General features: G+C 63.8%; 55 protein-coding genes (1 of these 55 running past the window's edge). 32 read left to right on the top strand and 23 right to left on the bottom strand.

Features of this window, described 5'->3' with window-relative positions:
- Positions 1–711 carry the 5' portion of a LysR substrate-binding domain-containing protein gene (locus J0O65_RS06170; RefSeq protein WP_215405131.1) on the bottom strand. It extends 192 nt beyond the left edge of the window, so 711 of the gene's 903 nt are visible here — the first part of the coding sequence; the start codon lies at positions 709–711; the stop codon falls past the left edge of the window.
- 108 nt (positions 712–819) lie between these two features.
- Between J0O65_RS06170 and J0O65_RS06165 the strand changes: the two genes are divergently transcribed.
- Complete coding sequence (locus tag J0O65_RS06165) at positions 820–2,091, top strand: MFS transporter (protein WP_251373533.1); 1,272 nt, start codon at positions 820–822, stop codon at positions 2,089–2,091.
- A 4-nt stretch (positions 2,092–2,095) separates the two neighbouring features.
- Here J0O65_RS06165 and J0O65_RS06160 read toward each other — a convergent pair whose 3' ends face one another.
- The gene (locus tag J0O65_RS06160; protein ID WP_215405129.1) at positions 2,096–2,752 is read right to left on the bottom strand and encodes a hypothetical protein; all 657 of its coding nucleotides are present in this window, start codon (positions 2,750–2,752) and stop codon (positions 2,096–2,098) included.
- A 183-nt stretch (positions 2,753–2,935) separates the two neighbouring features.
- Between J0O65_RS06160 and J0O65_RS06155 the strand changes: the two genes are divergently transcribed.
- Entirely contained in the window at positions 2,936–3,262 is a 327-nt protein-coding gene (locus J0O65_RS06155) for a hypothetical protein (RefSeq protein ID WP_215405127.1), read from the top strand.
- Here the strand turns inward: J0O65_RS06155 and J0O65_RS06150 are convergent, their stop codons facing one another.
- Together J0O65_RS06150 and J0O65_RS06145 are read right to left on the bottom strand one after the other, a co-directional pair.
- Positions 3,263–4,108 (bottom strand): LytR/AlgR family response regulator transcription factor, encoded by an 846-nt coding sequence (locus J0O65_RS06150; RefSeq protein ID WP_215405125.1) that lies wholly within the window; start codon positions 4,106–4,108, stop codon positions 3,263–3,265.
- Positions 4,105–5,220: a sensor histidine kinase gene (locus J0O65_RS06145; RefSeq protein WP_215405123.1), complete on the bottom strand. Its 1,116-nt coding sequence runs from the start codon at positions 5,218–5,220 to the stop codon at positions 4,105–4,107. Before J0O65_RS06145 ends, J0O65_RS06150 begins: the two co-directional genes overlap by 4 nt.
- A 185-nt stretch (positions 5,221–5,405) precedes the next feature.
- Here J0O65_RS06145 and ugpQ point away from each other — a divergent pair, with 185 nt between their 5' ends.
- Positions 5,406–6,146, top strand: a complete 741-nt coding sequence (ugpQ, locus tag J0O65_RS06140) for a glycerophosphodiester phosphodiesterase (protein ID WP_215405121.1) — start codon at positions 5,406–5,408, stop codon at positions 6,144–6,146.
- Positions 6,147–6,256: 110 nt separating this feature from the next.
- Here ugpQ and J0O65_RS06135 read toward each other — a convergent pair whose 3' ends face one another.
- On the bottom strand, positions 6,257–8,320 hold the full coding sequence (locus J0O65_RS06135; protein ID WP_251373531.1) for a TonB-dependent receptor domain-containing protein: 2,064 nt from the start codon (positions 8,318–8,320) through the stop codon (positions 6,257–6,259).
- 155 nt (positions 8,321–8,475) lie between these two features.
- Here J0O65_RS06135 and J0O65_RS06130 point away from each other — a divergent pair, with 155 nt between their 5' ends.
- From J0O65_RS06130 to J0O65_RS06105, 6 genes are all read left to right on the top strand, one after another.
- Complete coding sequence (locus J0O65_RS06130; protein WP_215405119.1) at positions 8,476–8,922, top strand: Fur family transcriptional regulator; 447 nt, start codon at positions 8,476–8,478, stop codon at positions 8,920–8,922.
- A 119-nt stretch (positions 8,923–9,041) separates the two neighbouring features.
- Complete coding sequence (gene alaS / locus J0O65_RS06125; RefSeq protein WP_215405118.1) at positions 9,042–11,654, top strand: alanine--tRNA ligase; 2,613 nt, start codon at positions 9,042–9,044, stop codon at positions 11,652–11,654.
- A 235-nt stretch (positions 11,655–11,889) separates the two neighbouring features.
- Positions 11,890–12,117, top strand: a complete 228-nt coding sequence (locus tag J0O65_RS06120) for a sulfurtransferase TusA family protein (RefSeq protein WP_010395510.1) — start codon at positions 11,890–11,892, stop codon at positions 12,115–12,117.
- 242 nt (positions 12,118–12,359) lie between these two features.
- On the top strand, positions 12,360–13,109 hold the full coding sequence (locus tag J0O65_RS06115) for an electron transfer flavoprotein subunit beta/FixA family protein (protein ID WP_076567298.1): 750 nt from the start codon (positions 12,360–12,362) through the stop codon (positions 13,107–13,109).
- A 40-nt stretch (positions 13,110–13,149) separates the two neighbouring features.
- Positions 13,150–14,082: an electron transfer flavoprotein subunit alpha/FixB family protein gene (locus J0O65_RS06110; protein WP_215405116.1), complete on the top strand. Its 933-nt coding sequence runs from the start codon at positions 13,150–13,152 to the stop codon at positions 14,080–14,082.
- An 89-nt stretch (positions 14,083–14,171) separates the two neighbouring features.
- Complete coding sequence (locus J0O65_RS06105) at positions 14,172–15,962, top strand: acyl-CoA dehydrogenase (protein ID WP_215405114.1); 1,791 nt, start codon at positions 14,172–14,174, stop codon at positions 15,960–15,962.
- Between the two features lie 173 nt (positions 15,963–16,135).
- On the opposite strand, the gene J0O65_RS06100 is transcribed toward J0O65_RS06105, so the two are convergent.
- Both J0O65_RS06100 and J0O65_RS06095 read right to left on the bottom strand, forming a co-directional pair.
- Positions 16,136–16,762, bottom strand: coding sequence for a glycine zipper 2TM domain-containing protein (locus tag J0O65_RS06100; RefSeq protein WP_215405112.1), 627 nt, complete (start codon positions 16,760–16,762; stop codon positions 16,136–16,138).
- Positions 16,763–16,897: 135 nt separating this feature from the next.
- Positions 16,898–17,332, bottom strand: a complete 435-nt coding sequence (locus J0O65_RS06095) for an NINE protein (protein WP_215405110.1) — start codon at positions 17,330–17,332, stop codon at positions 16,898–16,900.
- A 288-nt stretch (positions 17,333–17,620) separates the two neighbouring features.
- On the opposite strand from J0O65_RS06095, the gene rpsP reads away from it, so the two are divergent.
- From rpsP to J0O65_RS06045, 10 genes are all read left to right on the top strand, one after another.
- Positions 17,621–17,872, top strand: coding sequence for a 30S ribosomal protein S16 (gene rpsP, locus J0O65_RS06090; protein WP_076567307.1), 252 nt, complete (start codon positions 17,621–17,623; stop codon positions 17,870–17,872).
- Between the two features lie 13 nt (positions 17,873–17,885).
- The gene (rimM, locus tag J0O65_RS06085) at positions 17,886–18,443 is read left to right on the top strand and encodes a ribosome maturation factor RimM (protein ID WP_076567309.1); all 558 of its coding nucleotides are present in this window, start codon (positions 17,886–17,888) and stop codon (positions 18,441–18,443) included.
- Positions 18,444–18,493: 50 nt separating this feature from the next.
- Complete coding sequence (gene trmD, locus J0O65_RS06080; protein ID WP_215405108.1) at positions 18,494–19,240, top strand: tRNA (guanosine(37)-N1)-methyltransferase TrmD; 747 nt, start codon at positions 18,494–18,496, stop codon at positions 19,238–19,240.
- A 134-nt stretch (positions 19,241–19,374) separates the two neighbouring features.
- Positions 19,375–19,758: a 50S ribosomal protein L19 gene (rplS, locus tag J0O65_RS06075; RefSeq protein WP_010395528.1), complete on the top strand. Its 384-nt coding sequence runs from the start codon at positions 19,375–19,377 to the stop codon at positions 19,756–19,758.
- 78 nt (positions 19,759–19,836) lie between these two features.
- Positions 19,837–20,496, top strand: coding sequence for a CoA pyrophosphatase (locus tag J0O65_RS06070; protein ID WP_215405106.1), 660 nt, complete (start codon positions 19,837–19,839; stop codon positions 20,494–20,496).
- Between the two features lie 97 nt (positions 20,497–20,593).
- Positions 20,594–21,553 (top strand): CobD/CbiB family protein, encoded by a 960-nt coding sequence (locus J0O65_RS06065; protein WP_215405103.1) that lies wholly within the window; start codon positions 20,594–20,596, stop codon positions 21,551–21,553.
- A gap of 225 nt (positions 21,554–21,778) precedes the next feature.
- Positions 21,779–22,114 (top strand): DUF3579 domain-containing protein, encoded by a 336-nt coding sequence (locus J0O65_RS06060; RefSeq protein WP_215405101.1) that lies wholly within the window; start codon positions 21,779–21,781, stop codon positions 22,112–22,114.
- A gap of 80 nt (positions 22,115–22,194) precedes the next feature.
- Positions 22,195–22,644: a CBS domain-containing protein gene (locus tag J0O65_RS06055; RefSeq protein ID WP_215405099.1), complete on the top strand. Its 450-nt coding sequence runs from the start codon at positions 22,195–22,197 to the stop codon at positions 22,642–22,644.
- A 78-nt stretch (positions 22,645–22,722) separates the two neighbouring features.
- The gene (locus J0O65_RS06050; RefSeq protein WP_215405097.1) at positions 22,723–23,541 is read left to right on the top strand and encodes an AraC family transcriptional regulator; all 819 of its coding nucleotides are present in this window, start codon (positions 22,723–22,725) and stop codon (positions 23,539–23,541) included.
- A gap of 2 nt (positions 23,542–23,543) precedes the next feature.
- Positions 23,544–24,995 (top strand): nitrilase-related carbon-nitrogen hydrolase, encoded by a 1,452-nt coding sequence (locus tag J0O65_RS06045; RefSeq protein WP_215405095.1) that lies wholly within the window; start codon positions 23,544–23,546, stop codon positions 24,993–24,995.
- 192 nt (positions 24,996–25,187) lie between these two features.
- Here J0O65_RS06045 and J0O65_RS06040 read toward each other — a convergent pair whose 3' ends face one another.
- Positions 25,188–25,928 (bottom strand): GntR family transcriptional regulator, encoded by a 741-nt coding sequence (locus J0O65_RS06040; protein ID WP_215405093.1) that lies wholly within the window; start codon positions 25,926–25,928, stop codon positions 25,188–25,190.
- Positions 25,929–26,388: 460 nt separating this feature from the next.
- On the opposite strand from J0O65_RS06040, the gene J0O65_RS06035 reads away from it, so the two are divergent.
- From J0O65_RS06035 to J0O65_RS06025, 3 genes are all read left to right on the top strand, one after another.
- Positions 26,389–29,046: a TonB-dependent receptor gene (locus tag J0O65_RS06035; protein WP_215405091.1), complete on the top strand. Its 2,658-nt coding sequence runs from the start codon at positions 26,389–26,391 to the stop codon at positions 29,044–29,046.
- Between the two features lie 124 nt (positions 29,047–29,170).
- Positions 29,171–30,484, top strand: a complete 1,314-nt coding sequence (locus J0O65_RS06030) for a glycoside hydrolase family 18 protein (RefSeq protein ID WP_215405089.1) — start codon at positions 29,171–29,173, stop codon at positions 30,482–30,484.
- Positions 30,481–31,593, top strand: coding sequence for an acyltransferase family protein (locus J0O65_RS06025; protein ID WP_215405087.1), 1,113 nt, complete (start codon positions 30,481–30,483; stop codon positions 31,591–31,593). Before J0O65_RS06030 ends, J0O65_RS06025 begins: the two co-directional genes overlap by 4 nt.
- On the opposite strand, the gene J0O65_RS06020 is transcribed toward J0O65_RS06025, so the two are convergent.
- The 11 genes from J0O65_RS06020 to J0O65_RS05970 all read right to left on the bottom strand — a co-directional run bounded on the left by J0O65_RS06020 (position 31,590) and on the right by J0O65_RS05970 (position 43,670).
- Entirely contained in the window at positions 31,590–32,777 is a 1,188-nt protein-coding gene (locus tag J0O65_RS06020) for a DUF5009 domain-containing protein (protein ID WP_215405085.1), read from the bottom strand. The two genes, J0O65_RS06025 and J0O65_RS06020, sit on opposite strands and share 4 nt — an antisense overlap.
- An 81-nt stretch (positions 32,778–32,858) precedes the next feature.
- Positions 32,859–34,178, bottom strand: coding sequence for a tetratricopeptide repeat protein (locus tag J0O65_RS06015; protein WP_215405083.1), 1,320 nt, complete (start codon positions 34,176–34,178; stop codon positions 32,859–32,861).
- Between the two features lie 161 nt (positions 34,179–34,339).
- A complete protein-coding gene (locus J0O65_RS06010; RefSeq protein WP_215405081.1) occupies positions 34,340–35,473 on the bottom strand; it encodes an ABC transporter ATP-binding protein in 1,134 nt (377 codons plus the stop codon).
- 14 nt (positions 35,474–35,487) lie between these two features.
- Positions 35,488–36,816 carry an MFS transporter gene (locus J0O65_RS06005; RefSeq protein ID WP_215405225.1) on the bottom strand — a complete coding sequence of 443 codons (1,329 nt, stop codon included), beginning with the start codon at positions 36,814–36,816 and terminating at the stop codon, positions 35,488–35,490.
- A gap of 26 nt (positions 36,817–36,842) precedes the next feature.
- Positions 36,843–37,679, bottom strand: coding sequence for a carbohydrate ABC transporter permease (locus J0O65_RS06000; RefSeq protein WP_215405078.1), 837 nt, complete (start codon positions 37,677–37,679; stop codon positions 36,843–36,845).
- Positions 37,680–37,681: 2 nt separating this feature from the next.
- A complete protein-coding gene (locus J0O65_RS05995; protein ID WP_215405076.1) occupies positions 37,682–38,551 on the bottom strand; it encodes a carbohydrate ABC transporter permease in 870 nt (289 codons plus the stop codon).
- Positions 38,552–38,558: 7 nt separating this feature from the next.
- Positions 38,559–39,818 carry an ABC transporter substrate-binding protein gene (locus tag J0O65_RS05990; protein ID WP_215405074.1) on the bottom strand — a complete coding sequence of 420 codons (1,260 nt, stop codon included), beginning with the start codon at positions 39,816–39,818 and terminating at the stop codon, positions 38,559–38,561.
- Between the two features lie 130 nt (positions 39,819–39,948).
- Positions 39,949–40,962 carry an SIS domain-containing protein gene (locus J0O65_RS05985; RefSeq protein ID WP_071079063.1) on the bottom strand — a complete coding sequence of 338 codons (1,014 nt, stop codon included), beginning with the start codon at positions 40,960–40,962 and terminating at the stop codon, positions 39,949–39,951.
- The gene (nagA, locus tag J0O65_RS05980; protein ID WP_215405072.1) at positions 40,952–42,064 is read right to left on the bottom strand and encodes an N-acetylglucosamine-6-phosphate deacetylase; all 1,113 of its coding nucleotides are present in this window, start codon (positions 42,062–42,064) and stop codon (positions 40,952–40,954) included. The genes J0O65_RS05985 and nagA overlap by 11 nt, the downstream gene beginning before the upstream one ends.
- Positions 42,061–42,795 (bottom strand): GntR family transcriptional regulator, encoded by a 735-nt coding sequence (locus J0O65_RS05975; RefSeq protein ID WP_152253728.1) that lies wholly within the window; start codon positions 42,793–42,795, stop codon positions 42,061–42,063. Before J0O65_RS05975 ends, nagA begins: the two co-directional genes overlap by 4 nt.
- A 2-nt stretch (positions 42,796–42,797) precedes the next feature.
- Entirely contained in the window at positions 42,798–43,670 is an 873-nt protein-coding gene (locus tag J0O65_RS05970; RefSeq protein WP_215405070.1) for a glucosamine kinase nucleotide-binding domain-containing protein, read from the bottom strand.
- Between the two features lie 348 nt (positions 43,671–44,018).
- On the opposite strand from J0O65_RS05970, the gene J0O65_RS05965 reads away from it, so the two are divergent.
- Positions 44,019–44,306 carry a hypothetical protein gene (locus tag J0O65_RS05965; RefSeq protein WP_034759823.1) on the top strand — a complete coding sequence of 96 codons (288 nt, stop codon included), beginning with the start codon at positions 44,019–44,021 and terminating at the stop codon, positions 44,304–44,306.
- Between the two features lie 51 nt (positions 44,307–44,357).
- Here the strand turns inward: J0O65_RS05965 and J0O65_RS05960 are convergent, their stop codons facing one another.
- The gene (locus J0O65_RS05960) at positions 44,358–44,630 is read right to left on the bottom strand and encodes a hypothetical protein (protein WP_215405068.1); all 273 of its coding nucleotides are present in this window, start codon (positions 44,628–44,630) and stop codon (positions 44,358–44,360) included.
- 411 nt (positions 44,631–45,041) lie between these two features.
- Here J0O65_RS05960 and J0O65_RS05955 point away from each other — a divergent pair, with 411 nt between their 5' ends.
- From J0O65_RS05955 to bufB, 8 genes are all read left to right on the top strand, one after another.
- Positions 45,042–45,566, top strand: coding sequence for a hypothetical protein (locus tag J0O65_RS05955; RefSeq protein WP_215405066.1), 525 nt, complete (start codon positions 45,042–45,044; stop codon positions 45,564–45,566).
- A gap of 51 nt (positions 45,567–45,617) precedes the next feature.
- Entirely contained in the window at positions 45,618–47,252 is a 1,635-nt protein-coding gene (locus J0O65_RS05950; RefSeq protein WP_215405064.1) for an ExeA family protein, read from the top strand.
- A gap of 1 nt (position 47,253) precedes the next feature.
- Positions 47,254–47,967, top strand: coding sequence for a general secretion pathway protein GspB (locus J0O65_RS05945; RefSeq protein WP_215405062.1), 714 nt, complete (start codon positions 47,254–47,256; stop codon positions 47,965–47,967).
- 130 nt (positions 47,968–48,097) lie between these two features.
- A complete protein-coding gene (locus J0O65_RS05940) occupies positions 48,098–49,537 on the top strand; it encodes an alkaline phosphatase family protein (RefSeq protein ID WP_215405060.1) in 1,440 nt (479 codons plus the stop codon).
- Positions 49,538–49,604: 67 nt separating this feature from the next.
- Positions 49,605–50,141 carry a molybdopterin-guanine dinucleotide biosynthesis protein B gene (mobB, locus tag J0O65_RS05935; RefSeq protein WP_215405058.1) on the top strand — a complete coding sequence of 179 codons (537 nt, stop codon included), beginning with the start codon at positions 49,605–49,607 and terminating at the stop codon, positions 50,139–50,141.
- Between the two features lie 57 nt (positions 50,142–50,198).
- Positions 50,199–50,399: a YjfB family protein gene (locus J0O65_RS05930; protein ID WP_215405056.1), complete on the top strand. Its 201-nt coding sequence runs from the start codon at positions 50,199–50,201 to the stop codon at positions 50,397–50,399.
- A 241-nt stretch (positions 50,400–50,640) separates the two neighbouring features.
- Positions 50,641–50,943: a BufA1 family periplasmic bufferin-type metallophore gene (locus J0O65_RS05925; RefSeq protein ID WP_152254737.1), complete on the top strand. Its 303-nt coding sequence runs from the start codon at positions 50,641–50,643 to the stop codon at positions 50,941–50,943.
- A gap of 17 nt (positions 50,944–50,960) precedes the next feature.
- Complete coding sequence (gene bufB / locus J0O65_RS05920) at positions 50,961–52,583, top strand: MNIO family bufferin maturase (RefSeq protein ID WP_215405054.1); 1,623 nt, start codon at positions 50,961–50,963, stop codon at positions 52,581–52,583.
- 4 nt (positions 52,584–52,587) lie between these two features.
- On the opposite strand, the gene J0O65_RS05915 is transcribed toward bufB, so the two are convergent.
- The 3 genes from J0O65_RS05915 to fumC form a co-directional block, all read right to left on the bottom strand.
- Entirely contained in the window at positions 52,588–52,872 is a 285-nt protein-coding gene (locus J0O65_RS05915; protein WP_034759786.1) for a hypothetical protein, read from the bottom strand.
- A gap of 113 nt (positions 52,873–52,985) precedes the next feature.
- Entirely contained in the window at positions 52,986–53,207 is a 222-nt protein-coding gene (locus J0O65_RS05910; RefSeq protein WP_035825476.1) for an RNA-binding S4 domain-containing protein, read from the bottom strand.
- A gap of 96 nt (positions 53,208–53,303) precedes the next feature.
- Positions 53,304–54,698, bottom strand: coding sequence for a class II fumarate hydratase (fumC, locus tag J0O65_RS05905; protein ID WP_215405052.1), 1,395 nt, complete (start codon positions 54,696–54,698; stop codon positions 53,304–53,306).
- Positions 54,699–54,869: 171 nt separating this feature from the next.
- On the opposite strand from fumC, the gene J0O65_RS05900 reads away from it, so the two are divergent.
- Positions 54,870–55,316: type IV pilus assembly protein FimV (locus J0O65_RS05900; RefSeq protein WP_502793542.1), on the top strand; the 447-nt coding region annotated here is incomplete at its 3' end.

Below are 55,316 nucleotides of genomic sequence, written 5' to 3'. Positions count from 1 at the left end.
CGCCACCAGGCCGATGATGGTCGACGCTTCGCCCGCTTCCTGCGCCACCTGGGGCACGAAGCCGGCCGCCTTGCACAGGCGGAAAATCTGCGGATAAATCCCCGTGCCCGCATCTTTCGGGTACATCACAAAGCCTTCGCCCGCCATGTCGGCAATGGCGATGGCCTCCTTGGCCGCCAGCGCGTGGGCGACGGGCAGCACGAGGAACAGCGGGTCCTGGCGCAATTCGGTGAGGCGGATATCGTCCGGATACGTCGTTTCCGGCGGGCGCACGAAGCCCAGGTCCATCGTCCTGCCCGAGATCGCTTCAAGCTGATGCAGGGTCGCCATTTCATGCAGGGTCAAGGTGACGTGCGGGAATTGCTGGCGGTAGCGGTTGATGACGGTGGCGAAATACGGCGTAAACGGCGTGGAAAAGGTGAAGCCGATGCGCAGTTCGCCCGCTTCGCCCCGCTGCGCCCGGCGCGCCGTGACGGCCGCCTGTTCCGCCAGGGCCAGGATGCGCCGCGCATCGTCGAGGAACAGCGTGCCCGCCTGCGTCAGCCGCACGGAGCGCTTGTTGCGCTCAAACAACTGCGCGCCCAGTTCCGCTTCCAGTGCCTGGATTTGCTGGCTCAGGGGCGGCTGGCCGATGTGCAGGCGCTCGGCCGCGCGCGTGAAGTGCAGCTCTTCGGCGACGGCGACAAAGTAACGCAGGTGGCGCAGTTCCATGTTGGTCCAGTAATCGTTTTAAAATATGAGTTGGGCCTTGAATATATATTGGACGATATGAGTTGGCAATCCTAAGATGAAGACTCGCTTCCTTTCCGAAACACGGCCATGTCTGATTCATCGCTCGCCTTTGCTGCCCATACCGCTACTCCCGCCGCGCCCGTTCCCGTCCCGCGCACGGCCATCGCCAAGGGGTCGCTCGAATTCAAGCGCAGCAATCGCGCCCTGTTCTTCGGCGGCTTTTCCACCTTCAGCCTGCTGTACTGCATCCAGCCCCTGTTTCCGCTGCTGTCGCACCAGTTTCACCTGACGCCCGCGCAAAGCAGCTGGTCGCTTTCCGTGTCGAGCGGCTTGCTGGCCATCTCGCTGGTGCTGCTCAGTGCCGTCTCGGACCGGGTCGGCCGCAAGCCGCTGATGGTGGCGTCGATGTTTTCCGCAGCAATACTCACCATTCTGTCCGCCTTCGCGCAGGATTATGCGCAATTGCTGGCGATTCGCGCCGCGCTGGGCGTGGCCTTGGGCGGCATGCCGGCCGTGGCCATGGCCTACCTGGGCGAGGAAATCGAAGGGCCGTCCCTGGGCCTGTCGATGGGGCTGTATATTGCCGGCAGCGCGTTTGGCGGCATGTCGGGACGGCTGGTGGCGTCCATGCTCAGCGATTTCCTGTCGTGGCGCTGGGCGCTGGGCGTGCTGGGCGTGGCCGGCGTGCTGGCGGCGGCGGAATTCTGGCGCAGCCTGCCTGCGTCAAAGAATTTCGTGCCCAGCACCAAAGGCTGGAATGCCTTGCCGCATGCCGTCAAGCAGCATTTTTCCGACCGGGGCTTGCCCTGGCTGTTCTGCCTGGCCTTCGTGCTGATGGGCTGTTTCGTCAGCCTGTATAACTACATCGGCTACCGCCTGCTGGCCGCGCCCTTCGGCTTGCGCCAGAGCACGGTCGGCTTGCTGGCCTTTTTGTACCTGATCGGTATCTTCAGTTCCGTCTGGGCGGGCCGCCTGGTGGACCGCCTGGGACGCCGGGGCGTGCTGTGGATCATGCTGTCGCTGATGCTGTCCGGCATAGTCTTGACCTTGTTCGACGCGCTGCCGCTGATCGTCATCGGCATGGCGCTGGCCACCTTCGGTTTCTTTGCCTCGCATTCGATCGCCAGCAGCTGGGTCAGCCGCCGCGCCCGCGCGCCGCAGGCGCTCGCTTCGGCCTTTTATCTGCTGTTTTATTACCTGGGATCGAGCCTGATCGGTTCCGCCTCGGGCATGATGTGGGGCTTCGACGGCTGGACGGGCGTGGTCGCCATGCTGGGCCTGTGCCTGGGCGGCGGGGTGCTGATCGCCCTGCGCCTGCGCCACTTGCAGCCGCTGGGTGCGCGCGAAGCCGTCGGCTGAGCGGTTATTTGGGGCAGTTGCCGATCATCGTTTCCCCCTGCTTGCCGGCGCGCGTGGTCACGCACAAGGTGCCCAGCGCGCTGGTGATTTTATAAGTGCGGCTGCCCTTGGCCTCGTTCGCGCCCACTTCCTCGATTCTTGACGCTTCATACCATTTCGGCGGCACGGCTGCGTAGGCTTCGGCAAAGCCTTGCTGCATGCGCTTGAACGCGGTGTCCTCGAGTTTTTGTTCTCCCCGCTGCGGGAATTCCTTGCGTAAATCCCTGTCGATCTTGCCCACGTCGCGCTTGGCTTGCGCCAGGATGTCGGCCGCGCTGGGCGGTGAGCTTGCCGTGATCGCTTGCGGCGTTGCTGACGCTGGCGCGGGTATCTGCTCGACGGCGGGCGGCGGCAAGGTCCGGCTGGCGGGCGCCGAAACTGGTATTGGCAGGCGCGGCGGGCGCGCTGCGGCTGCTTTTGCGCTGGGCAACGGAACGGGTACCGGCCTGGTCGCCGCCGGGAGCGTGTGGCGCAGCCAGGTAATGGATGGACCTTGCGGCAGATTCTCGTCCGTGTGGGCGCGGGGCCGCGATTGCAGGACAAGATACGCGAAACCCACGTGCAGCAGGACGATCAGCAGCAGGCCGGGAGCGCGGCGGGGCAGGGGTGGCAACGAGGTCATGGGTGGCAAGGCGGTTCAGGTACGCCAATGTATCTGAAGGATTTGATAATTATCTAAAATGTCACAAGCGCTTACAAAAAAGTGCCACATGGAAATTGCGACGCCATGGCCGCTGGTGCGGAACCCTGCGCCGTCTTGACGATCCAATTCCAGATACATGGGAAGACACAGGGAGGACACATCATGATGCAAGTGAAGGAAGTGGCACGGCGCTTTGGCGCCATTGAACACGCGATCGGGCACGCTGCCCAGTTGTGTGGCAAGCAGCAGGGCATGCCCGTGGACCTGCAGGACTGCATCCAGCAGCTGGACCAGCAAAAGGGCGCCGTGCGGCAAGCCATCGACACGCAAGACGATGCGCGCATCCGGCAAACCGTCGATCAGATGGAGTCCTTGGGCGACCGCGCCAAGCGGGCGTGCGGCACGGCGTCCAGCGTGACGCCGGAAATGAAGAGCGCGGTGCTTAAGGTCCACGATGAGTTATCGGACCTGAAGCACCAGCTGCATTAGCTACATCTGGCGGAACAGATGCGCATATAAAGGGCTGACGCGCAGTTGCGCCGGGTGCTGGCGCAGGGTCAGCGACAGCTTGCCGGCGTCGTCGCGCACGGCCGTGGCGATGGCGCTGGCGTTGACGATGGTGCCACGGTGGATTTGCCAGAATTGTTGCGGGTCCAGCTGGGGCAACAACTCCTTCAGGCTCGTGCGTATCAGCGCTTCGCTATCCCGGCAGACGACGTTGATATATTTGTCCAGCGCCTCGAAATACACGACGTCGGCCAGGGCGATCATGCGCACGCTGTTGCCCACGGCCGCCCGTATCATGTGCAGTCGCGGCGCGGACGGCAGCATGGCCTGCAGCTGGCTCAACAGGCGGGCCATGTTGGCGTCGCCGACGGGTCCGGCTGACGGCGTTGCTGGCGGCGCTGTCGCGGTTGTTGCTGTAGCGGTGCCGCTGCTGCCGTCGCGCAAGCGCTGCCGCAGGCGTTCCACCGTCTTGCCCAGGCGCGCATCGTTGACGGGTTTTAACACGTAATCGGCTGCCGCATGCTCGAAGGCGGCCAGCGCGTATTCGTCGTAGGCGGTGACAAACACGATGTGCGGGAAAGGCAAGCCATCCGGCCACTGTTCCGCCAGCTCCTCGGCCGCTTCCAGGCCCGTCTTGCCTGGCATCTTGATGTCGAGAAACAGAATGTCGGGCCGCAGCGCCAGGCCTTGCTGCAAGGCCTCCACGCCATTGGGACACGTGGCAACGATGTCGAGTTCCGGCCACAGCCGCTGCAAGGCGTGCGCGAGGGCGGCGGCGAGTATCGGTTCGTCTTCGGCGATCAGGGCGCGTGGGCTAGGGTTGGTCATGGCGTGGGGCTCGTGGTGGTGGGGGGAAGGGGAAGTGTCAGGCAGGCGGTGGCGCCCGCCCGATGGTTGGCGGTCAGCGACAGGCTGGCGGCATCGCCATGCATGCCGCGCAGGCGTTCGCGGATATTCGCCACGCCCAGCTGCGTGCCCTTGGTCTGGCCCGGATGGTCGAGGCCCAGGCCATCGTCGCTGACGGTGAGCAGCAGCACGCCAGCGTCCGTGGATGCCTGCACGTGGATGTGTCCGCCTTCGATCTTCGGTTCCAGGCCGTGCTGGATGGCATTTTCCACCAGCGGCTGCAGCAGCATGGGCGGCACCTTGAGCTGGCGCAAGGCCTCGGGCAAGTCCAGCGTAAAGCGCAGGCGCGCGCCCATGCGGATGGACATCAGGCCCAGGTAAGCTTGCATCAGGGCAAATTCCTGCTCCAGGGTGGTGGATCCGGCGCGCGACGAACTCAGGGTGGCGCGCAGGTACTGGATCAGCTGGTCGAGCAGCAACTGGGCGCGCTCCGGGTCAAAGCTGATCAGGCCCTGCAGGTTGGCCAGGGTGTTGAACAGCATGTGCGGTTCAATCTGCGCCTGCAGCAGCTGCAGCTGGGCCTGCATGGCCTGGCGCGCCACGGACTCGGCGCGGGCCTTTTCCTGGGCCGCCGTCATTTGCAAGCGGGCGATCTTTTCGCGGCTGGAGAAAAACAGCACGGCGCCGCCCGTGGCCAGCAGGGTGAACACGAGCGTGCCCATCATCTGCGTGGGCAGCAGGTTTTCGAAGCCGCCCACGTCCACGCCAGTCAGCCAGCCGAACAGGGCCACGCCCAGCATTTGCGCCACGGGCACGGAAAGCAGGATGATGAGCATGAAGGGCAGGAATTTCGGCCGCTGGCCTTCGCCCCACAGGGTCAGGCGCATGCCGTCGATCAGCAGGAAGGCGATCGTGCCGATGCACATCGAGGCGACCAGGTTTTGTCCGAAATGGCTGCCCGGATTGAGGATGAAGGTAATGACCAGCGCGCAGATCACGTTCAGCGCCAGCGCATAACGCGCGTCCGGCAGCATGCGGTAGTAGGGCGAGCGGCGCTTGGCGGGGGCGTCGGCTAAGGGGGTGTCGGAGTTCATGGATATGTCTGCTGGTAGCGATGGGGCATTGTGTGCCAGCGCCGGTCAGGGCGCAACAGGACTGCGACGAAACGGGCCTGGCGCGCCGCCATTCGCCGCGGTGGGTCGCCAAACGGGACCGCTTTACTTTTCAGGACGGGCGCGCAATAGTATGGCAAGACAGTCTTTGCTATGAAGGAAATCCCATGTGGCCCTATCCACGCACCCTGGCGCACCGCGGCGGCGGCACCCTGGCGCCTGAAAACACCCTGGCCGCCCTGCGCTGCGGCCTGGCCTACGGCTACCGCGCCGTGGAATTCGACGTCATGCTGGCGTCCGACGGCGTGCCCGTCGTCGTGCACGACCCCGAGCTGGGCCGTACCGTGGCCGGCAGCGGCCATGTCAACGATTACACGGCCGCGCAATTGGGGGCGATGGAGGCGGGCGCCTGGTTCGGCCCCGCTTTCGCGGGCGAGGGCGTACCCACTTTCGAGGCCGTGGTGGCGTATTGCAAGGCGCAGCGCATCTGGATGAATATCGAAATCAAGCCGGCGCCCGGCTTCGAGGTGCAGACGGGCACGCTGGTGGCGCGCGCCACGCGCGATTACTTTGCGCAGGAAATCGCCGCCGGCGAATTGTTGCCGCTGCTGTCGTCGTTCAGCATCGCCGCCCTGCAGGCGGCACGCCAGGCGGCGCCGGAACTGGCGCGCGGCTGGCTGGTCGAACAGATACCGGATGGCTGGGCGCGCACGGCGAAGGAACTGGGCGTGGTGGCGCTCCATTGCAACCACCAGCGGTTGACGCGCGCGCTGGCGCAGGAAGTCAAAGGGGAGGGATTGGGGCTGTTTTGCTATACCGTCAACAGCCCGGAACGGGCCAGCGAACTGCTGGCCTGGGGTGTGGACGGGTTTTGTACGGACAGGATCGATCTGATTAAACCGGGCTGACCTTACCCAATGCAAAATCCGGGGTCAGTCCCTTCGGGAGTGGAATTTTCCCCATTGGAAAAAATTCCCCCGGTCGGGTCTGACCCCAGCAGTTGCCGTCTAGTCAAACATTAAAAGGTCACGCGCATTCCCATAGTCAAGTTGCGCCCCGTCAACGGCGCCGCGTTCTTGATGAACGAGGTGTGGCTGTACGCCAGCTCATTCGTCAGATTGTTTGCCTTGATGTAGAACTGGGCTGGCGTCGTGCCGATGCGCGTGTCGTAGTTGGCGGACAGGTTCAGCATGTTGTAGCCTGGCGTGGCCGTTTCGAACGCGGCGACCTTGTCCTGCTTGCCCACGCGGTAGAACTCGGCCACGCCGCTCCATGCCTGCCAGTTGGCGTCGAATTTCACGCCAAAACGCTGGGCCGGGATGCGCGGCAAATTATTGTTGCCATCCGCGCCGCCATCGGCCAGCTTGGCCCGCACGTAGTCGCCGAAGACGCTGGCGCCGAACATGGGGTTCAATTGCTGGCGGATCTGCCCTTCCACGCCCGTAAAGGTGGCGTCGCGCTGGGCGTACTGGATCAGCTGGAAGCCTTCGTGGCTGTCCAGCGTGGCGCCGAAGATGTAATTGTCCACCTTGTTGCGGTAGGCGCTGGCCGAGAAGGTCGTGGCGCCCGCATATTTGCGCAGGGTCAAATCGATATTGTTCGACGTTTCCTTGCCCAGGTTTTGATTGCCCAGTTCATACGTGGCCGTGGCCATGTGCACGCCGTGCGCATACAGTTCCTCGGCGCTGGGCAGGCGGTGCGTGCGCGAGATGGTCGAGCCCAGCGAATACTGGGGCGCGAATTTCCACACGGCGCCCAGAGACACGGACGTGCCCTTGGCGCTGCGGTCTTGCAGGGTGGCGCTGTCGATCTTGATGTCTTGCCATTCGTGGCGCAAGCCCGCTTCGAAGCGCCATTGGTCGAGCTTGTATTCCTCGACCAGGAAGGCCGCGTGTTTCTTCGTTACTGTCGGCGCCACGTAGGCTTCCTCGCCCAGGGCGGAGAAATCGCGCTTCGACGTTTGCAGGCCGACCACGCCGCGCCAGCCGAAGACGGGATGGTGTTCCATTTCCAGGCGTGCGTCGTGGCCCTTGTTCTTGAAGGTGGTGGCGATTTCCGTGCCTTCGATTTCATCGTGCTTGTAATCGGTGAATGCGGCGCGCAGGCGCAGCTTGGCGAAGCCGGGCACGGGATCGCGCAATTCGCCGCGCACGTCCCAGCGCTCGCTCTTGAGCTTCACGTAGGGAACGGCGCCATCTTCGTGGTCGTGCTCTTCCTCGTCGCCATGGCCGTGGCCTTCGTGGCCGCCGCAATGCAGGTGCGTGCCGTGCGGGTGGCAGCTTTCGAATTCGTGGTTGTGGCCGGGCAAGCCGTATTCCGCATGCTGGCTGGTGAAGGCCAGGCCCAGGAAGCCGCGCTGTCCCACCCATGACACGCCCACGCTGCCCGTGTCCGTCTTGTTGTAGCTGCCGGCGACGGTCGAGCCACCTTCCCAGCCGCTGCCGACCTTGTATTCTTTTGCGTCGCGCTTGACGCCTTCCGCGTGGAAGGCGATGTTGCCGGAGCCGCCCGTCACTTCAAAGGCGCCCGCCTTGTCGCGCGCGGCCGAGTTGGCGCGCACTTCCGCACTGCCTTCAAAACCCTTGGCCGGCACGCGCGTGGGGATTTTCTTGTCGATCACGTTGACGACGCCACCGACGGCGCCGCCGCCGTAGGCCAGCGCGGACGGGCCGCGCAAGACTTCAATCTGTTCCGACAGCATCGGTTCGGCCGCCACCGCGTGGTCGGGGCTGATGGTCGACGCATCCTGCACTTCGGCGCCATCGGACAGCACCTTGACGCGGGGGCCATCCATGCCGCGGATGATGGGACGGCTGGCGCCGGCGCCGAAATGGCTGGACGTGATGCCGGGCTGGCCGGCCAGGGTTTCACCCAGGGTCGCCTCGCGGGCGCGCACCAGCTCCTCGCCTTCCAGCACGGTGACTGGCGTGCTCATGTCGTCGCTGCCCAGGGCCAGGGCGCTGGCCGAGACGGTCACGGCAGGCAAGGTGGTCGCGTGCTGCGCCAGCGCGCTGGCAGGGGCGGCAAAGGCCAGCATGATGGCCAGCGCGAGGGGAGTGGGTTGGTGAGGACGGACGGACATGGGCAAATTTCCTTATCGGCTAGCGGTGTTGGCAGGGTTGGGGCGGCGCGTGACAGCTAATGCCTGCCATAAAATGATAATGATAACCCATTATCATTACTGTGTGACAGTTTTTCCGGACGGTGCATATAGGCGGATGGTGTATTCTGTCGGCTATGGAACGCACAACACGTCAAAAAACCGCCATTCAAGCCGCCATCGAGTCGGCCCAGCGCCCCTTGTCGGCGCAGGAAATCCTCGAACAGGCCAGCTTGCAGGTAACGCAGCTGGGCATCGCCACCGTTTACCGCAACTTGAAGTCGCTGGTGCTGGAAGAAAAGGTGCACGTGGTGACCTTGCCGGGTGAAAACCCGCGCTATGAGTCGAACACGGCCGCCAATCACCACCACCACCATTTCCAGTGCACCACGTGCCAGCGCGTGTTCGACGTGCATGATTGCCCGGGCGACTTGAAGCGCATGGCGCCGCAAGGCTTTGTCGTCGAGCGCCACGAACTGACCCTGTACGGCCGCTGCGCCGATTGCAATGCGGCCGCCGGCGCCAGTGCCGCCTGCGCCGCGGCCACCCCGCACGCCTGCGCCAGCGGCCACGACCCGGCCTGAGCTGGCCGGCTGTCGATGTTGGCACGGGCGCAACAATGCCCTGGCCCCCCGTCATTGCCGCACCCCATATCACGTATAATCTTTCCTTTAAAGCTGCCGCCACTCTTTGCCAAAAAAACATGAAATCAACTGAAATCCGCGACAAGTTCCTCAAATTCTTCGAGTCCAAGGGCCATTCCATCGTCCGTTCCAGCTCCCTGGTGCCAGGCAACGATCCGACCTTGCTGTTGACGAACAGCGGCATGGTGCAATTCAAGGACGTGTTTACGGGCACGGACAGCCGTCCGTACACGCGCGCCACCTCGGTGCAGCGCTGCGTGCGCGCCGGCGGCAAGCACAACGACCTGGAAAACGTCGGCTACACGGCGCGCCACCATACCTTCTTTGAAATGCTGGGCAACTTCAGCTTCGGCGACTATTTCAAACGCGACGCGATTCAATACGCGTGGGAATTGCTGACCAAGGTGTATGGCTTGCCGGCCGATAAGCTGACCGTCACCGTGTACATCGAAGATGACGAAGCGTACGACATCTGGGCGAAAGAAATCGGCGTGCCTGTCGAGCGCATCATCCGCATCGGCGACAACAAGGGCTCGCGCTACGCGTCCGACAATTTCTGGCAGATGGCGGACACGGGCCCATGCGGTCCGTGCACGGAAATCTTCTACGACCACGGCGCCGACATTCCTGGCGGCCCGCCGGGCTCGCCTGACGAAGACGGCGACCGTTTCATTGAAATCTGGAACCTGGTGTTCATGCAGTTCAACCGCGACGAAGCGGGTGTCATGCACAAGCTGCCCAAGCCGTGCGTCGACACGGGCATGGGCATGGAGCGCCTGGCCGCCGTGCTGCAGCACGTGCATTCGAACTATGAAATCGACCTGTTCCAGCACCTGATCAAGGCCGCCGCGCGCGAAACGGGCGCCACGGACCTGGAAAACAAGTCGCTGCGCGTGATCGCCGACCACATCCGCGCCGCCGCCTTCATGATCGTCGACGGCATCATTCCTGGCAGCGAAGGCCGCGCCTATGTGTTGCGCCGCATCATCCGCCGCGCCTTGCGCCATGGCCACAAGCTGGGCCAGACGAAACCGTTCTTCTACAAGCTGGTGGCCGACTTGGCTATCGAGATGGGCGGCGCCTATCCGGAGCTGGAAGAAGCCAAGGACAACGTCGCCAACATGCTGAAAGCCGAGGAAGAGCGTTTCGGTGAAACCCTGGAAACGGGCATGAAAGTGCTGGAAGCGCAGCTGGCCAAAGATGCCACGGGCATTGACGGCGCCACCGCCTTCACCCTGTACGAAACCTACGGCTTCCCGCCCGACCTGACGGCCGATATCTGCCGCGAACGCGACATCACGTTCGACCAGGCCGGCTACGACGCGGCCTTGAAGGAAAGCCAGGAACTGTCGCGCAAGGGCGGCAAGACGCACAAGGACAGCAAGGTCGAGTACACGGGCGAGAAAAACACCTTCGTCGGCTACGATCAATTGACGTTCAGCAGCAAGGTCGTCGCGCTGTACGCGGCCGGCACGCAGGTAGCTGAACTGAAAGCCGGTGAAACGGGCATCGTCGTGCTCGACACCACGCCGTTCTACGCGGAATCGGGCGGCCAGGTGGGCGACCAGGGCGTGATCGCCTCGGGCGCTGGCAGCTTTGCCGTCAGCGATACCCTGAAAATCCAGGCCGATGTGTTTGGCCACCATGGCGTGCTGGAGTCGGGCGTGTTGAAGGTGGGCGACGCCGTCTCGGCCGAAGTCGACACGGCCAAGCGCGCGCGCACCATCCGCAACCACTCGGCTACGCACTTGATGCACAAGGCCTTGCGCGAAGTGCTGGGCAGCCACGTGGCGCAAAAGGGTTCGCTGGTCGATCCCGATAAAACCCGTTTCGACTTCAGCCACAATGCGCCGATGACGGCGGAACAGATCGCCGCGGTGGAAACCATCGTCAACAAGGAAATCCTGGAAAATCGCGCCACGCAAGCCCATTTGATGTCGTTTGACGATGCCGTCAAGCATGGCGCGATGGCCCTGTTCGGCGAGAAATACGGCGACGAAGTGCGCGTGCTCGATATCGGCAGCTCGAAAGAGCTGTGCGGCGGCGTCCACGTGCAGCGCACGGGCGACATCGGCCTGTTCAAGATCATCGCCGAAAGCGGCGTGGCCGCCGGCATCCGCCGCGTGGAAGCGGTGACGGGCGAGGGCGCGCTGGCGCTGGTGCAAAGCATCAACCGCCGCCTGGTCGACGCGGCCAACGCGCTGAAGGCGCAGCCGGAAGAGCTGACCGCCCGTATCGTCCAGGTGCAGGACCACGTCAAGGCGCTGGAGAAGGAACTGGCCGCGCTGAAATCGAAACTGGCCTCGGGCCAGGGCGATGAACTGGTCACGCAAGCCGTCGATGTGAACGGCATCAAGGTGCTGGCGGCCGTGCTGGACGGCGCCGACGTGGCCCGTTTGCGCGAAACCATGGACAAGCTGAAGGACAAGCTGAAGACGGCCGCCATCGTGCTGGCCAGCGTGGCTGACGGCAAGGTCAGCCTGATCGCCGGCGTGACGGCGGACGCGACTGGCAAGGTCAAGGCGGGCGAGCTGGTGAACTTCGTTGCACAGCAAGTGGGCGGAAAAGGCGGCGGACGCCCCGATATGGCGCAAGCCGGCGGCACCGATCCGAGTGGTCTGGCGAACGCCCTGGCTGGCGTGCCGGCCTGGGTCGGCGAACGCGCGAAATAAGGCGTAAGCTAGCAGGCATGCGGGGTTTTCGCCCCACAGGCCCTTGAAAACGGCCCGCAGACGGTGTTTGCGGGCCGTTTTGCTGTGTGGAATCTCGTTGTGACACCACAACAGCCGATGAACTATTTTGGTGCAGCGCGTCAATGCCCCTGATTTAGAGTAGTATGTCGAAAATCAGTACAACAAAAATGGTGGGATATTGATGATGAGCGACACACTACTTGATACCGAGATTATGGAATTTCACAAAGAACTCGACGCGCGGGGCTTGAATTGCCCGTTGCCGATTCTGAAGGCGAAAAAGGCTTTGTCAGAGCTGCAAAGCGGCGAAGTGCTGCGCATCATGGCAACCGATCCCGGTTCCGTGCGCGACTTCCAGGCTTTCGCCAAGCAAACGGGCAATGCCCTGCTGTCGCACGTGCAGACGGGCACCGAATTCGTCTTCCTGATGCAACGCAAGTAATTCTGCCAGCCGGGGCCGCCGTGGCGCGGCCTGGTTTTCCTTTCACGCTGGCTCTTTTGCTGCCCTGCAGCGTAGCGGCGGACTCCCCTGAAATCCTCAAAGCTGGACAGTTTAGATGGATTGCTCTAACAAAAAATCGCACGATCGTGCTTAAATTCGGTTCAGGATTCAAATTTCTCTTATAATCGAACGCACAATCAGCACTTGATCCGTCATTTTTATAATTTCCCAAAGGCATAGCTATGAAAGTCTTGGTACCCGTCAAACGCGTGGTCGACTATAACGTCAAAGTCCGCGTCAAGAGTGACGGCACTGGCGTCGATACCGCCAACGTCAAAATGTCGATGAACCCTTTCGATGAGATCGCGCTGGAAGAAGCGATGCGCCTGAAAGAAGCCGGCAAGGTCACCGAAGTGGTCGCCATCTCCTGCGGCGTGACGCAGTGCCAGGAAACCCTGCGCACGGCCATGGCCATTGGCGCCGACCGCGGCATCCTGGTGGAAACGACGACCGAACTGGAACCGCTGGCCGTGGCCAAGCTGGTGAAGTCCCTGGCCGAGAAAGAGCAGCCACAACTGATCATCCTGGGCAAGCAAGCGATCGATGACGACAGCAACCAGACCGGCCAGATGCTGGCAGCCCTGCTGGGTTGGCCGCAAGCCACGTTCGCCTCGAAAGTCGTGCTGGAAGACGGCAAAGTCACCGTCACCCGCGAAGTCGATGGCGGCCTGGAAACCCTGGCGTTGACCTTGCCAGCGATTATCACCACCGACCTGCGCCTGAACGAGCCGCGCTACGTGACCTTGCCGAACATCATGAAGGCGAAGAAGAAGCCGCTGGAAACCGTCAAGCCGGAAGACCTGGGCGTCGACGTTGCGCCACGCCTGAAAACCCTGAAAGTCGTCGAGCCAGCCAAGCGCTCGGCCGGCATCAAGGTAGCAGACGTGGCCACCCTGGTCGCCAAGCTGCGTACCGAAGCCAAAGTCATCTAAGCGGCTTTGCCGTCACTCCAGAACAATTACAGGACATATCATGGTCGCATTAGTTATTGCTGAACACGACAACGCTACCTTAAAGGGCAGCACCCACCATACCGTGACCGCGGCCGCCCAGTGCGGCGGCGACGTGCACGTGCTCGTCGCAGGTTCGAACGCATCGGCTGCCGCCGCTGCCGCCGCGCAAATCGCCGGCGTGACGAAAGTCATCGTGGCCGACGCGCCATATTTTGCCGACGGCCTGGCCGAAAACGTGGCCGAGCAAGTGCTGGCCATCGCCGGCAACTACAGCCACATCCTGGCGCCAGCCACCGCCTACGGCAAGAACATCCTGCCGCGCGTGGCCGCCAAGCTGGACGTGGCGCAAATCTCGGAAATCACCAAGGTCGACTCGCCCGACACCTTCGAGCGCCCGATCTACGCCGGTAACGCCATTGCCACCGTGCAATCTGGCGACAAGGTCAAGGTCATCACCGTGCGCACCACCGGTTTCGACGCCGCTGCCGCCACCGGCGGTGCGGCTGCCACGGAAACCGTCGCCGCCGTTGCCGACGCGGGCAAGTCGGCCTTCGTGGGCCGCGAACTGGCCAAGTCCGACCGTCCTGAACTGACCGCCGCGAAAATCATCGTGTCGGGCGGTCGCGGCATGGGTTCGGCCGAGAACTTCCACATCCTCGAGCCGCTGGCCGACAAGCTGGGCGCCGCCATGGGTGCTTCGCGCGCCGCCGTCGACGCCGGCTTCGTGCCGAACGACTGGCAAGTGGGTCAGACGGGCAAGATCGTCGCGCCATCGTTGTACATCGCCGTCGGTATCTCGGGCGCGATCCAGCATCTGGCCGGCATGAAAGACTCGAAGACCATCGTCGCCATCAACAAGGATCCGGAAGCGCCGATCTTTGCCGTGGCCGACTACGGCATCGTGGGCGATCTGTTCGAGATCGTGCCGCAACTGGTCAAAGAACTGGGCTAATTTAAACCCATCAGGTTTTGTATATCACGAAGCCACGCCGGCCCGCCCCACACGGCGAGCCGCGCGTGGCTTTTTTCTTGGAGAAATAGATGAGCTATCAAGCCCCGCTGAAAGACATGTTGTTCGTCATGAACGAATTGGCCGGCCTGGCCGAAATCCACACCTTGCCCGGCTGCGAAGACGCCACGCCCGACACGGCCGAAGCCGTGCTGGAAGAGAATGCCAAGTTCTGCGGCGGCGTGGTGGCCCCATTGAACGGCCCCAGCGACAAGGAGCCGAGCTTCTGGCACGACGGGCAGGTCACGACGTCAACAGGCTTCAAGGACGCGTTCAAGGCCTACGGCGAAGCGGGCTGGCAGGGCGTGCAGCATCCGACCGAATTCGGCGGCCAGGGCTTGCCCAAGCTGCTGGCCACGCCGTGCATCGAAATGCTCAACTCGGCCAGCATCTCGTTCGCCCTGGTCGCCCTGCTGTCGGACGGCGCCATCGAGGCGCTCTTGACGGCTGGCAGCGATGAACAGAAGGCCACGTATCTGGAAAACCTGGTGTCGGGCAAGTGGACGGGCACCATGAACCTGACGGAGCCGCAGGCCGGTTCCGACCTGGCCGCCGTGCGCACGCGCGCCGTGCCGCAGGATGACGGCACCTATAAAGTCTTCGGCACGAAGATTTTCATCACGTACGGCGAGCACGACATGGCGGAAAACATCGTCCACCTGGTGCTGGCCCGTACGCCGGACGCGCCCGCCGGCGTGAAAGGCATCTCGCTGTTCATCGTGCCGAAATTCCTCGTCAACGCGGACGGCAGCCTGGGCGCACGCAACGACGCGCACTGTGTTTCCATCGAGCATAAGCTGGGCATCAAGGCCAGCCCGACGGCCGTATTGCAGTTCGGCGACCACGGCGGCGCCATCGGCACCCTGGTGGGCGAGGAAAACCGCGGTCTCGAATACATGTTCATCATGATGAACGCGGCCCGCTTCGGCGTGGGCTTGCAAGGCATCGGCCTGGCCGAGCGCGCCTACCAGCAGGCCGTGGCGTTCGCCAAGGACCGCGTGCAGTCGCGCGACCTGGCCGGTTCGCCTGGTCCCGTTTCCATCATCCACCACCCGGACGTGCGCCGCATGCTCATGTCGATGCGCGCGCAGACGGAGGCGGCGCGCGCGCTGGCCTACGTGGGCGCGGCCATCAGCGACGTGGCGCACCACCATCCTGATGCCGGGGTGCGCGCGGAAAGCCTGGCCACCTATGAATACCTGGTGCCCGTGATCAAGGGTTGGGCCACGGAAATGTCGCAGGACGTCACGCGCGACGGCGTGCAAGTGCATGGCGGCATGGGTTTCATCGAAGAGACGGGCGCCGCCCAGCATTACCGCGACGCCAAGATCCTCACCATTTACGAAGGCACGACGGCCATCCAGGCGAACGACCTCGTGGGCCGCAAGACGGTGCGCGACGGCGGCGCCGTGGCGAAAGCCATCATCGCCCAGGTGCGCGCCACGGAAGCCCAGCTGGGCGAACTGTCCGGCGCCGACTTCCAGGCCATGCAGCGCCACCTGGCCGAAGGCAGCGCCGCGCTGGAGGCGGTGGTGGAATACGTGGTGCAGAACATGAAGACGGACATCAAGGCCGTCTTCGCGGGCAGCGTGCCGTATTTGAAGCTGGCCGGCATCGTGCTGGGCGGCTGGCAAATGGCGCGCGCGGCCGTGGCGGCGCAGCAAAGGCTGGGAGAGGGCAGCGGCGACGCGGCGTTCTACAAGGCGAAGATCGCCACGGCGCGCTTCTTTGCCGACCACATCCTGTCGCAAGCACCGGGCTTGCGCGCCACCATCATCGACGGCAGCGCCGGCGTGATGGCCTTGTCGGAAGAGCAGTTTTAAGTTGAAACTTGGCCGGCGCAAGCTGGCTGAATGCAAAAAAGCGCTGGAGATCACTCTCCAGCGCTTTTTTTAACCCCAAAGACAAATGCCGGGGTCAGTCTCTTCGAGATCGGTATCAGTTCCATTGGAACTGATACCCCCGTCGGGTCTGACCCCAGATTTACTCTGCGTTCTTAACGTCGGGCAATGCCGTTGCCGGAATTGCGTACCAAGTCGCCAGCTGCCAGGCCAGGGTCCTGGTCAAACGCGAAGTCGGCCTTGGCGCCCGTTTCGTATTGCACGGTGACGGTCCACACCTTGCTGTTTTTCATGTGGCCTTCCACTTGCTTGCCTGCATACGCGCCGCCAGCGGCGGCGGCCAGGGTGGCCAGGTCCTTGCCGCGTCCGCCGCCCACCTGGCGGCCCAGCAGGGCGCCTGCCACGCCGCCGCCGATCATGCCCAGGGCGCCGCCTTCGCCCGCTTTTTCAGTGACGTTGACTGCCAGCACCTTGCCGCACTCGGCGCAGATCTGCTGCTGGGCGGGCTTGCTGTTCTGGCCGGCGTACGCGTTGCCGGCCTTTTGTGCGGCCTTGGCGTTGATGATGGCCTGGTCGTATTCGCTCTTGGCGTCGCGCAGGCATTGCATGCGGGCCTTCGAATTAGTTTCTTCTGCGCACAATTTCTTGTCGTCCGCATAGCGTGTGCTGGCCTGCTTCGTGTCGTAGGCGTATTGCGCCTTCGGCGACAGGTTTTGCGCGAAGGCGGATGTGCTGAACAGGGCCGTGATGGCGACTGCGAGGATGAGTGGGCGACGAATCATGATCTTCTCCTAGGGGTGTGGAATATGCCAGTAATGTCGGCATTGTGAATGCAGTATAGAGGAAAATCATGATTGCTTACCAACACTTACATGTGCGTGCGCGACGCGTGCGGCGATGTCATTTCCGCATGGAAATTAACCGTAGGCGCCGCCTGTATATAGCAAGTCGAACAGGCGCGCCATGGTGGCGATCAGCACGCCTGCGCCTAGCATCAAGGTAGCGACCAGTACCACGGCCAGGGGCCAGCCCGTGTCCGACAGGCGGCTTGATACGGCATTGTAGCGGGCGTCCCACTTGTCGTCCGGCATCAGGCCCAGCACCAGCGCTTCCAGGAAGCCGGCCAGGGCGGACAGGGTCAGCGGCAATAGCTGGTAAAACCAGTCCGCCTCGGGAAACAGCTGGCGCAGCAGCATGCTGGCGGGCAGGGCGGCCAGGTGTAGCCAGCCCCAGCGGTCCTTGGCGCCGTGCAGGTAGAAGCGGTGCGCGCCCAGCATGCCCAGCAGGAAGGCCAGCAAGGTGGTGAAAGCCTTGTTCTTGTGCGATTGTTGCAAAATGGTAGTGGTGCTCATGGGACTCCAGAGTTGCTCATCGATAAAGATTGCCAGTATCGTTCATTGCCTGCCGCAACGATAGCACTTTCCTGCGGCAGGCAGGCGATGCCGTCGCGCGCGATCAGCGCCCGGGCGTGGCGTCGGCGGCACGATAGGCGCACGCGCCTATTGCGTCTTCGGCCATGACTGGTCATAATGTTTGATTAGCCCAAATTACACGCCCGTCATCATAACGCTTGCTGCCTGGCGGTAAAGCGCGCTATAATTTGCGGCTTTTTCCGCCTCAGCACACTTTTTGGAAATATTATGGTCGTTATTCGTTTAGCTCGTGGAGGCGCCAAGAAGCGCCCGTTCTTCAACATCGTCGCTACTGATTCGCGCAATCGCCGCGATGGTCGCTTCATTGAGCGTATCGGTTTTTACAACCCGATGGCGCAAGGTGGCGAAGTTCCACTGCGTATCACCGCAGACCGTCTGGCCTACTGGCAAGGCGTTGGCGCACAATTGTCGCCAACCGTTGCTCGCCTGGTTGCCAGCAACGGCAAAGCAGCAGCTTAATTAGATCACTGGTTTGACGGTCAAGACTGCATCCGGGGTGAAAGTCCCCGATGACCTGGTACAGGTAGGCTATGTCTCCGGTGCCTATGGCATTGCTGGCGGAGTCAGGATCACTCCTTTCTCCGACGACGCGGATGCATTACTAAGCGTCAAAACCTGGTGGTTTGATAAACCGACCTTGCATGACGTTCAAGTCAGGCAAGCGAAGTTGCACGGCGGCGACGTCGTGGCCCAGCTGGTGGGTGTGGTCGGGCGGGATGCCGCAGAAGCGCTGAAAGGCGTCTCTGTGCAAATTCCGCGTAGCCATTTCCCGACGCTGTCGGCCGATGAATTTTATTGGTCCGATCTGATCGGACTGACAGTCGAGAATTTGCAAGGCGAGTGCCTCGGCACGGTGCACGACATGATGAGCAATGGTCCGCAGTCGATCTTGCGCGTTACGCCCGTCGCCACTGCCGATGAGACCGTTGAAAAGGCGCCTGAGCGCCTGATCCCGTTTGTTGGCCAGTTTGTCATTCACGTTGACAAGGCTGCCGGCAAGATCACGGTCGACTGGGGCCTCGATTATTAAACCGCCTGCGCTTCACAATGCGCCGGGCAAACATTGCAGGATGGTGAACGATGCAATTTGATGTCGTGACCCTGTTCCCGGAAATGTTTGCCGCGCTGACGCAGTCGGGTGTGACCCGGCGCGCCTTCGAGCAGGGGAAATGTGGCTTGTCGCTGTGGAATCCCCGTGATTTCACGACCGACAATCACCGTACCGTGGATGACCGCCCGTATGGCGGCGGCCCCGGCATGGTGATGATGGCGCGTCCCCTCGAAGCGACGATCACTGCCGCAAAGCAACGCCAGCTTGAGCTCGGCCTGGCGGCGCCCCGCGTGGTGTTCATGTCGCCGCAAGGCCGTCCGTTGACGCACGAGCGCGTCACGCAGTTGAAAGCCGAACCCGGTTTGGTGATCCTGTGTGGCCGCTACGAAGCCGTGGACCAGCGTTTGCTGGACCGTTGCGTCGACGAGGAAATCAGCGTCGGCGACTTCGTCCTGTCGGGCGGTGAATTGCCTGCCATGGCGCTGATGGATGCGGTGATCCGCCTGTTGCCGGGTGTCTTGAACACCGAGGCATCGGCCATCGAGGATAGCTTCGTCAACGGCTTGCTCGATTCGCCGCACTACACGCGGCCGGAAACATATGAAGGCATGGCCGTGCCGCCCGTCTTGATGGGCGGTAATCATGCCGAGATCGTCAAGTGGCGCCGCCAGCGCATGCTGGAAGCGACCGCGACGAAGCGTCCTGATTTATTGCTCAGTGCGCGCGCCGCCGGCTTGCTCAGCAAGGCCGACGAACAATTCCTGGCCAGCCTGTAAGCCGTTTTCGGACGGCAAGCAGGGTGGCTTTGCAGTGCCGGGCATGTTGCCCAAATTGGTAATACCCATCCTCTACCGGGCGGATAGCACGCTATCCACAGTGCGCCGGCATGATGGTTTTCGGAGTTATAAAAATGGACTTGATTCAACAATTAGAGCAGGAAGAAATTGCTCGTCTGGGTAAAACCATTCCTGAATTCGCACCAGGCGATACCGTTATCGTCAGCGTCAACGTAGTCGAAGGCACGCGCAAGCGCGCCCAGGCTTACGAAGGCGTCGTTATCTCCCGTCGTAACCGTGGCCTGAACTCGAACTTCATCGTTCGCAAGATCTCGTCCGGCGAAGGCGTTGAGCGTACGTTCCAACTGTACTCGCCGCTGATCGCTTCGATCGAAGTGAAACGCCGTGGTGACGTTCGCCGCGCCAAGCTGTACTATCTGCGTGAGCGTTCGGGTAAATCGGCGCGTATCAAAGAAAAATTGCCAAATCGCCGCGTTGTGGCGAAAGCAAGCGCGTAATATCAGCGTCTGCGTTGGGAAAAGGGGTGCCTCTCGGCGCCCCTTTTTTATTCTGAATTGCTATTGAGGCAAGCTGCTATGGCCACTTTCGCGTTTGATCCCAAACAACTCGCCATCGATTCGATCGCCGGCGAGGCGGCGTTGGACGCCGTGCGCCTGACGCCGGGCTGGCTGCGCCGGCGCCTGGCCGAACAGCCTGACTGGCAGCCCGAGATCACCCAGGATTTCCTCTCCGCCCGCGCCGTGCCCGTGCGCGCCGCCGTGCTCATTCCGCTGGTGCAGCGTCCGCAGGGCTTGACCATCTTGCTGACCATGCGCACGGACCACCTGAGCAGCCATGCGGGCCAGGTCAGCTTTCCCGGCGGGCGCAGCGAAGCCTTCGATGCGTCGCCCATCGCCACGGCCTTGCGCGAAACGGAAGAAGAAGTGGGCCTGGCGCGCGAACACATCGAAGTGCTGGGCCGCCTGCCCGACTACCTGACGGGCACCGGCTACCAGGTCGCGCCCGTGGTGGGCCTGGTGACGCCGCCGTTCGAGCTGCGCGCCGACCCGTCCGAAGTGGCGGAAATCTTCGAAGTGCCGCTGGCCTTCCTCATGGATGGCGTCAACCATCAGCGCCTGTCGGTGGAATTGCCCGGCGGACGGCGCTCGTTCTACGCCATGCCGTACGAGCGCTTCTACATTTGGGGCGCCACCGCTGGCATGCTGCGCAATCTGTTTCACCTCTTGCGCGCGTAAAATGGTGCCTCGCACGTAATAAGTTTGATTCCAGCACTGCACTGCGCTATCGTAGCGGGCATTGCGGTATTGCTGAAAAAGACAAAAAGGACCATTGATGACATTTCTCTCCATACTTTGCGCATTGCTGATCGAGCAGCTCAAACCTTTGCGCGCGGATAATCCCATCTACGCCGAAATCAAGAGCCTGGCAATGCGCATGGAGACCTGGTTCAATGCCGGCCACGCCAACCATGGCCGCATGGGCTGGTTCCTCATGATCGGCGTGCTGATGGTGCCGACGGCAGGCGTGTACTGGCTCTTGCAGCATTATCAGCTGACCCTGCTGGCCTTTGCCTGGAACGTCCTCATCGTCTACCTGACCCTGGGCTTCCGTCATTACAGCCATTACTTCACCTCGATCCAGCTGGCCCTGAGCGCCGGCGACGAGGCGACCGCGCGCAACTTGCTGGCCGATTGGACCAAGCTCGACACGGTGGGCATGGAAGCGGGCGAAATCGCCCGCATCGCCGTGGAAAAAGCCCTGGTCACCACGCATCGCAATGTGTTTGGCGTGTTCTTCTGGTTCCTCATGCCGCTGGGCCCTGCCTGCGCCGTGATGTACCGCGTGGCCGAATATCTGGCGCGCGCCTGGAACGAGCCCGAGCACATGCGCAATGAGGCGTTTGGCCAGTTCGCCGCGCGCGCGTTTTACTGGATCGACTGGATTCCCGTGCGCCTGACGGCCGTGGCCTTTGCCGTGGTCGGCAATTTCGAGGATGCCATCTACGCCTGGCGCAATTTCGCCCAGCGCTGGCAGGACGAGGCCATCGGCATCATCCTGACGGCCGGCGGCGGCGCCATGGGCGTACGCCTGGGCACGCCAGCGGAGACGGCGGCCCGTGTGCTGGCGACCCCCGACATGGCCGTCGATGACAGCGACAGCGAAAGCGATATCCTGCCAGGCGAAGAGCCGGGCGCGCGCGCCTTGCAGAGCACGGTGGGCCTGGTCTGGCGCGCCTTGCTGCTGTGGATGCTGTTGCTGCTGTTGATGTCGGGCGCCGTTTTCCTCGGCTGACGCGGGCGCACACGCCCCATCCATGCGCCTTGCGCGTGGAACAAGGTTAAAATAGGGGCTGGCGCGCAAGGCGTGCCGGCCCCTGTTTGCATCGCCGGGGCAGATCGAGGTAGAACCCAAGTCTTCTATAAGATATAATACTGGCTTACCGCAGCAAACGTAGTTGAATTACCAGCCCGGCTTACCCGCCGGGGCCATTCACGCAATCCAGTCCCGACAAGCCACATGGCCGAGTTATCTCAAAAAACAGGGGAACTCTCAGACGAGTTCTTCATCCTTGGTCTCACCAGCAATGGCAAGCAATTCCGACCCAGCGATTGGGCCGAGCGCCTTTGCGGAGTGATGTCCTGTTTCAATCCCGAAGGTGGCGGGCGCAATGCGCACCTCCAGTATTCGCCCTACGTGCGCCCGACCGTCGTCAATGGCGTCAAGTCGGTGGTGGTCAACACCAAGTTGCGCGAGATCGAGCCGATGGCGTTTCACTTCGTGCGCGAGTTCGCCAAGGATAACGACCTGCAGATCGTAGAAGCCTGCTTCCTGCCGCCCCCCGACGAAAAGTAAGCTCGTTTCATTGATTTGCCTCAAACCCGTCACGGCGGACTGGCGTAGCGTGGACACTCTGCCTCAAACGGAGTGGCGACATGCGTATCGGCGACATCTGCACCCTGCAAACCATTCATTGCCAGCGAGACACTAGCGTGCAGGATGCGGCGCTGCTGATGCGCCAGCATCATGTGGGCGACCTGATCGTCGCCGAACAGCCGAACGGCGAGCGCGTCCCCATCGGCATTCTCACCGACCGCGACATCGTCATTTCCGTCATCGCCCTGGGCCTCGACCCCGCCAGCCTGCTGGTGGGCGACATCATGAGCGCGCAGCTGCTCACCGCCAGCGAAGACGAAGACGTCTACGACATCATCGAACGCATGCGCGTCAACGGCATCCGCCGCCTGCCTGTGGTCAACAGCCTGGGCGCGCTCTCCGGCGTCGTCAGCATCGACGACCTGCTGGCCTTCCTGGCCCAGGAGATGGCCGAGCTGGCCCGCATCAGCAGTGGCCAGCTGGTGCATGAAAAGCGCACCCGCAAATAAGCCCGTATTGCGCAATTCCAGTCAAATCATCGCCCTGCGAAAATGCTACAGTCGCTGCTCGTTCAACGGGAAGCGTCCATGCACTATCTGGCCAAGGCACTCTGGTATATCGAATCGCATTATGCGGAGAATATCTCGCTCGGCGATATCGCCCGCGTGGGCGGCGCCTCGCCCTGTCACCTGACGCGCGCGTTTGGCCTGGCCACGGGCCACTCCGTGATGCGCTATGTGCGGGCGCGCCGGCTCAGCGAGGCGGCCCGCGCACTGGCGCAGGGCGCGCAAGACATCCTTGCCGTCGCGCTGCAGGCCGGCTACAGTTCCCATGAAGCATTTACGCGGGCCTTCCGCGACCAGTTCCAGATCACACCCGAAAGGGTGAGGGCCCAGCGCCACGTCGCCAACCTCGCGCTGGTGGAGGCCATCAAAATCGATGTGGCGCCGGGCGTGGTCCTGGAAGCGCCCCGTTTCGAGCAGGGGCCCGCCTTGCTGGTGGCGGGTCTCGTTGAACGTTATCGCGCGGAAACGTCTGCCGGCATTCCCGCCCTGTGGCAGCGCTTCCTTCCCCATGCGGCGCCCGGCCAGGTGCTGTATGGCGTGTGCTGCAACAATGACGATGCGGGCAATTTCGATTACCTGTGCGCCATGCCGGTGAGCGACTTTTCCCAGGCTCCCGATGGCTGGGCGCGGCTGCGCATCGCGCCGCGGCGCTATGCCGTGTTTCACCACCGTGGGCATATTTCCACCATCCGCGCCACCTGGCGCACGGTGTGGAACGAGTGGCTGCCCCAGTCCGGCCTGGACGTGGCCGACGCGCCCGATTTCGAACGCTATGACCAGCATTTCGATCCCGCCAGCGGCATGGGCGGCGTGGAAATCTGGCTCCCCTTGAAAGCTTGAGCATGCTCCATACCTTGTCTGCGCCGGCTGCCGGCGGCACCGCGCTGCGCCAGCGCCTGTTGCAAACCGCCGCCGCGCTGGCGGCGGGCCTGCCCCTGTACTGGGTGCTGGGGCCGCAGCCGCTGGGGCCGCTGGCCTGGTGCGCGCCGCTGCCCGTGCTGTGGCTGGCCCTGCGCTCGTCGCGCCGCGATGCGGCCTGGATGACCTTCCTGGCCGCCTTGCTGGGCCTGTCATCGAACGTTGCCTATTTCCGCCTGCTCATGCCCTTGCCGGCCGTGCTGGCCGTACTGCTCGTCAAGGCACTGCTGTGGCTGCTGGTGGTGCTGGCCACGCGGCGCCTCGTGCTGCGCTACCGGGCGTGCTGGACGGTGCTGGTCTATCCCGTGCTGTGGGTGGCCATCGATACCTTGATGGCCGCCTTGCTGCCGGATGGTAACTGGGGCAGCCTCGCGTATTCGCAAGCGGATAACGTCGCCGTGCTGCAGACGGCGGCCCTGGCGGGCGTGCCTGGCTTGCTGTTTGTGCTGTGCCTGGCGCCATCCGCGCTGGCCTTGCTGCTGGCGGGTGGCCGCGCGTATGCGCCAGCGGCGGGCGCGAGCGTATTGCTGCTGGCGGCCGCGTTCGCCGCTGGCGCCTGGCGCGTGCACGGCGCGCCGCCGCCAGGCGGGCCGCTGGCAGGGCTGGTGGCCATCGATGACTTTATCGGCCCGGCCACGCCGCCGGCGCGCGCGCAAGCCGTCTGGGACCAGTACGCGCGCCATGTCGAAGCGCTGGCCGGGCAGGGCGCCAGGCTGGTGTTGTTGCCGGAAAAGATAGCCGTGCTGGTGCCCGCGCAGGCGGACGCCGTGCGGCGGCGTTTCCAGGCGCTGGCGCGCGGCACGGGCGCGTGGATTACCTTGGGCATCGGCGTGCAGGATGCCGCCGGACGGCGCAACCTGGCCTGGCTGTTCGCGCCCGACGGCGCCGCGCCCGTCAGCTATCAAAAACACCATCTGGCGCCGCCCGAGCGCGATTTTCTTGCCGGCGGCGCGTATGCCGTGCAGCCGGTGGCGGGGCAGGCCATGGGCCTGGCCATTTGCAAGGACATGCATTTCGCGCCCCTGGGCCAGGCGTATGGCGCGGCCGGGGCGCAAACGATGCTGGTGCCGGCCTGGGATTTCCAGCTGGATGCCTGGATGGGCGCGCGCATGACCGTCGTGCGCGGCGTGGAAAACGGCTATGCGGTGCTGCGCGCGGCGCGCGAGGGCGTGCTGACGGTCAGCGATGCGTATGGACGGGTGCTGGCGGAGCGGCCCAGCAGCGCCATGCCGGGCAGCACCTTGCTGGCGCCGCTGCCGGCGCAGCCGAACGTCTCCACCTGGGCCGGCTGGCTGGGGCCGCTGTTCGGCTGGCTGTGCGTGGCGCTGAGCGTGATCCTGCTGTGCCTGGGCCGCCGCACCGTGTCCGCTCCATGACGGTAAACACCAGTTTTTGCTGCGATGCGCAAAAGCGTATTGCACCGCCTGCTTTTCTATTTTTCGCACGCGGCCATATAATCGCCGCCGATGATTGCACCATTGCCGTGCATATACCGGCGCGATGCCGGCATATATATTGCAGTGCAATAAGTGGTGTTATCTGGTATTGAGCAAATGGGGCGACTGGTATTAATTGGTACTTAATTCGGCCACGAAGTCATACATATCGCCGCGGAAGTAGGAGCGGCAAAATTCCACGGCGCGGCCGTCGCGCAAAAAGCCCAGCCTTTCCACCGACAAGCCCGCGTCGCCTTCCTCCGCCTGCAGCAGGCTGGCCTGTTCCCCCGTCAACAAAAGTGCGCTGAGGCGCTGCAAGGCGCGCACGGGCCGGTTGCCCGCCTGTTCCAGCGCGTCATACATCGATACGTCGACGGCGTCGAGCGCCGGCAGGCAGCTGGCGACGATGGTCGCGTACTCCAGGCACATCGGCACCTCGTCCGCATAGCGGATGCGGTGGAAGCGGTACACGGGCGCGCCCGGCGACAGCCGCAGGCGCAAGGCCTCTTCCGGCGTGACGGTGCCTTCCGCGCGCTTGAGCCACACGCTGCGCGGCGTGCGTCCGCGCGCCCGCATGTCCTCGGAGAACGAGGTCAGCTTGGCGAAGTTTTTCTCGATGCGCGTATTGATGAAATTGCCCGAGCCGGGGCGGCGCACCAGCAAGCCCTCGTTGACGAGGCCATCGATGGCCTTGCGCACGGTGATGCGCGAGACGGACAGGTCGCTGGCCAGCTGGCGCTCGGCCGGCAGGGCTTCGTCGGGGCCGAGGATGCGCTTGTCGATCGCTTCGCGCAGCGCGCGCTGCAGTTGCTGGTACAGGGGCAGGCTACTCGTCTGCCCCAGGCCTTGCATGATGTGAGCCAGGGTTGTCATACGCTGAGGGTCTCCGTTACGGCGCGTTGCAGACGCGCTCTGTATCTGTTTTGTGTCGCTGGATAATACCAAAAAAGGCCGTTGTAAAACCAATTTGAATTATCAAGCCAACAATTTATACCTGGCTTCCCCCGCATTTAAGCCGCGCATACGGGCTACGGATTGATTTGGATAAAGTGGTCTGTGTGATTCAAACAACGTTATAAAAAAAAAGTTGCAACTGGTAGTGTTCTGGTATTGGATAGTAGTATATTGGCGTTGAATTGGTTTTGTAAGTGGTTGTGCCGAAGGGTCTGCAGCATGCCGGCGAGAGTGGGCGGGCTGGAAAGAAGACCTACGTTAAAAATGAAAAGGTTCCAATCCTGGAGCCTAAATCAAGGGGGAGTACATGAAACGCAATTTGACAGCTAGCTCTGCAGCACGCAATTTGACGCCTATCGCCGCTGCTGTGGCTATGTTGATGGCCGGCGCGAGTTTCTCGGCGCATGCGCAGGAAGCCGTGGCCAAAGCGGCCAAGCCGGCAGCGACGGCTGATGTTGACGAAGGCCAGACCGTCGTCGTGACGGGTATTCGTGCATCGCTGCAACAATCCTTGAACCAAAAACGCAATTCCGACAGCCTGGTCGAAGTGATCACAGCTGAAGACGTGGGCAAGATGCCTGACAAAAATATCGCCGACTCGCTGCAGCGCGTGCCAGGTGTCAGCGTCGCCGCTGCCGGCGGCAACGAGGGCAGTTTTGGCGAGAATGACCGCGTGGCCCTGCGCGGCACACCGTTTGGCCTGACCCTGACCACCTTCAATGGCCACTCTGTCAGCAGTGGTGACTGGTTTGCCGACAACATCATCGGCGGTGGCCGCAGCGTCAGCTTCTCGCTGTTCCCATCTGAACTGATCGGCCGCGTCACCGTGCACAAAGGTTCGCAAGCGAACCTGCTGGAAGGCGGCGCGCAAGGCGTGATCGATATCGAATCGCGCAAACCGCTGGACTTCAAGAAACAGATTACGGGCCAGGTCAGCTTGGGTGCCGTGTACTCGTCCAACTCGGGCAAGAAAGATCCGCAAGTGAGTGGCATGCTGAACTGGAAGAACGATGCCAACACCATGGGTGTGATGTTGCAGGGCTTCTATCAGAAGCGCAAACTGAGTCGTGTCGGCCAGGAAAATGGTGTCTGGTATGACGGCGTTGCCGCGGACTCGGCGGTCGCTGGCGCCTTGCCAGGCTCGGCCGGTGGCCGTGTCAATTACATGGGCGGCACCGCCTGGTTTGAACAGGAGCGTACCCGCAAGGGCGGCCTGATCGACGTGCAGATCAAGCCATCGAGCGCGCTGACCCTGGACTTCACCCTGTTCCACTCCGAACTTGACGCACCAAACATCAACCATAACTTCATCCAGACCGTGGGCCTGGAAACGGGCAGCAAGGGTGGTTATCCTGTTGGCAACGTCAGCGGCATCTACAAGGGCGGTGTCGTCACCAGCCTGCACACCACGATTCCAGCCAATTGCGGCGCCGTCTGCGCAGGTTACTCCAGTGCAGTGCAGGAAGAGTTCAGCCGTCCTGTGGCGGAAAGCAAGTCCGACTTCTTCAACGTCGATGCCAAGTACCGCGTCAACGACCGCCTGACCTTCTCGGGTAAAGTTGGCACGACCAAGGGCGTGGGCAATACGGAAAGCGGCGCGCTGGGAATCTGGATGCCTTGGACGGGCGGCGGCTACACCCAGAACGGCGCCAGCCATGGCGTGATTTACGACACGCCGGGCGCGGACAAGTTCTCGATCGGCGGCCGTCAGGCAACGCCTTATACCTACGGTTCGCATGTCACCGCAAACGACAAGGAAACCTATGGCCAGATCGACGGTATCCTGAAACTGGACCTGCCAGCGATCTCGTCGGTGGAATTCGGCGCCCGCGTCGCGGAACACAAGCGTGACCTGACGGCCATCGGCATCGTCGCCAAACCATCGCTGGGCGTGACCGCGAACTTGCCAATGGATGGCTTGACCTCGTTCCCAAGCAACTTCAAGGACCTGGGCGTGAACGGCGCCGGTTACTGGACGTTCTCGCAAGCGAGCGTCAACAAGTGGTTGAAAGCGAATGCCACGTATGAAGGCAACCTGCGCCAGTCCGAGTTCAACATCAAGGAACCGACCCAGTCGGTGTACGCGATGGCGAACTTCGGCACGGAAGGCTTGTCGGGTAACTTTGGCGTGCGCTATGTGCACACCAAGGAAGACGTCAACCGCTACGAGCTGAATCCGGCTGCCCAGTACGAAATCAAGAACTACACGAATACCTACAATGATTTCTTGCCTAGCGCCAACTTCCGCCTGGACGTGACGAAGGATATCATCGGCCGTTTCGGCATCAGCCGCACCATGGCCCGTCCTGAACTGGGCATGATGGCTGGCCTGGATCTGCGCGACAACCAGCTCGATGGCAACGCCGGCAATCCTAACCTGCGTCCTATCCGCTCGAACAACGCCGACATTGGCGTGGAATGGTACTTCGCGCCGAAATCGATGGTCTCGGCTGGCATCTTCTACTCGTCGCTCGATGGTTATGTGACCTACGGCAAAGGTGTGACGACGTTCTACAACCAGTTGCAGAACAAGTTCACCCAGTATGAAATTGGCACGCCAACCAATACCACGGCGGAAGTCAAGGGCCTGGAACTGTCGTATGTACAGGCGTTGCCAGCAGGCTTCGGCGTGAACGCCAACTACACCTATACCGATGGCAAGGAAACGGGCAAGGTCAAGGGTTCGCCATGCGGCGATACGGGCGACTGCACCATGATCGGCACTTCGAAAAGCGCATACAACCTGGGCGCCTTCTTTGAAAACGACAAGTTCAGCGCACGCCTGACGTACAGCTACCGTTCGGAATTCCTGAACGGTACCTCGCGCCGCAGCGCCGCGTACCAGGCCGGCATTGGCAGCCTGTCGGCATCGATCGCCTACCAGCTGACGGAAAACCTGGCCATCACCCTGGACGGCAAGGACCTCAACAATCCGCTGTCGCGCTCGGTTATCAAGACCCCGGGCTCGGACGACATGCCTGGCGCCTTCTACAAGAACGGCCGTCAGATCTACCTGGCATTGCAAGGCAAGATGTAAGACGTTTGTATTTAGTTAATGCCTCCCGGCGGACACCCGGGATGGCATGACAATGGCGGAGCGCAGCTGGCTCCGCCATTTTTTTATTGCAAGATGCTTTTCTTTATATGGTGGGATACCTCCGATGACATTACACGCAATGCTGGCTTGCTTCGCCTGCGCGCTGCCACTGGCCGCCTCCGCCGTTCCCGCCACGCCGGCTTTCGCGCCGGAAGTGGTGGCTTATTATCCGGGCTGGAAATCGGCCGATTTTCCCGTTAACGAGCACAATATTCGCGCTGGCAATGTCAGCCTGATCCAGTACGCGTTCGCCGACATTTGCTGGGATGGCGAACATGGCAATCCGGCGCCCGAGGGCGGTGGCGTGAGCGCCTGCCTGGATGCGCAGGGCCAGCCGTTCCGGCCTGCGAATGGCAGTATCGTGCTGCCGGCGCCGCAAGCCGATGCCGAGAGTTTGCGCAAGCTCAATGCGCTCAAACAAAGTCATCCGCGGCTGCGCGTCCTGCTGTCGGTGGGCGGCTGGATCTGGTCGAACCGCTTTTCTGACGTGGCCGCCACGCCGGCCGCGCGCCAGGCGTTCATCGTTTCCGCGCTGGAACTGGTGCGCCGGCATGGCCTCGATGGCGTCGATATCGACTGGGAACATCCGGCCACGGGGGGAATTCCCTGTATCGAAGGCAAGGTCTGCCACCGCGGCGACGACAAGGAAAACTATGTGCGCCTGGTTAGCGAACTGCGCGGCGCCTTCGAGCAGGCTGGCAAGCAGGCGGCCGGCCGCCATTACCTGATCACCATCGCCGCCGGCGCGCACGCCAGCCTGAGCGATGACAGCGATGCCGCGCCGGGCTGGATCGTCCGCCTGGCGGCGCAGCTGGACTGGATCAACCTGATGACGTATGACTACCGCGGCGTGTGGGATGTCGAGAGTGGCCAGCTGGCGCCCCTGTATGCGGACCCGGCCGACCCGCAGCGCGACAAGCAACTGTATGCGGACGCCACCGTGACGCGCTTCCTGCGCGCCGGCGTGCCTGCCGCCAAGCTGGTGCTGGGCGTGCCCTTCTATGGCTATGGCTGGAAGCGGTGCGCCGCCGGTCCCCGCGGTGACGGCCTGTACCAGCCTTGCCAGGGCGCGGCCAGCGGCAATGACGGCACGCCGACCTTCACTTACCGGCATCTGCTCGAGCAGGGCTACCTGGCCGAGGGCAAGGGCGGGCGCGGTTTCCAGCGCCATTGGAATGGCGCGTCGCAAGTGCCATATCTGTATAACCGCGACAGCGGCGTCTTCATCAGCTACGAGGATGCGCAATCGGTGGCCCATAAAGTGCGCTATATCCGCGACAAGGGCTTGCGCGGTGGCATGTTCTGGGAATTGAGCGGCGATGCGCAGCAGGTGCTGGGCACGGCCCTGGCGCCCATCCTGAAGGGGGCGCAGCCATGAATCAACGCTACCTCGCCCTCGACGTCCTGCGCGGCCTGACCGTGGCCCTGATGATCGTCGTCAATACATCCGGCGACTGGGGCAGCGTGTATGCGCCGTTCCTGCATGCTGAATGGCATGGTTTTACCCTGACGGACCTGGTCTTCCCAAGCTTCCTGTTTGTCGTCGGCAATGCGCTGGCCTTTGCGCTGGGGAAATATGAGCACCTGGGCCATGGCGCCGTGCTGGCCAAGCTGTGCAAGCGCAGCGCGCTGATCTTTTTACTGGGATTTCTGCTGTACTGGTTCCCCTTCTTCAAGCTCGACGATGCAGGCCAGTTCGCCTGGTCGCCGCTGTCGCATACGCGCATCCCCGGCGTGCTGCAGCGCATCGCCGTGTGCTACCTGGCCGCCGCCCTGATCCTGCACTACTGGAAGACCCGCGGCGCGTTGCTCTTCAGCGCCTGCGCCTTGCTCGGCTACTGGGCCATCCTGGCATGCTTTGGCGACTACAGCTTGCACGGCAATGCGCCGGCCAAGCTGGACCTGATCCTGCTGGGCGACAGCCATTTGTACCACGGCGAAGGCCTCGCCTTCGATCCGGAAGGCATCCTCGGCACCTTGCCCTCGATTGTCAATGTGATCGCCGGCTACCTGGCGGGCAGTTTCCTGCGCCAGGCCGCGCCGGCGCGGTTGCGCTCCAGCTTGGTTCAACTGGCCGTGGCCGGCGCCATGTGCGTGGCGGTGGCCCTGTGCTGGAATGAAGTGTTCCCGATCAACAAGAAACTGTGGACCAGCTCTTACGTGATGCTGGGCATCGGCCTGGACTTGCTGCTGCTGGCCTTGCTGATGTGCATCATCGATGTGCGCAAGATCACGGGCTGGACGTATTTTTTTGAAGTCTTCGGCAAGAACACCCTGTTCATCTACCTGGTGTCGGAAGTGCTGGTGATCATCGCGTTTACCGTGCGCATCGGCGGCGGCAATCTGTACCAGTGGCTGTACCAGCAATGGTTTACGGGCTGGGCGCCGGCGCGCGTGGGTTCGATGCTGTTCGCCGTCAGCTTCATGCTGCTGTGCTGGCTGATCGCCTACGGCATGGACAAGCGCAAGATCTACATCAAGGTCTAGAACTTGAGTTTCAGCCCGTAACGCGTGGCCAGCGCGGTCAACAGCAGCATCAGGGCGGTGACGGCGGCGGCATTCCACAGGCCGGCCGCGCCGCCCGTTTCCAGCCAGGGCCACCAGAAGCGCGGCAGGTGCAGCACGGCAGCGAATTGCTGCCACAGGTCGGGCACGATGTAGGCGAACAGGGCATTGGTACCGGCGGGCAACAGCACCACTGTCCAGGCGCGCCAGCGCCACACGTCGATGACGACATAAAATACGAGGAACATGGCCAGGATGAGGGCGCTGCACACGAGCGTGTAGGATTCCGTCGCCGCGATCTTGTTGATGTGGTGATACGGCCGCAGCAGCAGGCCGGCGGCGAACATGCCCAGCGCGAACCACGCCATGAAGCGGATGCGTTGTCCATGGCTCATGGCGGCGTCGCGCAGGAACAGCTGCCCCACCAGGGTGCCGGCCAGCACATTGGCCGCCGTCGAACCGAGCACCTGCGGCACGTTGACGAAGGCGTTCACGCCTGCCGGCAGGAAATCCAGGCTGCCCGCCATGCCGCCCATGTACAGCGCGATCAGCAAGGAAAACACGCCCATCAGGGCCGTGCCGCTGCCCCGGCATGCCAGGTACAGCAGGCTGCACAGCAGGTAGGACCAGCCGATCATGCCGAGGATGCCCCACCATGATGGTTGCAGCCAGGTACTGGAAAATTCCGCATTCAATTCGCCCCGAAAACTTGCCAGCAGGAACAGCATCAGCGCGCCGCCTGCAAGCCGCTCCAGCTGGCCCGCGCCCTGGCGCCACAGCAGGATCATGGCCATATAAAACAGCAGGAAATACAGGGCTGGCGGCAGCGGCGCCGCCTGCGCGTCATAGCGGTAGGCATTCGCCAGCACCACGCCGGCCAGCATCAGGCTGGCGGAGCGCCACAACAGGCGTCCCAGCAAGGCTGGCGTGACGTGGCCGCAATGGCGCTGCAAGGCCAGCGGAATGGCCATGCCGACCATGAACAGAAAACCGGGAAAGACCAGGTCGGGCACGGTGATGCCGTCGGCGCGCGGTCCCGCATGTTCGAGCCACCAGGCAATGCCGGGCATGCCGGCCAGGTAGTTGACCCAGATCATGGTGACGATCACGAAGCCGCGAAAGGCGTCCAGGCTGGTCAATCGTTCGGCGGCGGCGGCTGGCGGCATGAAATAGGACAGAAGGTCGAAAAAAAAAGCAGCCCCGGCCTGAGCCGGGAACTGCCTTGCGTCTGCTGGAGGGCGCAGGAATTACTTGGCTGCCGCCGCCGGTGCCGCCGCTGCCGTGGCAGGACGGTTCAGCCACATGATCCAGTAGCGGGCCAGGTCGCCCACGCCGTCGCCGCCCTTGACCGTTTCCAGTACCTTGATGGCCTCGTCTTTCTTGCCCGCCATCGCGTAGGAATAGCCGAGGCGCAGCTTGGCGTCTTCTGGACGCTTCAGGCCGCCCTTGGCGATGCCTTTCTGGATCAGGTCGATACCTTTGTCGAACTGGTCCATCGTCACGAAGGCGTAGCCCAGATTGATCAAGCCCGTACCATCCTTGCTCTTCATGGCCGACGCTTCGCCGCTGGCGATGTTTTTCGCGTCGTCGGCGGCAGCCTTGGCGGCCTGGTCGCGCAGTTTCTTGTGCTTGGCCGCATTCGCGCCCGTGCCCAGCACGCCTTTGGCAAAGCCGGCGTCCAGGACTTTTTTCGCTTCCGTCGGGAAGGCGTTCTGCAAGGCGATTTCAGCCATGTCGCTGTAGTCTTGCGGCGGCATGGTGTCGACGGCCTTGAATTGCAGGCGCAGCACGTCCAGCGCGAAGCGGTCCGAATAGCCGGCCTTGCCTTGCAAACGGCCCAGCAGGTCGCTCCAGTAGTCGTCCGACGGGTAGTAGCGCACCAGGTTTTCCATGGCGACCAGGTAGGTGGCCGGGTCCTTGCTCTTCGAACCCGTGTTGGCCAGCAATTGCAGTTCTTCGATGGTTGGCGTCTTGCCCGCTTGCTGCTTGGCCGTCAGGTCGGCCATCAGTTCCTGCTTGGCGCGCGCGAAATCATTGCTGAAGTAATAGGCGCGGATGATGTAGGGGCGCATGGTGGCCACGTCGCCTGTTTCCGTTTGGTAACGGGTGAACCACTTGATGGCGTTCGGATAATCCTTGGCGTTGTAGTGGTAGTTCGCCAGGGCCTGGATGAAGTCGCCCTGGGCTTTCTTGTCCAGCTTGCCCGATTCGATCACCGCTTCCAGCGCCGTCATGGCCATGGGCGCATTGTTGGTGGTCGAGGCCAGCGCCACGCGCAGGCGGTTCAGCACGAACGTTTCATACGGCGTCAGGGCGGGAATGGCGGCAGCCTGGTCGATGCGGCTTTGCACGTCGGCGTAGTTTTTCGCATCCATCGAGGCCTTCACGGCGGTCGGATCGAGCAGCTTGAACACTTCAGGGCGCACCGTATCGGCCGGCGCGGCGGCAGGCGCGCCGGCAGCGGCGGCGGCCGGCTTGGCATCCTGCGCGTGCGACAGGGCTGGCAGGACATTGAGGCCGATGGCGGCCAGGAGCAGGCTAAGACGGGCAAGACGGAATTGGGACATGGGTTATCCTTCAATCAATAACAAAAATACGCACCTGCACTGGCAACCGCAACATCGTGCAGCGGCATTGCCAGAGGGGCCAGGAAGCGCGAAAAAACACTCATTCTGCCAGTCTGCCTGCATAAGTCAAACAGAGGCGGCATGATACAAAGCGGTTATTGTCACATAAACGGCTGAGCGGGTGCGGCAAACGTGCGCGCCAGGGCTTGCCCTTTGGCATCGAACAGCAGGCAGCGCTGCGGCGGCAGATGCAGGCGCATGGCGTCGCCCGCCTGGCGCAAGCCATCCTCGGCCGCCAGTTTGACGGCCAGCATCTCCGTCACGCCCGGCATGCCGGCGTAAACGATGGCCACGTCGCCCAGGTATTCGACATGGCTGACACTGGCCTCGATCACGTTATCGTGCGCCGTCTCCCTGTCCTGCAGGCAGACGTGTTCGGCCCGCACGCCCAGGGTCAGCGGGTCGCCCGGCGCCACGCTCTCGCCCTGCGCTTCGACGTCGAGCACGGCGCCGCCGGGCAGGCGCACGGCCACCGAGCCGGGGCTTGCCGCGACGACCACGCAAGCGATGAAGTTCATCTTCGGCGCGCCGAGAAAGCCGGCCACGAACAGGTTGCCGGGATTGTTGTACAGCGCGTGCGGGCTGCCCACCTGCTCGATGCGCCCGCCGTTGAAGACGACGATGCGCTCGCCCAGGGTCATGGCCTCGACCTGGTCGTGCGTGACGTAGATCATGGTCGTCTTCAATTCCTGGTGCAGGCGCGAGATTTCCACGCGCATCTGCACGCGCAGCGAGGCGTCGAGGTTCGACAGCGGTTCGTCGAACAGGAACACCTGTGGCTTGCGCACGATGGCGCGGCCGATGGCCACGCGCTGGCGCTGGCCGCCCGACAGGTCTTTCGGCTTGCGCTGCAACAGTGGCGTGATCTGCAGGATCTCGGCCGCGCGCTCGACGGCGGCGCGCACCTCGGCCTTCTTGTGCCCGGCCAGGGAGAGGGCGAAGGCCATGTTCTCGAACACCGTCATGTGCGGATACAGGGCGTAGCTCTGGAAGACCATGGCCAGGCCACGCTCGGCCGGCGCGATGTCGTTGGCCAGCTTGCCGCCGATATGCAGCTCGCCGTCCGTGATGTCTTCCAGGCCCGCGATCATGCGCAGCAGGGTCGACTTGCCGCAGCCGGACGGTCCCACGAAGACGACGAATTCACCGTCGCGGATATCGAGGTCGATGCCGTGGATGACGGGGTGCTTGTCGTCGTACAGCTTGACGATATTCTTTAATGCGATGTGTGCCATGGACTGTGCGATTCCTAGCTGGCGCTGGCCGGCGCGGACGTGGCGCCGGCGTCAGCCTGGTCGGAGGGGGCCTTTGGTCCGATGCGCATGAAGCGCGACAGGATCAATACGGGCACGGCCGACACCAGCACCCACAGGAAAAAGGTCTTGTAGCCGAGCGCCGTCTGGATGTCGCCGCTGATCATCTTGAACAGCACGAAGCCCAGTTGCATCACGCCGGTGGCGAACGCATAGTGGGCCGTCTGGTACTTGCCGACGGAGACCACCTGCATCATGAACAGGATCAGGCCGACGAAGCCGAAGCCATAGCCGAACATCTCGACGCTGAGCGCGGCCGTGATCAGGGTCAGGTCGGTCGGCATGCTGTGGCTCAGGTAGTAGAACACCAGGTTCGGCAAGTTCATGGCCAGGATCAGGAAGAGCATGGCGCGCTTGAGGCCCAGCCAGGAAGTGAAGTAGCCGCCGCCGATGCTGCCCAGCAGGAAAGCCACGGTGCCGGCCGTGCCGTACACGGCGCCCACTTCCGTCGTCGACAGGCCCAGGCCGCCCAGTTCGCGCGCTTCGCGCAGGAACAGCGGGCCGATGGTCTGCACCTGCGCCTCGCCGGCGCGGAACAGGATGATGAAGGCGATCATGCCCCAGATGCCGGGTTTTTTCAGGAAGTCCACCAGCACGTCCCACAGGGTGCGGCTGATGCCGGCCACGCTCTTGTCGGCCACGGCCGCATTGCGCACCTGCGGCAGCGCCCACAGGTGGTAGGCGGCCAGCGACAGCATCATGGCGCCGATGATCAGGAAGATCACCGACCAGGCGGGCTTGATGCCGATTTTTTTCTCCAGGTAGCCGGCCAGGATCACCAGGCCGCCCAGCGAAATGAATTTGCCGGCGTTGAAGAAGGCGCCTTGCCAGCCCGCGTAGGCGGCCTGCTGCTTGTCCGACAGGCTGGCGATGTACAGGCCGTCGCAGACGATGTCGTGCGTCGACGAGGCCAGCGCGGCGACGAACAGCACGGCGATGCAGGTGGCGAACCACAGCGGCGTTTGCAGGGCCAGCGCGATCAGCCCCAGGCTCAGGCCACCGGCGAACTGGAACAGCACCACCATGGTCTTCTTGCTCGACGCCAGTTCCAGGAAGGGGCTCCACAGCGACTTGAAGACCCAGGCAAAGCCGATCAGGCCCGTCCAGCGGGCGATCTGGTCGTTCGGCACGCCCATGCTCTTGAACATCAGGCCTGCCACCAGGGCCACGGCGTAGAACGGCAAGCCCTGGGCGAAGTACAAGGTGGGCACCCAGGAAATCGGGCTGCGGACTTTCTTGCTGATGCTGATGCGCTGGTCGTGCATGGAGGCTTCCTTATCGAGAGACGTTTTCATTTGACTGCGCCATCCATGCCGCGCATGAAGAAGCGTTGGGTAAACAGGAAGGCGAGCAGGGTCGGCACGATGGTGATCAGGGTGCCGGCGGCGATCACGCGCGTGCTGCTGCCGAAGGTGCCGCGCAAATACAGCACGCCGACCGACAGGGGGAATTCATCGGGCTTGCTCATGACGATGGACGGCCAGATGTATTCATTCCACGATTCCACGGCCGTCAGGATGCCGACGGTGGCCAGCCAGGGCGTGATCAGGGGCAGCATGATGCGGCTGAAGATCACCCACTCGGAGGCGCCATCGACACGCGCCGCGTCGATCAGGTCTTGCGGCACTTCCTCGAACGCCTGCTTGAGCAGCAAGATGGCCACGGCCGTCACCACGTTGGGCAGGATCACGCCCGTGTAGGTGTCGACCAGGCTCATTTGCGTGATGGTGATGAAGTTGACGAGGAAGTTGACCTCGGACGGCAGCACCAGGGTAGCCAGGATCAGGCCGAACACGAGTTTGCGGCCGCGGAATTTCAGGCGCGCCAGCGGATACGCGGCCAGTGAGCACAGCAGCAGTTTCCAGAACACGGTCAACACGGCGATCAGCACCGAGTTCTTGAAGAACGACCAGATCGGGATGGCCTGGAACACTTCGATGAAATTGTCGAACGACGGCGCCTTCGGCCAGAAGGTGGGCGGGAAGGCGAAGATATTGCCTTGCGTGGAAATGGCCGTCACCAGCGTCCACCAGAACGGGAAGACGCAGACGACGGCGATCGCGCACAGCACGGCGTAGTGGCCCAGTATGTGCAGGCGCGTTTTCAGGGGGCGGGAGCGGCTTGTCATGGTCAGCGGTGCTTCGGTTTCAGATAGCGCAGGCATAGCAGGGCGATGCCGATGCAGAACAGCGAGACGACGAAACTGGCCGCCAGCGCGCGCGGCAGCTTCAGGTGCTTGAGGCCTTGGTCGTAGGCGTAGTACAGCGCCGTGAAGGTGGAGTTCATCGGCCCGCCCTGCGTCAGCACGTCGACTTCCTGGTACGCCTTCAGGGCCGCCAGCACGGACAGGATGGAGCACAGCATGATGGTGGGGCGCAGCATCGGCACGGTGATCTTCCAGAAGCGCTGCCAGCGGCTGGCGCCATCGAGCATGGCCGCTTCCTGCATGTCCGACGGGATGGCTTGCAGGGCCGCCAGGTACATCACCATGTACCAGCCCAGGCCGCGCCACAGGGTGACGAACATGACGGCAAACAGGGCCAGGCTGTCGTTCGTCAGCCAGCCCACGGGCGCGTTCACGAGTTGCAGGGTCAGCATCACGTAATTGAGCGCGCCCTGTTCGTGGAACATGAAGCCCCACATGATGCCGACCACGGACACGGTGGTCACCACCGGCACGTAGAAGGCGGCGCGGAACAGACGGATGCCGGGCAGGCGGTTGTTGACCAGCACGGCGAGGGTGATGGCGCCCACCTGCACGAAGGGCACCATCAGCAGGAACAGCAGCGAATTCTTCAGGCCCGAGACGAACATCTCGTTGTTGAAGATGTAGCGGAAGTTGTCGAGGCCGACGAAGCGCGTCTCGCGTATCAGGCTGTAGTCGGTGAAGGCCAGCACGGAGCCGTAGCCGACGGGCCAGAAGGAAAAGGCGGCCAGCAGCAGCAGGGCGGGGGCGAGGAACAGCCAGGCTTGCACGGTATGGCGGTGGGCGGGTTTCATGCTGTCCTCAGTGGCGCGGCAGGGTGGCCAGCTTGCGGTTCCAGATGGCGACGGCCTGGTCCAGCGCCTGCTGCACGTCCTGCTTGCCCGTCACGCCCGCTTCGACGGCTTTCACCAGCGAGCGGCGCAGCTCGTCGTAGTCGTCGATGCCGGCCACGTACAGGGTGCGCGAGTGGCCCATCGACATGGCGCCGGCGGCGACCGCCTTTTCGGCCGCGCCCGCGTTCTGCGGCGTGGACAGGAAGAACGGGTCGGCCGCCGCCTTGATCGTGGTGGGAAAGACGCTGGCCTGCCTGGCGAAGGCCAGCTGGTTTTCATCGTTCGTCAGGAAGCGCGCGAACTTGCCGACCGACGGCAGCTGGCGCGCCGGCACGCCTTTCGGAATGGCGAAGTGCACCAGCCAGCCGCCGTCGGCGATGCCGGTCGGGCCCAGCGGCGCGGGCGCCACGTCGGTGATGGCGTAGATATCCTTCGCGTCGCCGCGGATGCGCTGCATGGCCGTGGGCGGCGCCAGCAGCATGCCCAGGCGGCCGCCCTTGTAGGCGTCGATCACGGCCGGGAAGTTATCTTCGGCGAACAGGCTTTCCTTCAGCAGGCCGCCGACCTTGTAGGTGTCGGCCAGCTTCTGCACCAGCGCCACGTGCTGCGGCGAATTGAAGACGGCGCGGTTGTTCTGGACCACGCCCATGCCCTGCTGCATGAACAGGCCGTCGATTTTCGACAAGGCGGGGGCGATGCCGGCCTTGCCCGTGCGTTGCGCGATCTGGCGCGCGTACGCCAGCTGTTCATCGAGGCTGGCGGGGCCGCGCGTGAGGCCCGCCTGTTTGAAGATGTCGGTATTGAAGGCGATCACCGCGACATTGCTGTACATGGGAAAGCCATAGGTTTTTCCCTTGAAACGCAGGTCGTCCAGGGCGCTGGGAATGTAGCTGGCGCGCGCCGGCGCGATCAGACCATCGACGGGCGTGAGCAGGCCGTCGCGCGCGAATTCGTCGGCCCAGGGCACGTTCAGGCTGACCAGCGCGGGCGGCGTGCCGGCCACGATGCGCGTGACCAGCTTGGTCTGGATGACGTCCCACGGGAAGTCGATCCATTCGATCTTGACGTCGGGATGCTGCGCCTCATAGCGCGCCACCACCGCATTGAAATACGGCGTGAACTTGGGCTTCATGCTGAAGGTCCAGAATTCGATTTTCTCGGCAGCCCATGCCTGTGGCGCGAGCAGGCCCGCGCAGGCAACAACCGCCAACAGTCTCTTGATCGTCATTTTTATCCTGGAGCGCGAGGCTCCAATGTCCATGAGTCCGCGGCGCGGGTACATGCCCTTGCCGTCGCTTATATGCGTGCTGCTGACGGCAGCCGCGCCCCGTGCCGGGGGCGCAGCTGCCGAAGAGTGCTTAGTTTGTTTTTGTTACCTTGCTCAGGTGACGCGGCGCATCCGGATCCATGCCGCGCGCGGCCGACAGTTTTGCCGCCATCACGTAGAAGGACTGGATGGCGACGATCGGGTCGAGGTCTGGCGTGGCCGCCACGGGCAGGGTCAGGTCGCGCTCGGCCACGTCGGCGGGGGCCGCCAGCAGGACCTTGGCGCCGCGCCCGCGCATTTCCGTGGCCAGTTGCAGCAGGCCGGCCTGGGTCGGGCCGCGCGTGGCGAAAATGAGCAGCGGATAACCGTCTTCAATCAGGGCCATCGGGCCATGCTTGATTTCGGCGCCGCTGAAGGCTTCCGCCTGCAGGGCCGAGGTTTCCTTGAATTTCAGCGCCGCTTCCAGCGCCACGGGGAAGCTGATGCCGCGTCCCACGACCATGATGTTGCGGGCCGGGGCCAGCACATCGATGGCGGGCGACCAGTCGACGCGGGTCGCTTCGAGCAGCGCTTCAGGCAGCGCTTCCAGGCCCGCCTGCAGCTCGGGGTCGTTCTGCCACTGGGCCACCATGCGCGCGCCGGCGACCAGGCTGGTGATGAAGCTCTTGGTGGCGGCGACGCTTTGTTCCTTGCCGGCGCGCAGGGGCATGGCCCACTCGGCGGCGTGCGCCAGCGGCGAATCGATGTCGTTGACGAGGGCCACGGTGGTGGCGCCGCCGTCGCGGAAGTAGCGGATCGGTTCGACCACGTCAGGGCTCTGGCCCGATTGCGAGATCGAGATGGCCAGGGTGTCGCGCGTCACCAGCGGCGACTTGTTCAGCGTCACCAGCGACATCGGCAGGGAGGCGACGACGCGGCCCAGGCGCGCCATGATCAGGTAGGCGACGTAGTTGCAGGCGTGGTCGGAGCTGCCGCGCGCGATGGTCAGCGCGGTCGAGAACGAGGTGCTCCTCAATTTGCGGCCCAGTTCCGCGTAGCGTTCCGTGTCGCTGGCCAGTTGCAGGGCGACGCATTCGGCGGCGGAAATGGCTTCTTTAAGCATCATTGAGGTCACAGATTTCTCCTTCTATATACACAGCTTTGAGTTTGAGATCGCGATCGAGTACCACCAGATCGGCGTAAGTACCGGGGGCCAGCCGGCCGCGTTCTTCCAGGCCCAGGTAATCGGCGGCATTGGTCGACACGCGCTTGGACGCGTCGGCCAGGTCCAGGCCCAGTCCCACCAGGTTGCGCAGCGCCTGGTCCAGGGTCAGGGTGCTGCCCGCCAGGGTGCCGTCGGGCAGGCGCACGCCGCCCATGCATTTCTGCACGGCGTGGCGGCCCAGCATGTATTCGCCGTCCGGCATGCCGGTGGCGGCAGTGGAATCGGTGACGCAGTACAGGCGCGGGATGGCGCGCAGGGCCACCTTGATGGCGCCCGGATGCACGTGCAGCAGGTCGGGTATCAGTTCGGCGTATTCGGCGTGCGCCAGGGCGGCGCCGACCATGCCCGGTTCGCGGTGGTGCAGGCCGCTCATGGCGTTGAACAGGTGGGTAAAACCCATGGCGCCGTGTTCCAGCGCGGCCACGCCGTCTTCATAGGAACCGAGCGTGTGGCCGATCTGCACGCGCACGCCGGCGTCGGCCAGCGCGCGCACCAGGTCCAGGTGGCCGGCGATTTCCGGCGCCACGGTGATGACGCGCAGCCTGGCCAGGGTTTGCAGGCGCTCGATTTCGGCCAGCGTGGCGGCGCGCGCGTAGTTCGGCTGCGCCCCCAGCTTGCCGGAATTGATGTACGGGCCTTCCAGGTGGGCGCCCAGCACGCGCGCCGTGTTCGGGCGGCGGTTGTTGGCGGCGATGCCGATGGCCGTCAAGGCCATGTCGATGTCTTCCGGCGGCGCCGTCATGGTGGTGGCCAGCAGGCTGGTGGTGCCGTGGCGCGCATGGATGGCCGCGATGGTGTAGACGGCTTCGCCGCCTTCCATGATGTCCTTGCCGGCGCCGCCATGCACGTGCAGGTCGATGAAGCCGGGCAGGATGTAATCGTCGCCGTTGCCGGAAGGGTGGCTGGAACTGCCCTCGATGCTGTCGATTTTTTCGCCGAAGGCGATGGCGCCGTGGATCCAGCCGCCGGGGGTAAGGATATTGCCTTGGATAGTGCTGCTCATCTGCGCGACTCCGCTACGAATTCATAATAATCACTGCGGCAATACGAGTGGGTCAGTTCCACCGCCGCGCCGTTGTCGAGATAACTGACACGGGTGATGTGCAGCATGGCTTCACCCGTCTTGATGTTGGCCAGCTTGGCCTGTTCCGCCGTGGCGTTGACGGCGCGGATATGCTGCAGCGCGCGCATCGGGATGGTGCCGCGCGACTCCAGGTAACCGTACAGCGAATCGGTCACCTGCTGCGGGTCCGGCATGTACAGCGCGGGGATGGTGGTCGTTTCGATCGCCATCACCACTTCGTCGGCCGTGCGCAGGCGGCGCAGGCGCGCCACCGGCATGTGCGGCGACAGGCCCAGCGACAGCAGTTCCAGCGGCGCGGCCGAGCCGATGTCGCGCTGCAGCCAGCGCGAGCCGGCCGTGAAGCCCCGCTGGCGCAATTCTTCCGAAAAGCTCGTCAGGCGCGACAGCGGCTGTTCCAGCTTGGGCGTGATGTAGGTGCCCGAGCCGCGCTTGCGCGTCAACATGCCCCGGTCGCACAGCATGTCGATGGCCTTGCGCGCCGTGACGCGGGAAATCTCGAGGATGTCCGACAGTACGCGCTCGGAAGGCAAGGCCTGGTTGGCGCGCCAGTCGCCGCTGGCGATACCGTCCGACAGCATGTTCGCCAGCTGCATGTAGAGCGGCGTGTCGCTGGCCGGATCGGGTTTGAAGGCGGACAGTTTGGCCAGCATGGTCATTGCTCCTGCAAGTGCTTGCGTATCAGGCGCAGGCCGCCTGCGGCCGAGTCGCCCTGTGCCGGCACGACCAGTTGCAACAGTGCCGCCGGCAGATAGCTCGACAAGGGCGCCGCCAGGCCGCCGCACAGGGCCACGGGCAGGGTGCCTGCCGGGTCGAGCGCTTTGGCGATGAGGGCGATCTGCTGGCCCGCGTCCATCAGGATGGTGCGCGCCACGGCATTGCCGGCCGCGTGCTCGAGCACCAGCCGCGCCAGTTGCGCGAAGTTGGTCTGGCTGGCGGCGGCCAGCCACACCTGCATGGCGTCGCGCTGGCCGCCGCAGGCGTCGATGACGGCCGTGGCGAAGGCGCTGCCGGGCACGCGCCCGTCGACCACCTGCTGCGCGTGGTTGATGGCGCGCATGCCGATCCAGGCGCCGCCCGCCTCGTCGCCGGAGGGGAAGCCCCAGCCGCCCACTTCGTGGCGGCTGCCGTCCGCGTGCAGCACTTCGCCCACGCTGCCCGTGCCGATGGCAACGATGGCGCCCGGCTGGCCCGCATGCGCGCCCAGCAGGGTGGTCAGCGCGTCCGATTCGAGCGCCACCAAGGCATAGCCGGGATTGTGTTCGACAAAGCTGGCGGCCCACTGCTTGTTGTGCACGCCGGCCAGGCCCAGGCCGATGGCCATGCGCTGCAGCGGCGGCTGTTCCAGGCCGGCGGCGCGGAAGGCCAGGATGACGGCATGCGCCACGGACGTCCAGGCCCGGTCGATGCCCAGTCCCAGGCCGGATGGGCCGCTTTGTCCCTGCGCCAGCTCCTGGCCGTCGAGGCGCGCCAGGCGTACGCGGGTGCCGCTGCCCCCGCCGTCGACGCCGATTATGTATTCGATCATGTTGTGCAGTCCCGCGTTTGGTTGATTGCGCCTGTCTCGGTTCTTTTATTTGTCGGGCGGCGAAAAAGCTGAAGGCACTATATTGTCGCCCCGATGGCTTGTCAACAGGTATTTAAGTGGTATTAATAAATGCGTTGCGCGCCGGTGCGCCATGCCCGAGGGTGTGATTGCAAGTCATTGTTAATAAAGGGGATTTTGTGCGTCTTGAATGGTATTGAAATTGGCCTTGTTTAATGCCAATTTTTTCCAACTGGTCTGTTGTTCGTCGCGCGGTATTGCTTTTATGCATGCTTGGCAAGGGACGCCATGAAGAGTAAAGTCCGCCTTTTACACCTGAGTTGGAAGAGCATGATGAACGACAAGGCAGCAAAGAGCGAGTACTGGGACGACTGGCAGCAAGAGGCGCTGGCCGCTGGCGTGTCGGCGCCGCTGGCTGCGCTGGGCATGGAAATGATGCGCACGCACCGCAAGAACCGCTGGCCGAAGGATTTCCTGGGCCGCGAAAGCGATGGTCCGGTCATGATCGAAATGTGCCTGGAAGACGAGGCGGAAACGGAATTGTTCTTTATCGAGAACCTGTATCCCTACGATGCGGCGCTGATCGAAAAGACGCGCCGCCGTCTGTGCCTGCACTGATAGCGCGCTGACGCGTGACTGGAACGGCCGCCTTGCGCGGCCGTTTTCATGTCAGGTACTGAACTTTTCGCTGCGAGCCCCCACGCGCACGCGCAGGCTCAGCAGCACGATGGCGACCAGCAGCAGCGACTGCGTGCTCGGTTCGTACGGCGTTGGCGCGCGCAGGCCGGCCTGCGGTGACTGGAAACTGGCCAGCCGCATGGCCAGGGTGGCGGGCGCCGCCTGGTAGGCGAGCGCCTGCATCGGTGGCGTGTCCGCCGCATGTGTGGCGCCGGCGGCCCAGAGCGACAGGAACGTGGCCAGCAGGATCATCTTTCTCATCATATTGTCTATTTCCGCCGAGGGCTGTACGTCGATGACACATGGCCCTGCCGTATGCCGGCCCATGTCCTGTCCCCAGTGCGTATGCTTGCTTTCAGTGCTGCTCCTGCGGCACTGAAATAATATCTTTTTATAAATTTCGTGTATTAAAACATAATAAAATGAAAATGCCTACGTCTTTTTGCAAATAAGCGCATGCGCGGCCTGTGCTAGCCGGGCGGGATCTATTGCATGGGGGAAAATGACGTGGCATTTTCATGGGGGAGTGTCATAATGGCCCAGGCATTTCCGCCCAGGTATGGAGTAGATGATGAGCAAGGCACAGGACAGCAAGAAGGAAGCCAGGAAGGAACCGGCCAGTACCATGAAGGCGGGAGCGGGGATGGTCGAGAAAGAAGGGCGCAAGCGCTGATCATGCGCCTGCGCCGTTTCTTGACGCGCCCGTGGCGTGCGCCGGCCCTGCTGGCGGCGTTCGCCCTGCTGGCCTGTGGCGTGCCCGCGTCCGGCGTGCTGGCGCAGCAGAAGCCGCCGCCGTCCACGTTCGGGCAAGTGGTGGGCAATGCCGTGCTGTGCATCGACCAGATCGACAACAAGGCCTTCTATGCCTATCTGCTGACGGCTTTCGGCCCCGCCTACAAGCATGAAGGGGGCGCCTACTGGTTCCGCACGGACGCCACCTTGTGGGGCGCGCCGATTACCGACGTCATCGTCAGCGACGATACCAGTCCCCTTGTCTTCATGGGCGTGGTGGCGGACGCGACGCCGGAAAAGCTGGAACCGGCCATCCGCGGCGCCTCGGGCCTGCGCTTCAATAAGCTCGACAATTCCGCCTTTCCCGTCCGCGGTTCCGTGCCTGGCAGTAAAATCGTCTACTTCCGCAGCAAGGCGAAAGTCTATTGCGCCAAATACAAACCGTTGCCGCCCGCCCGCACCCGATGAGGGGTTCGGCTTGCCGCTGCGCATTTTGATCGTTTCATCCGCAGGGTCTCCATGTACACGCATTATTTCCAGCTCAAGCAATCGCCGTTCTCGATCGCCCCCGATCCGCGCTATCTGTTCATGAGCGAACGCCACCGCGAAGCGCTGGCGCACCTGCTGTATGGCGTGGGCAGCGGCGGCGGCTTCGTGCTGCTGACGGGAGAAATCGGCGCCGGCAAGACCACCGTGTGCCGCTGCTTCATGGAACAGATCCCGGAAAATTGCCAGCTGGCCTACATCTTCAATCCGAAATTGTCCGTCGAGGAATTGCTGCTGTCGATCTGCGAGGAATTCCGCATCGCCCTGGCGCCTGGCGTGGCCAGCGTGAAAGGCTATGTCGACGCCATCAATGCGCACCTGCTGGCCAGCCATGCACAGGGCAAGAACAATGTGCTGATCATCGACGAAGCGCAAAACCTGTCCGCCGCCGTGCTGGAGCAGTTGCGCCTGTTGACGAACCTGGAAACGAGCGAGCGCAAGTTGCTGCAGATCATACTCATCGGCCAGCCGGAATTGCGCGCCATGCTGGCCCGCCCGGAACTCGAGCAACTGGCGCAGCGCGTGATCGCCCGCTATCACCTGGGTTCGCTGACGGCCGGGGAAACGGCCAGCTATGTCCGCCACCGCCTGGCCGTGGCGGGCAGCACGGCGCAAACGCCGTTCGCGCCACGCCTGATGGCGCAAATTCACGCCATGAGCCACGGCGTGCCGCGCCGCATCAACCTGCTGTGCGACCGCGCGCTGCTGGGCGCCTACGTGGAAAACCAGCCGCAGGTGACGCGCCAGATACTGCGCCGCGCCGCCGGGGAAGTATTTGCGGAAGAGGGGAGGCCGGCGGCAGGACGCGGGCTGCGCTGGCCGCAGGTGGCGGGCGGGGTGCTGGCCGGCGCCGTGGTCACGGCCGCGCTGGCCTGGCATTTCATGCCGCGCCCTTCCACTGTGCCCGCTGTACCGGCCGTGGCCGCTTCGCAGCCGGCCGCGTCCGCCGTGGCGGCGGCCGCCGCATCCGCGCCCGCACCGGTCGGCGCGCCGGATCGCAATGCCGTGCTGCGCCAGCTGGCCAGCCTGTGGGGCGAGCAGTTGCCGGCCGGTGACGCTTGCCAGGCGGGCGCCCGCGCCGGCCTGCGCTGCCTGCACAGCCGGGGCGGCATCGCCGAGCTGCGCGTGCTGGACCGTCCCGCCATGCTGGCCTTGCGCGATGCGGATGGAAATGAACAGCTGGCGCTGCTGACGCGCTTGCAGGACGAGAACGCCACCTTGATGCTGGACGGCAAGCAGCAAAGCTTGCCGCTGGCCCAGCTGGCGCAGCGCAGCGATGGCAGTTTCACGACCTTCTGGCGCGCCCCGCGCGGCTGGCGCGACGAAGTGCCGCTGGGCGCCCGCGGCGCCGACGTGGACTGGCTGGCGCAGCGCCTGGCGCAACAGCAGGGCTTGCCTGCGCCGGCCGCCAATCTGCCGCTCGACGCCGAGATGCAAGGCTTGCTGCGCGCTTTCCAGCAGCGCCAGAACCTGCGGGCCGATGGCCTGGCGGGTCCGAAAACATTCATACGCCTGATGCAACTGGGTGACAATTCGGAGCCGCGCCTGAGCAGCGCAGCTCCTGCCGTGGCGGCGCCCGCTGCGACGGCGATGGTGGCGGGGAAATAAGATGTCCTACATACTTGAAGCACTGAAAAAATCGCAAGCGGAGCGCCAACTGGGCGAGTTGCCGTCGATCCACGCACCGCAAGTGCAGCTGCACGATGCGGCCGCGTCCGGCGCGACGCGGCGCGCGCCCGTCTGGCTGGCGCTGGGCGGCGTGACCGTGGCCGTGGCTGCCGCATTGCTGCTGTGGCAACCCTGGCAGGCGGCAGCCACGCCTGCGCCTGCTGTCGTCCCTGCCGTCGTGCTGGCCCAGGCCGTGCCCGTGCCGATGCCGGCAGCGGCGCCGCTCGCAGTCCCTGTGCCCGCACCTGGACCCGTGGCGGCCCCCGTCACGCCAGTCTTGTCCGCGCCAGCCACGCCCGTGCCGCCGGCGGCCATGGCCGCGCCCGTGCACCATGCCAGGCCGGTGGCGGAACCGAAGCAGGAAACGCCCGGCCAGACCGCTCCCGTCGCTCCCGCCACGCCCGCGCCTGCGCCGTCGGCCGAAGAAAGCGTGCCCGCCATGCGCGACTTGCCCGAGCCGATACAGCGGCAGATCCCGCCGGTCGCCATCGGCGGCTATATCTATTCGAAGAATCCGGCCGACCGCCTGCTGTTGATCGACAAGGTCTTGCGCCACGAAGGCGAGGAGCTGGCGCCCGGTCTGGTGCTGGAAAAGTTGCAGCCGAAGGCGGCCATCTTCAGTTTCAAGGGCTACCGCTACCGCGTGCCTTATTGAGTTGTTGCGCATCAAGGCCGGGCCGCCATAGCTGAACCATACTGGCCTGGCCTGGTCGAACCAGGGTCGCTGCGCCCCTGTGCGCGGCCGGGGAGGTCCGATGATTGCTGCCGCAACCGCTGGCGAGGATATGCCTGATGCGCATGGCTTGGATAAGCTGGCGCGCATCGACCATATCGTCGTGCTGATGATGGAAAACCGTTCGTTTGACCACATGCTCGGTTACCTGAGCCTGGAGGGCGGACGCGCCGACATCGACGGCTTGCAGGCCAGCCATGCCAATCTGCATGCGGGCGTGACCTACCCCGTGCACCATTTGCGGCGCACGGCCTTCGGCCCGCGGCAAGACCCGTCGCATACGGGCCTGTCGGTGGCGCAGCAATTGCAAAACAATAACGGCGGCTTCGTCGACGACTATGCGCAAACGCATCCGGGCGACCCCGACATCGATCTGGTGATGGGGTACTACAATGCGGCCGATTTGCCCATGTACGATTTCCTGGCGCAGCAGTTCTGCGTCTGCGACCGCTGCTACAGTTCCGTGCCGGGCGCCACCTGGCCCAACCGCCTGTATGCGGTCAGCGGCAAGGCGGCCGGCAGCAAGGACAGCAAGCGCGTGCCCCTGTATGCGAACAAATCCTTCGTGCGCCACCTCGAACGGGCCCAGGTCAGCTGGAAGTTTTATTCCGCCTGGAAACCCTGGAGCCTGGCCTTCAGCGACGACCATTACCGCTCCTCCGAACTATATGAGCCATTCGGTTCCAGCGCCCGCCGCTATGGCTTCATCGGCGATGCGCTGGCGGGCGCCTTGCCCTCGGTCAGCTGGATCGATCCGCATTTCTTCGAGAATGACGACCACCCGCCGGCCGATATCCGCGCCGGCCAGGCGCTGGTGGCGCAGGTTTACCAGGCCCTGTCGCGCGGTCCCGCCTGGGCGCGCACCTTGCTGATCCTCAGCTATGACGAGCATGGCGGCTTTTTCGATCATGTGCCGCCGCCCGCCGCCATCGACGACGACCCCGCGTTTCGCCAGTACGGCGTGCGCGTGCCCATGCTGCTCGTGTCGCCGCTGATCGCGCCGGGCAGCGTCAGCCACGAGGTGCTCGACCACACGTCGATTATTAAAACCATCCTGCAGCGCTTTTGCCGCGCCGCCGATGGCGCCTTGCCCCAGATGGGCGCGCGCGTGGCGGCCGCCAGCGGCCTGGGCGCCGTGCTGACCCTGGCGCAGCCGCGCGCGGCGCCCGCCGTGCCCGCCGCGGTATTGGCGCAGCGCGCCGCCTGGGAGGCGGACGCGCGGGCGCAGGATTTCGCCCCGCTGGCGCCAGCCTGCCCGCCCGATGGCGAGCTGGCCGCCGTTGCCGCCGTGCCCGTGCAGTCCGACGCGGAGGCGGGCGCGATTGCCGCCCATCGGCAATTGGCGCGCACGGCCAGGAATGCGCAGGCGGTCAAAACGGCGGTCAAGACGGCGGGCGCGACAGCGCCGAAGGCGGCGGGCCGGCGCCGGCGGCAGGGCGGCAAGCCGGCGCCCGCCGCTACCGGCGATGGCGGAAAACCCGGCGGCGCTTGACTTGGGCGATGCGCCGGGCAATGCGCGGCGCTGCGTATAATCATTCCTTCTCAATCAAGGAGTGACCATGCACGATGCGATGCCCGCACACCCGGTACTCGGTGTGATCGGCCGTTCCGGTAGCGGCAAGACGACCCTGCTGGAATTTGTGGTGAAGGAATTGGCGGCACGCGGCCTGCGCGTCAACCTGGTCAAGCACAGCCACCATGACCTGGCGCTGGAACCGCCGCAAAAGGACAGCGCCCGCCTGCGCCTGGCGGGCGCGGCGGAAGTGCTGGTGGCGTCGCCATACCGTTTTGCCATCGTGCATGAGCTGCGCGGCGCGCCGGAACCGAGTCTGGCGCAGCAATTGGCCCGCATGGGGCCGGCAGACCTGACCCTGGTCGAAGGATTCAAGACGGACCCGATTCCCAAGCTGGAAGTGTTCCGCCCGGCAGTGGGGCAGGAACCCCTGTATCCGCATGACCCGCATGTGATCGCCGTCGCGTCGGACAGTCCGGCGCCGGCCGGTTTGCGCGAGGGTGTGCAATGGCTGGACTTGAATGCGCGCGAGCACGTGCTGGCTTGGTTGCTGCTGCAGTTGGAAAATAAGCTGGAAAAATAAGCTAAAGGTTTACCGGCGGCATCCGTTAACAAGGGTAGAACCTCATTGGAGAAACGTATGGACGTCGGAAGCATTGCTCAACTGTCAACCACGATGGCGGAGACGGGCACGCGGCAAGCCGTTGGCTTGACCGTCCTGAAAAAAGCCCAGGATATCCAAAGCTCGACCGCCACCGCCTTGCTGGCAGCGTTGCCACCGGTACAGTCGGCGCCGAACTTGCCTGCTCATCTCGGCAACCGCATCAACACGACCGCCTGAACGCAGTCGCGCGGCGCCAGTGCGGCGCTCGCCATCGTCACGCCCACACCATCGTCATCGACGGTGGCGAGTGGGCGTTTTTGTTTGTCTCCCGACCTTCCTGTTCGCGCCAATCGTGTTGACTCATTGACCATGGTTCGCCATGGCGCGGCCGATTCAGTAAAATGATGCCGATTCCCTCGCGTTGCCCATGCGCAGCCCGGGGCCTGCCATTACTTTGACCCATGCAAGAGGATTCCCCATGAATAAACGTCAAGCTCTCATCGCCGCCGCCCTCGCGGGCCTCTGTGCCGGCACCACCGTCAACGCGGCCGCGCACGACGGTCCCGCGCCTGGCGACAAGGAAAAGTGTTACGGCGTGGCCAAGGCAGGGCAAAACGATTGCGCCTCCTCCGATGGCGCGCATTCCTGTGCGGGCCAGGCGGAGGCGGATAATCTGCCCACGGAATGGACCTATGTTGCCAAGGGCACGTGCGAACAGGCGGGCGGTTCCGTCAAGCCCATCAAGGCTGGCAAGGCGGCAAAACCGGCCACGCAGCCGTAAGCGTCCGCCGCCCGCCCATGCCGCCGTCCATCCAGGCGCTTGCCGGCGTCGGCTTGCGCGCCGCGCACTACCGCGACTTCCTGGCGCGCCGGCCCAAGGTGGGTTGGCTGGAAGTGCACACTGAAAATTATCTGCAGCCGTCGGGCTGGGATAGCCACGTGCTGCACGCCCTGCGCCAGGATTACCCGCTCAGCCTGCATGGCGTGGGCCTGGGCCTGGGTTCCGCGCGCGGCTTTTCCGAAGCCCATTTGCAGCGCGTGCACGCCGTGGTCGAGCGCACCGAGCCGGTCCTCGTGTCGGAACACCTGTGCTGGGGCGCCGTGGCGCAGCAGCAACTTAATGATCTGTTGCCGCTGGCCTTGAATAGCGCCGCCCTCGATTTGCTGTGCGCAAGGGTAGGGCGGGTGCAGGATGTGCTGAAAAGGCCGATCTTGCTGGAAAATGTCTCCACTTGCCTGCGTTTTGCCGACGATGCCATGAGCGAGGCGCAATTCCTGGCGGAACTGGCGCGCCGCAGCGGCTGCGGGCTGCTGCTCGATATCAATAACCTGTATGTGAACCAGTGCAACCACGGCGAAGACGCCTTGACGGCCATGCAGTCGATCGCGCCGGGCAGCGTGGGCGAGCTGCACCTGGGCGGCCACCTGCTGACGCCGCACGCCGTGATCGACCACCATGGCGCCACCGTGGCCGAGCCCGTCTGGGACTTGTATGCGGCCGCCTTGCTGCGCTTTGGCGCCATTCCCACCCTGGTCGAATGGGATACGGATCTGCCGCCGCTCGATATCCTGCTGGGCGAGGCGGGCAAGGCGCAGACCATGCTGGCGCGCCATGCGCCGCCAACGCCATGGCAGGGAGCATTGCTGCCGTCCCCGCCGCCGCCCGCGCCGCTTGACGCGCTGGAGGCCGGCCAGCAAGCATTCGCCATGGCCTTGCTGGATACGGCGGCACCTTTGCCGTCGTTCGCGGGAACGGTGGTGCGGCAGCGTTTTTCACTGTACCGCGGCAACTTGAGCGCCACCTGGCGCCGCACCCTGGGCCGCGCCTATCCCGTCGTGCAGGCGCTGGTGGGCGAGGAATTCTTCGGCGGCCTGGCGCGCGCCTACGGCCGCCAGTATCCGTCAGATAGCGCCGATTTGAACCAGTTTGGCGACCGTTTCGCCGCTTTTCTCGCCGCCTTCCCGCCCGTGGCTGAGGTGCCCTACCTGCCGGACATGGCGCGCCTGGAGTGGGCCGTGCACCTGGCCCACTACGCGACCGATGCGCAGGGCCTGGCGCCCAGGGCGCTGGCCGCCTTGCATCCCGACCAGCTGGAAGCGCGGCGTTTTACTCTGCATCCCGCTTGCGTCTTGCTGGCATCGGACTGGCAAGTGGCGGCCCTGTGGCAGGCGCATCAGGAAGGGGAGGGGCAGGGGAGGTTTCCGCAGGATATGCAGTCGGCCAGCTATGCGCTGGTGTGCCGGCCCGGCTGGAAGGCGCAGGTGCTGGCGCTGGATGCGGCGGCGCATGCGGCCTTGCACGCCTTGCAGCAGGGACAGACGTTTGGCGCCGCGCTCGATGCGGTGTTCGGGCTGGACCCGGCATTCGACCTGGCGGCGCACTTGCGCCAGTGGCTGGCGCAGGCGGTGTTGACGGCGTGAGGTTTTACTCGAAGGCCCGCAGCAGGCGCGCTTCGCCAGTCTGATCGCGGTACAGGGCATTCGCGGCCAGGGTGGCGTCCATCATGCGCGTGACTTGCTCTTCTTCAAAGCGGGCCAGCTCGGCCGTGGCCGCGACGAGGGCCAGTTCCAGCCTGGCCCGCGCGCTCTGGTACAGGCTGCTGGTGTATTTGTCTGTGTTACGCAGCAACTCTTCCGCGTTTTCTATGACCTGGCGCAAGTCGCCGATCAGGCGCTCCTGGCTGCGCGTACCTTGTTCGGGATGGTCCATGGCGCTTCCCTTCCGCAATCGATATTTATCTGACAATAACGACATACTGCAGCTCGATCCAGGCAGCCGGGCGGGCTGGGCGCATGGGGCGGCTTTCGCGCCCCATGCCGGGGTCAGACCGGGGCGACGACCGTGATACGGATATCGCCCACGCTGACGACCTGGCCGGCGCGGATCTTGGCGGTCTTGCGCAATTCCTTCTTGCCATCGACCTTCACCACGCCGCTATCGACCATGACCTTGCCTGCGCCACCGCTGTCGCACAGGCCGACCAGCTTCAACAGCTGGTTCAGCTCGACGAACTCGGATGTTAAATCAAAGCTTACTTTTTGCATTGTATCCCTTATTGCAATGATGTGTTTTCAACACTTGATGACGTCATCAACTAAGGTCATAGTTTACATGAAGCGAGGGATAGTGCAGGCTGAGCCTTAACTTTTGTTGGGCCGCGTCATTTCCAATGGCACGATCCACGCATGGAATTGCTCTTCCGTCACAAAGCCCAGGGCCAGCGCCGCTTCCTTCAAGGTCGTGCCTTCATGCTGGGCCTGCTTGGCGATTTGCGCCGCCTTGTCGTAGCCGATGTGCGGCGCCAGCGCCGTGACCAGCATCAGGGAACGCTCCATCAGTTCGGCAATGCGGTCACGGTTCGGCGCGATGCCGTGCGCGCAATGTGCGTCGAAGCTGCGCATGCCGTCGCCCAGCAGGCGCGCGCTTTGCAGGAAGTTATGTGCAATCAGGGGCTTGAAGACGTTCAGCTCGAAATTGCCCGAGGCGCCGCCCAGCGTGATGGCCACGTCGTTGCCGAACACCTGGCAGCACAGCATGGTCAGCGCCTCGCACTGGGTGGGATTGACCTTGCCCGGCATGATGGAGCTGCCCGGCTCGTTTTCGGGGATCGTGATTTCACCGAGGCCGGAACGGGGGCCGGACGCCATCCAGCGCACGTCGTTGGCGATTTTCATCAGGGCCGTGGCCAGGGTTTTCAGCGCGCCATGGGCGGCGACCAGCGCATCATGGGCGGCCAGGGCGGCAAACTTGTTGCCGGCCGTCTCGAACGGCTGGCCCGTCAGGCGCGCCAGTTCCGCCGCGATGCGGTGGGCAAATTCCACGTGGGCATTCAATCCCGTGCCCACGGCCGTGCCGCCGGCGGCCAGTTGCAGCAGCGGCGGCAGCGATGCCGTGATGATGTGTTCGGCGAAGTCCAGCTGCGCCACGTAGCCGGAAAACTCCTGGCCCAGGGTCAGCGGCGTGGCGTCCTGCAAATGGGTGCGGCCGATCTTGACGATGTCGGCAAATTCCGTGGCCTTGCCATCCAGGGTGGCGCGCAACTGGCGCAGCGGCGGCAAGACGGTGTTGGCGACGGCCAGGGCGGCCGCCACGTGTATCGCGGTGGGAAAGATGTCGTTCGAGGACTGGCCCAGGTTGACGTCGTCGTTCGGGTGCAGCAGGCGCCCCTCGCCGCGCAAGCCGCCGATCAGCTCGGAGCCGCGATTGGCCAGCACTTCATTCATGTTCATATTGCTTTGCGTGCCAGAGCCCGTCTGCCAGACGGCCAGCGGGAATTCCGCGTCATGCTTGCCGGCCAGCACTTCGTCGGCGGCTTGCGTGATGGCGATGGCTTTCTTGCCATCCAGAAGGCCCAGGTCCAGGTTGACGTGGGCGGCCGCGCGCTTGACGGTGGCCAGGGCGGCGATCAGTTCGGGCGGCATCTTTTCCGTGGAGATATGGAAGTGCTCAAGCGAGCGCTGCGTTTGCGCTCCCCACAGCCGGTCGGCGGGTACGTCGATCGGGCCGAAACTGTCGCGTTCGATTCTGCTACTCATGACATCCCTTTCATCGATGGAGGTGGATCGAGTGTACTCCAGACGTCAAAAAGGCACAGGATGATGCTGTATTGCATCATTTTTGCTGTAGCGCATCTATATTTTTGCGATTTCCTGCCGTTAAAGTCAGGCGAGTTCCCCTTCCTATCCTGTTATCAAAGCGATCAGTCCATGCACAGCAGCATCTTTCCCCGTTGGTCCCTGATCGCGTGCGCCGCCGCCAGCCTGGCCTTGCCGCTCGTGGCGGGCGCGGCCGAACTGGGCGAGGTGGCGGTGCTGTCGCACGTGGGCCAGCCCTTGCTGGCCGAGATCGAACTGACGGCCCTGGCGCCCGAGGAAGCCAGCGGCGTGGCCGTGCGGCTGGCCTCGCCCGACGTGTACCGGGGCGGCGGCATCGGCATGGATCCGGCCCTGCAAACCTTGACGATCAGCCCGCTGGAACGCGGTGGCCGGCAATATGTGCGCGTGAGCACCCGGCAAGCGATCCAGGCTGGCCATGTGCACTTGTATCTGTTACTGGGCAATGGTGGTGGCGCCGTCGTGCGTCTGGCTACCTTGTGGCTGACGCCGGCGCCGCCCGCCGCTGCCGCCGCCGGTGCGCCAGCCAGGCCGGTCGCT

Origin of the sequence: Janthinobacterium sp. JC611 (assembly GCF_018682595.1) — a bacterium.
In the GTDB taxonomy this organism is placed as follows: domain Bacteria; phylum Pseudomonadota; class Gammaproteobacteria; order Burkholderiales; family Burkholderiaceae_D; genus Janthinobacterium.
Note: the sequence above shows the minus strand (reverse complement) of the source record. Positions and strands in the feature narration are given on the sequence as shown.

What these genes read in the sequence shown, in the direction of transcription:
- J0O65_RS06165 (WP_251373533.1), top strand. Translation starts at nt 820, where the DNA reads ATGTCTGATTCATCGCTCGCCTTTGCTGCCCATACCGCTACTCCCGCC.
- J0O65_RS06160 (WP_215405129.1), bottom strand. Translation starts at nt 2,752, where the DNA reads ATGACCTCGTTGCCACCCCTGCCCCGCCGCGCTCCCGGCCTGCTGCTG.
- J0O65_RS06155 (WP_215405127.1), top strand. Translation starts at nt 2,936, where the DNA reads ATGATGCAAGTGAAGGAAGTGGCACGGCGCTTTGGCGCCATTGAACAC.
- J0O65_RS06150 (WP_215405125.1), bottom strand. Translation starts at nt 4,108, where the DNA reads ATGACCAACCCTAGCCCACGCGCCCTGATCGCCGAAGACGAACCGATA.
- J0O65_RS06145 (WP_215405123.1), bottom strand. Translation starts at nt 5,220, where the DNA reads ATGAACTCCGACACCCCCTTAGCCGACGCCCCCGCCAAGCGCCGCTCG.
- ugpQ (WP_215405121.1), top strand. Translation starts at nt 5,406, where the DNA reads ATGTGGCCCTATCCACGCACCCTGGCGCACCGCGGCGGCGGCACCCTG.
- J0O65_RS06135 (WP_251373531.1), bottom strand. Translation starts at nt 8,320, where the DNA reads ATGTCCGTCCGTCCTCACCAACCCACTCCCCTCGCGCTGGCCATCATG.
- J0O65_RS06130 (WP_215405119.1), top strand. Translation starts at nt 8,476, where the DNA reads ATGGAACGCACAACACGTCAAAAAACCGCCATTCAAGCCGCCATCGAG.
- alaS (WP_215405118.1), top strand. Translation starts at nt 9,042, where the DNA reads ATGAAATCAACTGAAATCCGCGACAAGTTCCTCAAATTCTTCGAGTCC.
- J0O65_RS06120 (WP_010395510.1), top strand. Translation starts at nt 11,890, where the DNA reads ATGGAATTTCACAAAGAACTCGACGCGCGGGGCTTGAATTGCCCGTTG.
- J0O65_RS06115 (WP_076567298.1), top strand. Translation starts at nt 12,360, where the DNA reads ATGAAAGTCTTGGTACCCGTCAAACGCGTGGTCGACTATAACGTCAAA.
- J0O65_RS06110 (WP_215405116.1), top strand. Translation starts at nt 13,150, where the DNA reads ATGGTCGCATTAGTTATTGCTGAACACGACAACGCTACCTTAAAGGGC.
- J0O65_RS06105 (WP_215405114.1), top strand. Translation starts at nt 14,172, where the DNA reads ATGAGCTATCAAGCCCCGCTGAAAGACATGTTGTTCGTCATGAACGAA.
- J0O65_RS06100 (WP_215405112.1), bottom strand. Translation starts at nt 16,762, where the DNA reads ATGATTCGTCGCCCACTCATCCTCGCAGTCGCCATCACGGCCCTGTTC.
- J0O65_RS06095 (WP_215405110.1), bottom strand. Translation starts at nt 17,332, where the DNA reads ATGAGCACCACTACCATTTTGCAACAATCGCACAAGAACAAGGCTTTC.
- rpsP (WP_076567307.1), top strand. Translation starts at nt 17,621, where the DNA reads ATGGTCGTTATTCGTTTAGCTCGTGGAGGCGCCAAGAAGCGCCCGTTC.
- trmD (WP_215405108.1), top strand. Translation starts at nt 18,494, where the DNA reads ATGCAATTTGATGTCGTGACCCTGTTCCCGGAAATGTTTGCCGCGCTG.
- rplS (WP_010395528.1), top strand. Translation starts at nt 19,375, where the DNA reads ATGGACTTGATTCAACAATTAGAGCAGGAAGAAATTGCTCGTCTGGGT.
- J0O65_RS06070 (WP_215405106.1), top strand. Translation starts at nt 19,837, where the DNA reads ATGGCCACTTTCGCGTTTGATCCCAAACAACTCGCCATCGATTCGATC.
- J0O65_RS06065 (WP_215405103.1), top strand. Translation starts at nt 20,594, where the DNA reads ATGACATTTCTCTCCATACTTTGCGCATTGCTGATCGAGCAGCTCAAA.
- J0O65_RS06060 (WP_215405101.1), top strand. Translation starts at nt 21,779, where the DNA reads ATGGCCGAGTTATCTCAAAAAACAGGGGAACTCTCAGACGAGTTCTTC.
- J0O65_RS06055 (WP_215405099.1), top strand. Translation starts at nt 22,195, where the DNA reads ATGCGTATCGGCGACATCTGCACCCTGCAAACCATTCATTGCCAGCGA.
- J0O65_RS06050 (WP_215405097.1), top strand. Translation starts at nt 22,723, where the DNA reads ATGCACTATCTGGCCAAGGCACTCTGGTATATCGAATCGCATTATGCG.
- J0O65_RS06045 (WP_215405095.1), top strand. Translation starts at nt 23,544, where the DNA reads ATGCTCCATACCTTGTCTGCGCCGGCTGCCGGCGGCACCGCGCTGCGC.
- J0O65_RS06040 (WP_215405093.1), bottom strand. Translation starts at nt 25,928, where the DNA reads ATGACAACCCTGGCTCACATCATGCAAGGCCTGGGGCAGACGAGTAGC.
- J0O65_RS06035 (WP_215405091.1), top strand. Translation starts at nt 26,389, where the DNA reads ATGGCCGGCGCGAGTTTCTCGGCGCATGCGCAGGAAGCCGTGGCCAAA.
- J0O65_RS06030 (WP_215405089.1), top strand. Translation starts at nt 29,171, where the DNA reads ATGACATTACACGCAATGCTGGCTTGCTTCGCCTGCGCGCTGCCACTG.
- J0O65_RS06025 (WP_215405087.1), top strand. Translation starts at nt 30,481, where the DNA reads ATGAATCAACGCTACCTCGCCCTCGACGTCCTGCGCGGCCTGACCGTG.
- J0O65_RS06020 (WP_215405085.1), bottom strand. Translation starts at nt 32,777, where the DNA reads ATGCCGCCAGCCGCCGCCGCCGAACGATTGACCAGCCTGGACGCCTTT.
- J0O65_RS06015 (WP_215405083.1), bottom strand. Translation starts at nt 34,178, where the DNA reads ATGTCCCAATTCCGTCTTGCCCGTCTTAGCCTGCTCCTGGCCGCCATC.
- J0O65_RS06010 (WP_215405081.1), bottom strand. Translation starts at nt 35,473, where the DNA reads ATGGCACACATCGCATTAAAGAATATCGTCAAGCTGTACGACGACAAG.
- J0O65_RS06005 (WP_215405225.1), bottom strand. Translation starts at nt 36,816, where the DNA reads ATGCACGACCAGCGCATCAGCATCAGCAAGAAAGTCCGCAGCCCGATT.
- J0O65_RS06000 (WP_215405078.1), bottom strand. Translation starts at nt 37,679, where the DNA reads ATGACAAGCCGCTCCCGCCCCCTGAAAACGCGCCTGCACATACTGGGC.
- J0O65_RS05995 (WP_215405076.1), bottom strand. Translation starts at nt 38,551, where the DNA reads ATGAAACCCGCCCACCGCCATACCGTGCAAGCCTGGCTGTTCCTCGCC.
- J0O65_RS05990 (WP_215405074.1), bottom strand. Translation starts at nt 39,818, where the DNA reads ATGACGATCAAGAGACTGTTGGCGGTTGTTGCCTGCGCGGGCCTGCTC.
- J0O65_RS05985 (WP_071079063.1), bottom strand. Translation starts at nt 40,962, where the DNA reads ATGATGCTTAAAGAAGCCATTTCCGCCGCCGAATGCGTCGCCCTGCAA.
- nagA (WP_215405072.1), bottom strand. Translation starts at nt 42,064, where the DNA reads ATGAGCAGCACTATCCAAGGCAATATCCTTACCCCCGGCGGCTGGATC.
- J0O65_RS05975 (WP_152253728.1), bottom strand. Translation starts at nt 42,795, where the DNA reads ATGCTGGCCAAACTGTCCGCCTTCAAACCCGATCCGGCCAGCGACACG.
- J0O65_RS05970 (WP_215405070.1), bottom strand. Translation starts at nt 43,670, where the DNA reads ATGATCGAATACATAATCGGCGTCGACGGCGGGGGCAGCGGCACCCGC.
- J0O65_RS05965 (WP_034759823.1), top strand. Translation starts at nt 44,019, where the DNA reads ATGATGAACGACAAGGCAGCAAAGAGCGAGTACTGGGACGACTGGCAG.
- J0O65_RS05960 (WP_215405068.1), bottom strand. Translation starts at nt 44,630, where the DNA reads ATGATGAGAAAGATGATCCTGCTGGCCACGTTCCTGTCGCTCTGGGCC.
- J0O65_RS05955 (WP_215405066.1), top strand. Translation starts at nt 45,042, where the DNA reads ATGCGCCTGCGCCGTTTCTTGACGCGCCCGTGGCGTGCGCCGGCCCTG.
- J0O65_RS05950 (WP_215405064.1), top strand. Translation starts at nt 45,618, where the DNA reads ATGTACACGCATTATTTCCAGCTCAAGCAATCGCCGTTCTCGATCGCC.
- J0O65_RS05945 (WP_215405062.1), top strand. Translation starts at nt 47,254, where the DNA reads ATGTCCTACATACTTGAAGCACTGAAAAAATCGCAAGCGGAGCGCCAA.
- J0O65_RS05940 (WP_215405060.1), top strand. Translation starts at nt 48,098, where the DNA reads ATGCCTGATGCGCATGGCTTGGATAAGCTGGCGCGCATCGACCATATC.
- mobB (WP_215405058.1), top strand. Translation starts at nt 49,605, where the DNA reads ATGCACGATGCGATGCCCGCACACCCGGTACTCGGTGTGATCGGCCGT.
- J0O65_RS05930 (WP_215405056.1), top strand. Translation starts at nt 50,199, where the DNA reads ATGGACGTCGGAAGCATTGCTCAACTGTCAACCACGATGGCGGAGACG.
- J0O65_RS05925 (WP_152254737.1), top strand. Translation starts at nt 50,641, where the DNA reads ATGAATAAACGTCAAGCTCTCATCGCCGCCGCCCTCGCGGGCCTCTGT.
- bufB (WP_215405054.1), top strand. Translation starts at nt 50,961, where the DNA reads ATGCCGCCGTCCATCCAGGCGCTTGCCGGCGTCGGCTTGCGCGCCGCG.
- J0O65_RS05915 (WP_034759786.1), bottom strand. Translation starts at nt 52,872, where the DNA reads ATGGACCATCCCGAACAAGGTACGCGCAGCCAGGAGCGCCTGATCGGC.
- J0O65_RS05910 (WP_035825476.1), bottom strand. Translation starts at nt 53,207, where the DNA reads ATGCAAAAAGTAAGCTTTGATTTAACATCCGAGTTCGTCGAGCTGAAC.
- fumC (WP_215405052.1), bottom strand. Translation starts at nt 54,698, where the DNA reads ATGAGTAGCAGAATCGAACGCGACAGTTTCGGCCCGATCGACGTACCC.